The organism is Kitasatospora sp. NEAU-CNBT7 (genome assembly GCF_057220535.1).
In genome coordinates, this window is record NZ_JBXQQB010000004.1 from 135,991 (window position 1) to 190,922 (window position 54,932).

The window sequence follows — 54,932 nt, forward strand, 5'->3', positions numbered from 1 at the left end:
CCCCCCCAATAGGTCCTTCTCTTTTCTTCCCCCCCCCCCCTCCCCCCCCCGCCCCGGGGTGGCGCCGTCGTGCGCGCGCAGCGCGCCGCCCGTCAGGGCCTGTCCGGCGGATCTTGTCGGATCGGCGTGCGGCGTCGGGCGCCCGTCTGGGCGTGCGCCCGAGTCGGCCTCGTACTGGACGTACTTGGGCGATTCGGGCGTGCGCCCAGGCGGGATGATCCGTCGTCGCACGCCCGGCAAGATCCGCCGGACAGGCCCTAGTCCCGCGACCGGCCGAACAGGATCCGGTAGGCGATCAGCAGCACCAGGGCGCCGACGATCGCGGATCCCCAGGTCGGGAGGTCGAAGAAGTTCTTGGAGATCGGCTTGTCGAGGACCTTGGAGGAGAGCCAGCCACCCACGAACGAACCGGCGATGCCGATCAGGGTGGTGACGATCACGCCGCCCGGGTCCTTGCCCGGAAGCAGAAACTTCGCGATGGCCCCGGCGACCAGGCCGAGGACTATCCAACTGAGAATGCCCATAACCGCTTTCCTGCCCTTCGTGGGACGGGCGAATCACGTCCGCCTCGCCGGGCAGGACGCACGGCCACCCGCACCCGGTTGCACGGGACGGCCCGGACCCCGCGACCCCGGGGGTCCGTACCGCGCGAACCCGGCCTGCCGCCCGGCGCCCGGCCATGAGAGGGTCGGCCCACGACGGCGGGAGGAGGACCGGTGGACGGGAACGGCAAGGCAGCGGCGGGACGGGTCCTGGTGGTGGACGACGACGCCGCCATCCGCCGCTCGCTGGAGCGCGGGCTGCGGCTCAGCGGCTTCACCGTGGTGCTCGCCGAGGACGGCCGGACCGCGCTGCGCCGGCTCACCGAGGCCCCCGCCGACGTGGTGGTGCTCGACGTGTCGATGCCAGGCCTGAGCGGCACCGAGGTCTGCCGCACGCTGCGCGCCGCCCGCGACGACACACCGGTCCTGATGCTCTCCGCGCTGGACGAGCTCGCCGACCGGGTGGCGGGCCTGCAGGCCGGCGCCGACGACTACCTGGTCAAGCCGTTCGCCCTGGAGGAACTGGTGCTGCGGCTGCACGCCCTGCTGCGCCGCCGGCCCGCCCCGCCCGGCGAGCAGTTGCGGGCCGGTCCGCTGACGATCGACCCGGCCACCCGGCAGGCCCGCTGGGACGACCGCGAACTGCGGCTGACCCGGCGCGAGTTCGAGCTGCTCACCCACCTGGCCAGGAACGCCGGGATCGTCCTCAGCCGGGACCAGTTGCTGGACCGGGTCTGGGGCTACGACTTCGAGGTGCGCACCGACGCGGTGGACACCTTCGTCAGCTACCTGCGCCGCAAGCTGGAGGAGGGCGGCCGGCCCAGGATCATCCACACCGTCCGCGGGGTCGGCTTCGTCCTGCGCCTGCCGGCCGGCCACCCCCCACCGTCGGGCACCACCGCACCCGGCGGTCAGGCGTGAGGCGCTCAGGCGTGAGGCGGCGAGCAACGGGTGGCACGGCCGGGCCGGCCGGCGCGGGCCGCACCGGGCTGCTCGGTCGGGGGCGGCGGCAGCGCGGGATCCGGCTGTCCACCCGGATCGCGCTCTGGGTGACCGTCCTGGTCCCGCTGCTGGTGGTGGCGTTCGGCCTGCTGCTGCTCCCGCTGGTCAACCGCGACCTGCACCACCAGGAGGACGCCGGGCTCACCGACCGCGCCGCCGCCGTGCTGCCGAGCGTCCGGACCCTGCTCGCCGCCGACCGCCGGGGGCGGCCCAAGGCCGAGCAGAACCAGCAGCGCAAGGTCATCAACGACGCCCTGGACTCCGGGGTCCGGGTCGCCACCCAGGACGGCGACGTCCTGGTCGCAATGGGCCCGCAGCCGAGCGACTCGGTCCGGCTGCCGACCCGGCCCGGCGGGCCGGTCACGGTCCGCGGCGGCGGCCAGGCCTGGCGGGTGCTCACGGTCAGGATCGAGGGCGCCGCCCCCGGCACCCTGTGGCTGGTGGTGCCGTCGTCCAGCACCGAGCCCCAACTGACCGCGGTCCGGCGGCGGTTCCTGCTGATCGCCCTGGTCTCCGCACCGGTCTCCGGCCTGATCGCGCTGGCCATCGCCGAACGCGGCACCGCCTCGCTGCGGCGGCTCAGCCGCCGGGCCGCCGCGCTCGACCCCGGCGCGGGCGCGGCCGGCTTCGCCCACGGCCGCACCGGCACCGCCGAGGTCGACGAACTCGCCGCCGCCATCGGCCTGGTGCTGTCCCGCTACGACGAGCAGGCGGCCCGGACGGCGCAGGCCCTGGACACCGCCCGGTCGTTCTCCTCGGCGGCCTCGCACGAGCTGCGCACCCCGCTGATGAGCATGCGCACCAACCTCGACGTCCTGTCCGCCCACCCCGAACTGCCGCGCGCCGAACACACCGAGGTGGTCCAGGAGCTCCAGCAGGACCACGCCAGGCTGCTCGAACTCCTCACCGCCCTGCACACGTTGGCCCGCGGCGACCTGGTGGAGGTCTCCGCGTTCAGCTCCCCCGACCTCGCGGAACTGGTCGACGCCGAGGTAGCCGAGGCCTCCCGGCGCCACCCGCACGCCAAGATCCACGCCGAACTGCCCGCCGGACTAAGGGTGTTCGGCTGGGAACCGGGCCTTCGGATCATGCTGGCCAACCTGTTCGGCAACGCCGCGCTGCACGGCCGCGAGCAGGACGGCGGCGCCCGCATCCTGGTCCGGCTGCAGGCCGAGGACGGCCGCGCCCGGCTCACCGTCGACGACCACGGGCCCGGCATCCCGCCCGGCGAGCGCACCGCGGTGTTCCACCGCTTCCACCGCCGCCAGGACAGCCCCGGCTCCGGGCTCGGCCTGACCCTGGTCGCCCAGCAGGCCGCCCTGCACCGCGGCACCGTCACCATCGGCGACGCCCCCGGCACGGGCGGCTGCCGGTTCACCGTACGGCTGCCGCTGCCGCACCCCGACGCCGCGGCCGAACCGCTGCCGCCGCGCCGCGACTGGCTCTCCGGCTGACGGGCCGGCCCGCCGCCAGGCCGCCGCCGGCCCCCCCGGGCCTTCCACAGGGATTCCACAAGAACGGGTCCTACGCTCCTGACGGGTCGGAGCCGAACGGCGTCCGAGAACCGGAGGAGATCGCCGTGCCCGTGAACCGTAAGGCCGCCGCCGCAGCCGTCGCCTCGCTCGCCGTCGCCGGTGCCCTGCTGGCCGCCGCGCCCGCCCAGGCCGCCCCGACGCCGACCGGCGACGGCTCCAAGGCCATCTGCAAGCGCCTGCCGAAGACCGAGGAGCGGGTCACCAAGGCCCTCACCCGGCTGAACGGCGACGCCGGCGTGGTCGGCTCGGTGGCCCGGCTGGAGCAGCGCGTCAACAACGCCAAGAGCGCCGGCCACACCGAGATCCAGACCTACCTCAACGACCGCCTCACCTACCGCAAGGGCCTGGTCACCACCCTGCAGACCCGGCAGAACGACCTGAAGTCGGTCGCCACCTGGTGCGGCACCCAGAGCGGCAAGTGACCGGCCGCCCCACCGCGGCCCTCGCCACCCTGGCACTGGCGGCCGCCCTGCTCCTCACCGCCTGCGGCCCGACCGGCGCCACCCCGCAGCAGGCCGCCCCCTCCGCCTCCGTCGACCAGGCCCAACTCGACAGTCTCCAGCAGAAGTTGGACGCCGCCGAAAGCGCCGCCGCCGAGGCCGACCAGAACGCCACCGAGGACAACTGACCCACCCCACGAGCCACCGTAGACCTGCCCTTCCCCGGGGGCAGGTCTACGGTCGTCCGGGGCCCGGTCGCCGGGCACGTTGGCGGGATCGACCGCCCACGGAGGGTCCCGCGTGATATCTACACATGGACGGGTGTCCGAGGGCGTTCAGGGGGAGCCGATGGATCACGACCTGGTGACCGCGCCGCTGTCCGGGATCGCCGCCGGGGACTCGCGCGAGCTGGACCGGGTCTGCGAGGAGGTCGCCGGCAGGCTGATCGGCCACGGCATCGAGCCCGAATTCACCGTCGCCAGCGCGGACTTCGCCGCCGACCCGTTCCTGATCTGCGCGGACCGCTACTGGCGTCGGCGGTTACTGGCCGGTCCGACGGTCGAGGAGGCCGCCGCGTGCGCCCGGTGGCTGGTGGCACACGTGGCCGCCGCCCACCGTCCGGCGGTGAGCGGCAGGTGGGCCTCCGGCTACGCCTTCATCACCCGGGACACCGTCCAGTCCGACACCGAACTCGCCCTGGCAGCTGCGCAGCTGGCGGCCGAGCCGGACGACTCGGTGGTACGGTTCGCCGCCCTCTACCAGGCGAGCAAACTGCAGGCCAACTTCCAGTTCGACGCGCTGCGCAGGTTCATCGAGGGCTCCCCCTTGATGGCCCGCTGCCCGGCAGGCGATCCGCTGGTGGCCGCGTACGGCGCCTTCGCCGCGCTCGGCAGCCGGTCCTCGTCCACCGCCTACGGGATCGAGCTGCTCGACCGGGCGTGGCACGCCCCGGACCGCAGCCGGCAGGTGACCGATATCTGCCTGCACGCACTGTGGGCGGCCCGTCCGTTCGACGAGCAGGGCGATCTGCTGCGCGCCCGGTCGGAGCAGGCTCTGGCCGACCATCCGGACGCGCACGTGTTCCACTTCCGGCTGGCCTCCGGGCTACGGATCTGCGAGCGCTTCGACGAGGCGCTGGATGCGATCGACACCGCACTCGCACAGCTGCCCGCCATCGGGAGCCGGGGCAGCCACGGCCTCCTCCAGGAGCAGTACCTGCGCGAGCGCCACACCATCCTGGACGGGCGCCAGCGCGCCGTCTGGGCCACCCGGCAGCAGCACCTGTGGGACCAGCAGGACGCCGCCAACCAGGAGCTGCGGAGCACGCTGGAATCCTCCACGGTGCGGGCCGTCGAGCTGGTCGCCGTGTTCACGGCCGCCATCGCGTTCGCCGTCGGATCCCTCCAGGTCACCCTGAGCGGCCAGCTCGGCCTCGGCGACCGGCTCTGGCTGCTGCTGGCCCTCGGCGGTGGTCTGCTGGCCTTCTCGCTGCTGACCGTCGGCGGCGCCTGGTTCCTCACCCGCCGCCGGCCGTAGGAGCAACCCGGCACGGAGTGTCCCCGCGCCGCCGGGTGGGGGAACGGGTCCGTCCACGGGGTGGGCCGGGCTTGACTCGGTGGGGGATTGTCGTGAACGATCTGGCGCATGAAGCCCGGCACCGCTCTGGTCTGCCGCCTGCACGTCGATCTGCGACGCCAGGCGAGCGACATGTGTGCCCGCTGACCGTTCCGGTCAGCCCCGTGTCGTCGTCCGGGGCCCTGTTCCACCGATCATCGTTCCGCTGATCGTCTCTGCCGCCCTTCCGGTCGGTGCCCGCAGCCAGTCGCCGTCGGCTGCGCCGGGCGCCGCCGTTCCCTTCGGCCTCGTTGAGGACATCCGATGAGTGTTGTGAGCCTTCAGCCGGCGCCGGCCGGCCCCGCGCGGCCCCCGCAGCCGCTGACCCCCGACGCCCTGCGGGCGGTCGTCCGCGATCTGGCGGAGCGGCCCGAGGAGTGGATCCACCGGGTCCGGCTGGCGAGCGGGGACCGCTGGTACGAACGGCTGGCGGCCGACCGGGACCACGAGGTGTGGCTGATCAGCTGGCTGCCCGGGCAGTCGACGTGTTTCCACGACCACGGGGATTCGGCCGGTGCGTTCACCGTGGCGCTGGGGGAGCTGGAGGAGCTGTCGCTGGCCGGACCCGACCAAGGTCTACTGACGCGCCGTCTGGCACCGGGCTCGGTACGGGCGTTCGGGCCGGACTACCTGCACGACGTACGCAACTCGGCGGCCGGCCCGGCGGTGACGATCCATGCGTACTCACCGCCGCTGAGCGGGATGTCCCGCTACGACCTGCGGGCCGGCGGCCTGGTGCGGACCGCGGTGGAAGGGCCGGAGCAGTGGTGAGCGCGGTGGACGCCCTGGTGGCGCGGTCGCGGGTCGGCGTGCACCGGCCGGGACCGGTGCAGGCGCAGGAGGCGGCCGGACGCGGCGCGCTGCTGGTGGACATCCGTCCGGCCGCCCAGCGCGCCCGCGAGGGCGAGATCCCCGGTGCACTGATCATCGAGCGCAACGTGCTGGAGTGGCGGCTCGACCCGACGGGCAGTCACCGCATCCCGGAGGCCACGGGCAGCGGGCTGGAGGTGATCGTGGTCTGCTCGGAGGGGTACGCGTCGAGCCTGGCGGCCGCGAGCCTGCGGGAGCTGGGCCTGTCCCGGGCCACCGATCTGGACGGCGGTTTCGTCGCCTGGGCGGCGGCCGGGCTGCCGACCCGGACGGCGGATCAGGGTTTGGGCTGAGGCCCGCCCGGGCAGCCGTGCTGGCGGACCATTCGACAATTGTTCGATAAGTTCGGGCATAGCCGGGCCGCCCGACCGGTTGGACCGTCAGGAGCCCTCCCGTTCACCCGCCCGGCAGCGCCAGGACCACCGACCCGCACCACCGACCCGCACCACCGGCCCAGCACCACCAACCGCACCGCCCGCTCCGTTCCACCGTACGGCCACCGCTAGGAACACCTCTGTGATCAGATTCGACGGCGCCGCCAAGCGCCACCCCGACGGCACGGTCGCCGTCGGAGGCCTTGACCTCGACGTCCCCGCGGGCCGAATAACGGTGCTGGTCGGGCCGTCCGGCTGCGGGAAGACCACGATCCTGCGGATGGTCAACCGGATGGTCGAACCGACCTCCGGCCGCGTCCTGCTGAACGGGGTCGACGTCGCCGAGCAGAACGCGGCCGAGCTGCGCCGCGGCATCGGGTACGTGATCCAGCAGGCCGGCCTGTTCCCGCACCGCCGCGTGCTCGACAACATCGCCACCGTGCCGCGCCTGCTCGGCTGGGACCGCAAGCGCGCCCGGGCCCGCGCCGCGGAGCTGCTGGAGCTGGTCGGGCTGCCGCCGGAGGCCGGCGGCCGGTACCCGTACCAGCTGTCCGGCGGCCAGCAGCAGCGGGTCGGGGTGGCCCGGGCGCTGGCCGCGGACCCGCCGGTGCTGCTGATGGACGAACCGTTCAGCGCGGTCGACCCGGTGGTCCGGGCGGGCCTCCAGGAGGAGCTGCTGCGCCTGCAGTCGGAGCTCAACAAGACGGTGCTGTTCGTCACCCACGACATCGAGGAGGCGGTCCGCCTCGGCGACCAGGTGGTGGTGCTCCGCGAGCACGGCGAGATCGCCCAACTCGCCGACCCGCACACCCTCCTGACCGCACCCGCCGACGACGGCGTGGCCGCCTTCCTGGGCCGCGACCGCGGCCTGCGGGGCCTCGGGCTGCGCCCGGCCGACGGCCTCCCGCTGGAGCCGCCCGGCCACCGCCCCGGCGGCTGGGAGCTGGCGCTGGACGGATCGGGCCGCCCGGCCGGCTGGCGGGCCCCGGGGGACGCCACCCTGCACCCGGCGCCGGTGTTCCACCCGGGCCGGGACACGCTGCGCAGCGCGCTGGACGCCGCGGTGCTGTCCCCGGCGGGCGTCGCCGTCGCCGTGGACGACACCGGCCGGGCCACCGGCCTGGCCGACCGCGCCACGATCCTGGCGGCCACCGGCCCGCAGGCCGCGCCGCAGCCCACCGAGCACGGGGTGGCGCCCGGTGGACGGTGAACCCCTGGTCCGCTGGCACTGGATCGGCGACCACCTCGGCTATCTGCGCGACCTGACCCTGGACCATGCGGTGATCGCCCTGGTCCCGGTGCTGATCGGGCTGCTGATCGCGGTGCCGCTGGGCCTGGCCTGCGCCCGCTGGCCGCGGCTGTACCAGCCGCTGGCCGGCCTGTTCAACGTGGTCTACGCGCTGCCCTCGCTGGCGGTGTTCGTGGTGCTGATCCCGTACACGGGGCTGGCCACCCGCGCCACCGTGATGGTGCCGCTGACGTTCTACGCGGTCGCCGTGCTGCTGCCGACCACGGTGGACGGGCTGCGCGCGGTGCCGGAGGCCGTCCGGCAGGCGGCCACCGCGATGGGCTACGGGCCCTGGCACCGGCTGACCGCGGTCGAGCTGCCCGCCGCGGTGCCGTTCCTGACCGCCGGTCTGCGGGTGGCGGCGGTCGCCTCCATCTCGCTGGCGGCGGTCGGCGCGCTGGTCGGCCGCGGCGGGCTCGGCTACCTGTTCATCGACGGCTTCCAGCGGACCTTCCCGACGCCGATCGTGGCGGGGATCGTCCTGGTCGCCCTGCTGGCCCTGGTCACCGATCTGCTGCTGGTGCTGCTGCGCCGGCTGCTGGCCCCCTGGGCCCGGCGGACGGGGGCCGGCCGGTGAACTGGCTGAACTGGCTCAACACCTTCTTCTCCGCCCCGGACCACCGCAGCGGCCCCGACGCGATCGTCCACCGGATCGCCGAGCACCTGGTGATCTCCGGCGAGGCGCTGGCCGTCGCGGCGGTGCTGGCGGTCCCCGTCGGGCTGCTGATCGGCTACACCGGCCGGGGGACCTTCGTGGTCACCGCGCTCACCGGCGTCGCCCGCGCGCTGCCCACCCTCGGGCTGGTGACGCTGGCCGTGCTGCTGGCCGGGGTCGACGACCTCGCCGTGCTGATCCCGCTGGTCGCGCTGGCCGCGCCGCCGCTGCTGGTGGCCACCGCCGAGGGCGTCGCGGGCACCGATCCGGAGGTGCGCGACGCCGCCCGGGGCATCGGCCTGACCCACCGGCAGGTGCTGTTCGGGGTGTGCGTCCCGGCGGCGCTGCCGACGGCGCTGGCGGGTCTGCGGACCTCGGCCGTCCAGGTGATCGCGACCGCGACGGTGGCCGCCTACGTCGGTCTCGGCGGCCTCGGCCGGTACGTGATCGACGGGCTGGCCACCCGCAACTTCCCGACCACGCTCGGCGGCGCGCTGCTGGTGGTGCTGCTGGCCGTGGCCACCCAGCTGGTGTTCGCCCTGCTGATCCGTCTCACCCTGCCGCCCGGCGAACGCGTCCGGCGGTCCGCACCCTCCACCAAGGAAGCCCTATGACGTCCCGTCTGGTCAGAATCGTCACCGCCACCGCGATCGTGCTGGGCGCGGCGGCGTGCAGCTCCTCCGGCGGCGGCGACCCGCTGGCCGCGCCCAGCGGCACCGGCGCCCCGGCGGGCGGCAGCGGGAAGACCGTGGTGGTCGGCTCGGCCAACTTCCCGGAGAACGTGCTGCTCGCCTCGATCTACTCGCAGGCCCTGAAGGCCAAGGGGGTCAAGGTCGAGGAGAAGTTCAACATCGGCAGCCGCGAGGTGCTGTACGGGCAGCTGCAGAGCGGCAACCTGACCGTGCTGCCCGAGTACAACGGCGCGCTGCTCGGCTACCTGGACCCGAAGGCCACCGCCACCGGCACCCAGGACGTCAACGCGGCGCTGCTGCAGAAGCTGCCCGCCGAGCTGGCGGTGCTGGACTCCTCGGCCGCCGAGGACAAGGACTCGCTCACCGTCACCCAGGAGACGGCGGACAAGTTCCAGCTGAAGTCGATCGCCGACCTGGCCGGCAAGGCCGGCGAGTTCACGGTCGGCGGCCCGCCGGAGTTCAAGTCGCGCCGTGAGCAGCAGTTCAAGGACGCGTACGGGCTGAGCTTCAAGGAGTGGAAGCCGACCGCCGACACCACCGCGAACGCGCTGAAGGACGGCTCGGTCCAGGCCGGCAACGTGTTCACCACCGACCCGCGGATCGTCCAGTTCAAGCTGGTGTCGCTGGCCGACCCGAAGAACGTGTTCAGCTCGCAGAACGTCACCCCGCTGGTCAACAAGGCCGGGGTGGACGCCACCGCGACCGCCGCGCTCAACGCGGTCTCCGCCAAGCTGGACACCGCCGGGCTGACCTCGCTGATGACCAAGGTCTCGGTCGACAAGGAGGACCCGCAGAAGGTCGCCAAGGACTGGCTGACGGCCAACAACCTCGGCTGAGCCCCCGAGCGGATCCGACCGACGGCCCCTCGGGCCGGACGCCCCCCGGCGCCCGGCCCGAGGGGCCGTCGTCATCCGGACCGGGAGCCGGGCACCCCGGCCGACTCCTCTGCAGGACGCGGCGCCGGGCCCGGGCGGTTCCGGCCGGTTCCGGCCACGACAGGCGCACTTCCCTTGCCCAAAAGCTGCGTTGACGAACTGTTAGGGCTCTTGACAGACGACTGGTCTAGTCCAAACATAGGCGTTGGTCTTCCGACCGGGACGCATCGTGGGGGTGTGACCACCGGCCGGCTGTGCTGTCGTGCACTGCCGCACCACCCCTGCGTTCCCACTGTCGCCCAGCGCGCCAGAACACCGCCGTGCCCAGGTCCGGGCCGGCGGGCCATCCTTCCTGTCTGTTGGAGCATTCATGCGCCTGTACAGATCGATCCAGGCCCTGCTGACCACCTGTGCCACCGTGGCCGCCTCGGCGGGCCTGCTGGCCCTGGGCGGGGGCACCGCCGAGGCGGCGACCCCGCTGCCGCAGCACGTGTTCGCCCCCTACTTCGAGGCCTGGACCGGAGAGAACCCGGCCACGCTGGCCGCCCAGTCCGGTGCCAAACACCTGACCATGGCGTTCCTGCAGACCGCGAGCAAGGGGTCGTGCACCCCGCTGTGGAACGGCGACACCGGGATGCCGGTCTCCTCGGCCGTCTTCGGTGCCGAGATCAACACCATCAAGGCGGCCGGCGGCGACGTCATCCCGTCCTTCGGCGGCTACACCGCCGACAACACCGGCACCGAACTCGCCGACAGCTGCACCGATGTCAACGCCATCGCGGCCGCCTTCGAGAAGGTCGTCACCACCTACGACATCAGCCGGATCGACCTCGACATCGAGGACAACTCGCTGACCAACACCGCCGGCATCGACCGCCGCAACAAGGCGATCAAGCTGGTCCAGGACTGGGCCGCGGCCAACGGCCGCTCCGTGCAGTTCTCTTACACCCTGCCGACCACCACCTCCGGACTGGCCGCCAGCGGGCTCGCCGTACTGAAGAACGCGGTCACCAACAACGCGCGGATCGACGTCGTCAACCAGATGACCTTCGACTACTACGACAACGCCGCGCACAACATGGGCGAGGACACCAAGACCGCCACCACCGGCCTGTACAACCAGCTGGCCAAGCTCTACCCGACCAAGACGCCCGCGCAGCTGTGGGGTTCGATCGGCATCATCGAGATGCTGGGCATCGACGACTTCGGTCCGGCCGAGACCTTCACCCTGGCCGACGCCACCAACGTCTACAACTGGGCCGTCGGCAAGGGCATCAACACGCTGTCCTTCTGGGCGCTGCAGCGCGACAACGGCGGCTGCGTCGGTACGGCCGGCTCCGACAGCTGCTCCGGCATCAGCCAGGGCACCTGGGACTTCTCGCACATCTTCGCGCCTTTCACCGGCGGCGGCCAGAGCACCAACGACTTCTCGCTCGGCCTCTCCCCCGCGGCCGGCGCGGTGAACCCGGGCGGTTCGGCCTCCGCCGCCGTCAACACGGCCGTCACCGGCGGCTCCGCGCAGACCGTCAACCTCGCCGTCACCGGCGCCCCGGCCGGTGTCACCGCCACCCTCGCCGCCGGCTCGGTCACCTCCGGCGCCTCCACCACCCTCAACCTCACCACCACCGCCGCCACCGCACCCGGCAGCTACCCGCTCACCATCACCGGCACCGCCCCCAGCGGCACCCACACCGCCACCTACACCCTCACCGTCAACGGCCAGAGTGCGAACGACTTCTCGCTCTCGCTCGCCCCGGCCGCCGGGTCGGTCACCGCGGGCGGTTCGGCCTCCGCCGCCGTCAACACCGCCGTCACCGGCGGCTCCGCGCAGACCGTCAACCTCGCCGTCACCGGCGCCCCGGCCGGCGTCACCGCCACCCTCGCCGCCGGCTCGGTCACCTCCGGCGCCTCCACCACCCTCAACCTCACCACCACCGCCGCCACCGCACCCGGCAGCTACCCCCTCACCATCACCGGCACCGCCCCCAGCGGCACCCACACCGCCACCTACACCCTCACCGTCAACGGATCCGGCGGCAGCGGGCTGGTCAACGGCGGCCTGGAGAGCGGCAGTCTGAGCCCGTGGAGCTGCCAGAGCGGCGGCGCCGTGGTCTCCGCCCCCGTGCACTCCGGCAGCAAGGCGCTGCAGGCGGCGGCCACCGCGAGCCAGACCGGCGAGTGCGGGCAGAGCGTCACCCTCGCGCCCAACACCAAGTACACGCTGAGCGCCTGGGTGCAGGGCAGCTACGCTTTCCTCGGCGTCAGCGGCGGCGCCACCGCCAGCACCTGGACCTCCGGCGCCGGCTGGACCAAGCTGAGCGTCCCGTTCACCACCGGCGCCTCCGGCACGGTCACCGTCTACCTGCACGGCTGGTTCGGACAGGGCAACGTGTACGGCGACGACTTCACCATCTCGTAGCGCGCCCGGCTCCCGCCGGTCCGCACCTCCCCGGTGCGGACCGGCACGGCCGTCCCGCGCGACTCGCTCCGGTGTTCCCAGGATCGCTGACCATGAGTGACGGGTGGGGCACCGGAGACAGCCGGGGCGGTCCGGGCGGAGAACCGACCGGAACAGCGGCACCCGGGCCGTCATCCGGAGCGGCACCGACCGCTCCCGACCGCTCCCGACCGGGCCGCCCTGGCCGAGCAGCACGAGCAGCACGAGCAGGACCGGCAACGCCGCACCCCGCCCCGGACGGACGCCGGGCCCGGATGGGTACCGGGCCCGGCGCGCCCGCGTCCGCGGCGGTGTCAGGCGTCCACGGGCCGGGGCCGCTGCGCCCAGGGGCGGCAGAGCAGCAGGTAGGCCGAGGTCGCGAGGAGCGCGCAGGTCAGCACCACGGTGCCGAGGGCGACCGCCGAGGGCTCGCCGCCGGCGCTGCTCAGCGGCGCGACCACCGCGCCGCACAGGAAGGTGCTGGTCCCGAGCAGGGCGGAGGCCGAACCGGCCGCGTGCGGCGCCATGGTGAGCGCGCCGGCCGCCGAGTTGGGCAGGATCAGGCCCTGGCCGGCCATCAGCAGGAACAGCGCGGGCCACACGCCCGCCAGACCGACGTCCCAGAGCGTGGTGAACACGATCAGCGCCGCCCCGGCCAGGGCCGCCATCCCCAGTCCGGTCAGCATCAGCGCCGACTGGCCGAACCGCCCCGCCAGTACCCGGCCGTTCAGCTGGGTGAAGGCGACCACGCCGACCGAGTTGGTGGCGAAGATCAGGCTGTAGGTCTGCGGGGACACGTGGTAGACGCCCTGCAGCACCACCGACGAACCGCCGACGTAGGCGAACAGCGCACCGAAGCCGAACGTGCTGGTCAGCACGTAGCCGAGGAACGGCACGTCGCGCAGCAGCCCGCCGATCGCCGTGAACGTCGAGCTCAGGCCGCCGGCGTGGCGGCGTTCCGGCGGCAGTGTCTCCCGCAGCACCAGCAGCACGCCGAGGGTGAGCGCGGCCCCCACGACGGAGAGCGCGACGAAGGTGCCGCGCCAGGAGGTGACCCGCAGCAGCTGGCCGGCGAGCACCGGGGCGAAGATCGGGGCGAGCCCCGAGATCATGCCGAGCGAGGCCAGGAAGCGGATCATCGCCACCCCCTCGTACCGGTCGCGGGCGATGGCCCGCGAGATCACCAGACCGGCCGAGCCCGCCACCCCCTGCACCAGGCGGGCGCCGATCAGCACCTCCATCGACGGCGCCAGCGCGCACAGCACGGTGGCCAGGGTGTAGACCGCGAGGCCCACCCCCAGCGGCCGCAGCCGTCCCAACCGGTCGCTCAGCGGACCGAACACCAGCTGGCCGAGCGAGAGCCCGGCCAGTGAGGCGGTGAGGGTCAGCTGGGCGGCGGGGACGGTGGAGTGCAGGCCCTCCCGGAGCGCCGGAAGGGCCGGCATGTAGAGGTCGAGGGTGAGCGGCCCGAGGGCCGCGAGGCCGCCGAGGACGACCACGGTCGCCAACCCCGGCGGGGCGCCGGCCGACGGTATCGGGCCGGCGTCGGTCGAACGGTCCCCGTCGGCGTCGACGGATGGGGCTGACATGGGGCTCCTTAGCGTGGCGGTTACGCCCCGTCCTATCGCACCCGCACGGTCCGGCGAAACCCAGGGCCCCCGATCGTGGCCGCGGGCGGGGCAGTCGGCCCCGCCCGCAGCTCAGGCGCGGAACTCGTGGACGACCTCGATCCGGCCCACCAGGTGCCGGTTGAACTCGGGCAGTTCCTCGGCCGGTACCCACAGCTCCAGGATGGTCTCGCCGCCGGCCTGCCGGACGGGGTAGCGGGCGAGGAAGGCCGTGTCGACCTCGAAACGCGTCACGTACCCCGCGCCGGACGCCGGGACGTTCCAGTCGCGGGCGATCCGGATGGCGTAGTCCTCGTTCAGCACCGGGTAGAAGATCGGCTGGTCCGGAAGGCGCGGCGGCCAGGCCCGCCGGTCGGCGGCCTCGACCAGCGCGAGCTCGGCGGGGCCGGTCGGGCGCCAGAGGGTGGTGGTCGGGTGGCCGGTCATGGCGGTGGTCTCCTTCGGGTCACCGTGCACGCTAACGGCCCGGCCACCGCGGCGACCAGCGCTTTTCCTCGCCCCGGCCTGCGCCGGGCGCTGGTCCCGGCGCAGGCCCTGAGCCCGCGTCAGCGGTAGGCGGCCTCACCGGTGATCGCCTCGCCGAGGACCAGCGTGTGGATCTCCGAGGTGCCCTCGTAGGTGAGCACCGACTCCAGGTTGTTGGCGTGCCGCAGCGGCGAGTACGCGGTGGTGATGCCGTTGGCGCCGAGGACGGTCCGGGCCGAGCGGGCGATCTCCAGCGCGGTGCGGACGTTGTTGAGCTTGCCGAAGCTGACGTGCGCGGGCAGGCTGCGGCCCTCGTCCTTGAGGCGGCCGATCCGGACCGCCACCAGGTACGCCTTCTCCACCTCCAGCATCATCTCGACCAGCTTCTGCTGGGTGAGCTGGAACCCTGCGATCGGCCGGTCGAACTGGATCCGGGTCTTCGCGTAGTCCAGGGCGGCGGTGTAGCAGTCGCGGGCCGCGCCGACGGTGCCCCACAGGATGCCGTACCGGGCCTCGTTGAGCGAGGAGAGCGGGCCGCGCAGGCCGCGCACCCCGGGCAGCACCGCGTCCGCGGGCAGCAGCACCTCGTCGAAGGCGAGCTCGCTGGTGACGGAGGCGCGCAGCGAGAGCTTGCCGTGCACGTCGGTGGCGGTGAACCCCTTGGCGCCCTGCGGAACCAGGAACCCGCGCACGCCTTCATCGGTCTGCGCCCAGACCACCGCGACGTCGGAGACCGAGCCGTTGGTGATCCACATCTTGGAGCCGGAGAGCACCCAGTCGTCGCCCTTGCGGCGGGCCCGGGTGCGCATGTTGGCCGGGTCGGAGCCGAAGTCCGGTTCGGTGAGCCCGAAGCAGCCGATCGCCCGGCCGGCGGCCAGCTCGGGGAGCCACTGCTGCTTCTGCTCCTCGGAGCCGAAGGCGTGGATGGAGCGCATCGCGAGTGATCCCTGCACCGAGACGAAGCTGCGCAGGCCGGAGTCGGCGGCCTCCAGCTCCATGCAGGCGACGCCGTACTCGGTGGCGGTGGAGCCGGTGCAGCCGTAGCCGTCCAGGTGCATCCCGAGGACGCCCAACGCGCCCAGTTCCGGGGCGATCTCACGGGCCGGGAAGTGGCCGCGCTCGAACCAGTCGCCGATCTCCGGGCGGATCCGTTCGTCGGTGAACCGGCGCACGGTGTCGCGGATCAGCCGCTCCTCGTCGGTGAGCAGCTCGCCGACGGCGAGCAGGTCGGCCGGGTCGAGACGGTCGGGGGTGGTGGCCATGGCGGTCTCCTCGGACGGACGGCGCGGCGAGGGTGGGCCGCGGCGACGAGTATCCCGCGCCGCCGGGCGCGGACGGTACGAGATGATGCCCACAGTCGACCGACGATGGGGAGTGCGACATGCCCGTGATCACCCGCCTCGGGGCCGGGGAACTGCTGGAGAGCGCCGGGGAGCTCGGTGAGCTGCTGGCCGACGCGGTGGCCGGCGGTTCCTCGGTGGGGTTCCTCGCCCCGCTCGCCGCCGAGGAGGCGGCCGGCTGGTGGCGGGGTCTGGCGGCCGGGGTCGGGGACGGCTCGATCGCGCTGTGGGCGGCCCGCGACGGCGGACGGCTGCTGGGGACCGTCCAGCTGCGGCTGGCGCCGAGCCCGAACAGCCGCCACCGGGCCGAGCTGGCCAAGCTGATCGTGCACAGCGGTGCGCGCGGCCGGGGCCTGGGACGGGAGTTGCTCGCGCACGCGGAGCGGGAGGCGGCCGGGCTGGGGGTCAGCCTGCTGCTGCTGGACACCCAGACCGGCAGCCCCGCCGAGCGGCTGTACGCGGCGGCGGGCTGGACCAGGCTGGGCAGCGTGCCGCGGTTCGCCGCCGACCCGGCGGGCACCCTGCATCCGACCACGTTCTTCCACAAGTCACTGGTCTGAGCCCGGACGCCCCCGGGCCGGGCCGGGCCGGGACGCGCCGGGCCGGCGCCGGGCCGTCAGCGGCGGGGGCGGCGGATCTTCATGTCGTCGACACTGGTGGCGGCGGCGCGCAGCGGCCCGTGCCCGAGGCCGAGTCCGGCGAGCCGGGCGGCGGCCCGGTCGCAGGCGGTGCGCTCGGCCGTGTCGGCACCGAGGGCGGTCCCGTCCGCGTCCGCGGCGTCCTGGCCGACCACGCAGCGGAAGCTGAAGTTGCGCAGGCCCAGGTCGTAGATGAGCGTGCCCTCGTCGGTGAAGGCGGCGCTGAGCAGGTCGTGCCGGTCGGCGGCGGCGGTCAGCTCGGCGCGCCGGGCCTCGTCGAGTCCGGCGAAGACGCCGCGGACGATGACGCGGTAGGTGCGGTCACTCATGGGTGGGTTCCTGTTCCGGATCGGCTGCTTCGGGGGTGGCGGTGCGGGTCTGCTCCAGCCGGACGGCGAGCCCGTCGAGGAGCCGTTCGAGGCCGAACGCGAAGCGCTCGTCCATGGTCGGCGTGGTGAGGTCGTCGGCGAGGTCCACCAGGTTCGGGTACCTGTCGGCGGGCAGCCCGCGCAGCCGGTCACCGGCCGCGCGGGCCACCTCCGCGCGCCCGGCACCCGCTGCCTCGGCCGCGGACAGCGGGGTGATCTCCTGCAGTACGAAGCCGTGGACGTAGGCGCCGAGCAGGTAGTTGATCTGGGCGGCGTCGGCGTCGGAGAAGCCGGCCTCGCGGAGCCGGTCCAGCTGGTCCTCCATCAGCCGCAGCAGGTGCGGCCCGGGGGCCAGCCGGCCCGCCACCACCTTGGCGGCGTCACGCCTGCCGAGCAGGTGGCTGCGGTGGCGCAGGCCGTACTCGCGGAGCTGGTCGCGCCAGGGGCCCCGGCGCGGGGGCGGGACGGCGTCGGCCATCAGGGCGTCGGTGAGCAGGTCGAGCAGCTGCTCCTTGTTGCGCACGTGCCAGTACAGCGAGGCCGCCTTGACGCCGAGTTCGGCGGCGACCCGGCGCATCGACAGGCCGTTGACGCCGTCGCGTTCCAGGATCCGCAGGGCGGCCGCGACCAGGGCCTCGCGGGTGAGCGGCGGCTGCGGGGCCGCCTCCCCGCCCGTACCGTGCACCGCCGCCATCGCACCCCTCCGTCCGCTCCGGGGGCCCGGGCACCCCGCGCCGCCTAACACCGTTAGGGAGAGTCTAACAGTGTTAGGGACGGCCCGGTCGGCGCGCGGGCGTAGCGCGACGGGCGGGGCTCAGCGCAGCAGGCGGTCCAGGAAGGCGTTGGAGAACACCCGGTCGGGGTCGTGACGGTCGAGCACGGCCACCGCCTCCGCCCAGCCGCCGCCCTCACCGAGCGAGGCCGGGATCACCCGCTCCAGCACGTCCGGGTCCGCCCAGGCGCCCTCCCCGGTGTACGCCCAGCCCTTGGACCACTCGACCCGCAGCCCGGCGCGGGTGCCGTCGAAGGTGCGCAGCAGGAACTGCTCCAGCTCCCGGCAGAACCGCGGCAGGCCGGGCGTACCGGGCAGGCTGAGGATGTCCAGCCAGACGGCGGTGTCCCAGTCGGGCCGGTCCGCGCGCGGCCGCAGGGCCGACAGCAGCGGCGGCCGGGCGCCGGGCACGCCCGGGCCGTCCGCCCGGTCCAGGCCGGTGACCCGGATCTCCACCCCGCCGTTGACCGGGAACTCGCCGCGGTCCCGGTACTGCGCCAGCAGCGCCCGGTAGAACGCCGCGAACTCGGCGGCCACCCACTGGACGTCCGCCCGCCGGGCGAGCACCGCGTACCCGTTGGCGGTCACCCGCAGCGTGCTCGGGCGGACGTACTGCAGCAGGGTGCGGGACGCCCCCCACAGGTCGGAGCGCAGGCCGTCGGCGAGCAGGTGGACCAGGGCGTCGCCGCTGAGCAGGTCGCGCAGCAGCCCGCCGCCGAGCAGCAGGTCGGTGAGGTCCCCGGTGAGCCCGATCTTGGTGACCAGGTACTGCAGCTGGCCGAGCAGCGGCGCCGACCCCCAGGCACCGGCGGCGATCTCGCCCGCCAGCCGGGCCACCGGCTCCGGGATCCGGTCCGAGAACGGGTAGTTGTACGGCTCGCGGACCTCGCGGGCGGCCGCCGGCCGGGTCGGCGCCGCACTCCAGACCTTGATCCAGGGCTGCTCGGTGAACGCGAACCAGATCACCTCGACCCGGCCGGAGCCCGCCAGCAGTCCCGCCAGGGAGCGTGGGCCGGAGCCGCCGGGGGCGAGCAGTTCGGCGGCCGGGACGTCCAGCCGGCTGAGGCAGCGCAGCCGCTGGTCCTGGCCCACCCGCAGCTCGACCTCGGTGAGGAAGGCCCGGCCCAGGTGGACCAGGAAGGCGGCGGCGTCGGCCTCGGCGCGCTCGAAGGTGCGCAGCACGTACCGGTCGAGCGCCGGGTCGAGGACCACCGCGGTGAACCGGACGGTCTGGTTGCTGACGGTGCCGTAGCCGTGGCCGGGGAGCGCCGCGGCGCCGGCCGGTTCGACGGCGGTGCCGTGGCCGCCGATGGCGAGCACCCCGCCGACGGTCAGCTCGCCCGGCGCCGGGCAGGCGGCGAGGCCGAGCCCGCGGTCGGCGAGGAAGGCCAGCAGTGCCTCCATGTCGGCGCCGGTCTGCGCGCGGACGGTGGCCCCGTCGACCAGGGTCAGTGCGGTGAGGTGCCGGGTGGTGTCCAGCAGCAGCACCCGCGCGTCGGCGTCGGTGCCCGCCGGGACGGTGAGCGGCGCCCAGGTGTGGCGGTGGCCCTGGGCGCGCAGCCGCCAGCCGTTGGCGCGGGCCCAGTCGGCGAGCAGCACGACCTGCTCGGGCGAGTCGGGGGCGCAGGTCCACAGCTGGTCGGCGCGGATCTCGCCGGACCAGTTGCGGTACTCGGCGCGGTAGGGCGTCACCCCGGCGGGCAGGGCGGGCGGCAGCGGGACGGCGGCGTCCGCGCTCTCGGGCCCGAGCGTGCCGTTGAGCAGCCAGCCGGCCAGCGAGAGGGCGGCCGCGCCGGCCATCAGTCCGCGCCTGGTCAGTCCGGTGTCAGGTCCGTTGTCAGGTCCGTGCTCCACTGCTGTCCGCCCCCGTCTCGCCGCTGCCGGTGCACCGTGTCCGGTGCCGCGGTGAGGCTAGGCGAACAGCGGCCCGGGGGCGGCGCGAGACAGGCCGATCTTCATTCGTTCGAGTGATAGATCAGACGAATGGTCAGCGCTTGGCCCGGAAAGCTGCATCGGCGAAGTTGTCCCAGTGCCCGGCCGCACCGGCGGGCAGGCAGAGCCAGTCCTTCATCGGGCGCCCGCCCGCCGGATCGAACAGGTGCGCGCCGGGCAGGTGCAGCGCCTCGGCGAAGGCCGGGGTCTCCCGGCCCAGCCGGCAGACCAGCTCACCGCGGTGCAGCCCCAGGAAGGCCTTGCCGTCGGCGTCCTTCAGGCAGGGCATGCCGAACATCTGGGACCGGACGGCCCCGCGCGGGCCCAGCTCGGCCGCGATCTCGTCGAACCGGACGGCGGCCTCGGGGGCCTCCGCCGGCCCGGTCGGATCGGCCGTGCCGGTCGGTTGCGGTGTCTCGCTCACCCCGCCATCCTCCCGCACCACCGCGCCACCGGCGGGTTGCCCCGCCGAACCGGCGGACCGCCGGACCGCGGGTGGAAATATTGCGGGCGTCCGCACGGCTCGGGTGATCAGGAGGTGTCGCACGATGGGTGCTGAGGACGGGTTCAGGATCGAGCACGACTCGATGGGAGAGGTACGGGTGCCGGCCGCCGCCAAGTGGCAGGCGCAGACGCAGCGGGCGGTGGAGAACTTCCCGGTGTCCGGCCGGCGGCTGGAGCGGGCGCACATCGCCGCGCTGGCCCGGATCAAGGCCGCCGCCGCCCGGGTCAACGCCGAACTCGGCGTGCTGGACGGGCCGACGGCCGAGGCGATCGGGCAGGCGGCCGGCGAGGTGGCCGAGGGGCGCTGGGACGAGGAGTTCCCGGTCGACGTGTTCCAGACCGGCTCGGGCACCTCGTCCAACATGAACGCCAACGAGGTGATCGCCACCCTGGCGACCGAGCGGCTGGGCCGCCCGGTGCACCCCAACGACCACGTCAACGCCAGCCAGTCCTCCAACGACGTCTTCCCGTCGTCCATCCACATCGCGGCCGCCGCGGCCGTCACCGGCGAGCTGATCCCCGCGCTGGAGCACCTGGCGGCGGCGCTGGAGCGGCGCTCGGCCGAGTTCTCCGACGTGGTCAAGGCGGGCCGCACCCATCTGATGGACGCCACCCCGGTCACCCTCGGCCAGGAGTTCGGCGGCTACGCCGCGCAGGTCAGGTACGGGGTGGAGCGGCTGGCCGCGACCCTCCCCCGGGTCGCCGAACTCCCGCTCGGCGGCACCGCCGTCGGCACCGGGATCAACACCCCGCCGGGCTTCGCCGCCGCCGTGATCGCCGAACTCGCCCGGACGACCGGGCTGCCGCTGACCGAGGCCCGCGACCACTTCGAGGCGCAGGGGGCCCGGGACGCGCTGGTCGAGCTGAGCGGACAGCTGCGGACGGTCGCGGTCGGCTTCACCAAGATCGCGAACGATCTGCGCTGGATGGGCTCCGGCCCCCGCACCGGCCTCGGCGAGATCAACCTGCCGGACCTCCAGCCGGGGTCCTCGATCATGCCCGGCAAGGTCAACCCGGTGCTGCCCGAGGTGGTGCTGATGGTGGCGGCCCAGGTGATCGGCAACGACACCACCGTCACGGTGGCCGGCGCCAGCGGCAACTTCGAGCTGAACGTGATGCTCCCGGTGATCGCCCGCAACCTGCTGGAGTCGGTGCGGCTGCTGGCCAACAGCGCCCGGCTGCTGGCCGACCGCACGGTCGACGGCATCACCGCCAACGCCGGCCGGGCCCGGGAGTACGCCGAGTCCTCGCCCTCGGTGGTCACCCCGCTCAACCGCTTCATCGGGTACGAGGAGGCCGCCAAGGTCGCCAAGCAGTCGCTGGCGGAGCGCAAGACCATCCGTCAGGTGGTGCTGGAACGCGGCTACGTCGACCGGGGCCTGCTCACCGAACAGGAGCTGGACCGGGCCCTGGACGTGCTGCGGATGACCCACCCCTAGCGCGCGGGGTGCCCGTCACGCGCGAAACCCCGGGGCCGGGCCCCGGGCAGACCGCCGGCCGGTGCGGGCCACCACGTCACGCACCGGCCGGGGCGCTTTTCACTCAGCTGCCGCCACCGCGGCGCATCGGGGAACCGGCCATGGAGATCGCTCCCAGCGACAGGCAGATCATCAGACCGCCGACGACGAGGTTGGTGAGGATCGTCCGGAAGACGGCCTCACTGCCCACCGTCCACCAGGGGGCGACACAGGTCCAGGCACCGATGGCGAGGCAGGCCCAGGCACGCGCGTGGGTGCGCTCGTAGGCCGAGCCGTAGCCCGCCATCAGGACGGTGAAGGCCAACCCGAGAACCAGGTTGCTGATGGTCAGCGCGGAGAAGCCGGAGAATCCGACCACCCACGGGGAGATCGCCAGGAAGAGACCGGTCACCAGGGCCAGTGCCTCAACGCCCTGGGCGCGCGGCGTGGCCGCGGCCCGCTCGTAGTGCTCACGCAATTCCAGGATGTCCGGGTGGTGCTCCATGCCCATGGGCAACTGGGTCGACACCGGGACCACCTCCTCGATCGAGACTGGCAGGCGCCCTGTAGCTACCCGATCCTGGACGGATATAACACTTATTCGCACTTTATGTCCGATTTTTCATGCAGGGTCCTCCAGCCGGAGCGCCCGCGGCTCGCCGAGGAAGGCCCCGACCGCCTCCGCCTCGGCGTCCAGGCCCCGGCGGACGCCCCGCGGCAGCGCCTCGAACGGCTCCACCAGCAGCTCGCCCCGGGTCGTCCGCCAGGTCCCCAGCACCCGGCCGTCGGCCACCAGCGCGGGCCGGACCACCCCGCCGCCGGCGTTGATCCGCTTCGCCCGCGCCGGGTCCAGCATCAGCCCCCGCGAGCGGTAGCCGAGCAGGTAGCCGTCGTACGGACCGAGCAGCCGCACCAGCGGCGGACCGGCCGGCGGCGGCGCCGCGCCCGGCAGCGCGGACAGCCCGGGCAGCGCCTCCACCGCCCCCGCCGCCGCGAAGGCCGCCCGGGCCGCCGCCTGCGGCAGGCCCGACCAGGCCGCGAAGTCGGCCGGGGCGGCCGGACCGAAGGCACCCAGGTAGCGGCGGGCCAGGTCCCCCGCGGTGAGCTCCCCGCCCGGCGGCAGCGGCCGGTAGCCGGGTTCGCGCGGCGCCACCTCCGCACCCCGGCAGAGCACGCCGTGGGCCGCGAGGAAGGCGGTCAGGTGCGCGGGGGCCTGGCCCTTCGGCTCCACCGGGACACCGTGCGCGCGCAGCGCGGCGACCAGTCCCGCCCGGTCGGGCGAGGGGTCCAGCAGCCCGGGGGCGACGGCGAGCGCCCGGGCGCACAGTTCCTCGGTCAGCCCGAGCTCCCGGCGGCGGCGGGCGCCGCCAGCCAGCAGCCGGTCCCGGTACAGCGCCAGCAGCCCGGCGGCGTCCCCGGCGGGCACCAGGTGCAGGGTCCCGCGCATCAGCCAGGTGGCGACCACCTCGCCGGCGGCGTACGCGGCCTGCACGGCGGCCGGATCGTCCAGGCCGCGGGCGCGCAGCGCCAGCCGGACGGCGCCGGCGTCCTGGGCCTGGACGCCGGCGCAGCGGCGGGCGATCTCCGCGACCCCTGACGGGCCGTCGGCGAACTGGGCGTGCATCCGCCACCGGAGCAGTTCGGCATCGTCGGTCATCCCGCCATCCTGCCGGTCGGCGGGGACCGCCGGGCTCAGGCCGGTTCGATCGGCTCCGCGCCCATCGCCCGGCGGACCAGGTGGACCACCCCGCCGACCGCCGCGGCGCCGCCGATCAGCACCACGAACGCCGCGCCCGCCCACTCCACCGGGACGCGCAGCGGGAGGTACTCCAGCAGCCAGGGCGCCGTCCCGAGTGCGATGCCGGCGCCCCGGAGCAGGTCGGGCCGCCGGGCCGACAGGTGTGCCAGCAGCAGTGCCGCCGCCACCGCGAACGACCAGATGGGCACCAGGGCCGGCACCGACCGCCAGTACACCCCCAGCAGCGGCGCGTTGAACGTGCCCACCGCGGCGAGCGGCAGACCGGCCGCGAGGGCGAGGCCGGTGACCTCCCACCGGCCCCGGCGGCCGGTGTCGACCAGGTCCGGCGGGGCGAGCAGCACCAGCGCGGCCAGCAGGGCGATCCGGCCGAACTCGCCGTACATCCGCCAGGCGTTCCCGAGTATCAGCCACCAGGAGACGGCGTCGGTCAGCAGCCCCAGGACGGCCGCCCTGCGGGCCGGCTTCCACCGGCCCATCGCGGCACACAGCAGGGCCACGATCCAGGGCGCCACCAGCGCCACGTAGAAGCCGAGGCCGATCGCGGCCCACCGGGGCCGGGTGGCCGCGTGGGAGAGGGCCTCGGTGACCGCGTCCAGGTACGACACCTGCTCGAACAGGCACTGCCCCACCGCGAGCGCCAGCGCGACCGGGGCGGCGGCGGCCAGGATCCGGCCCGCCGGATGGGCCGAGCTGATCCGCAGCCGCAGGCGCAGGGCGTGGGAGGCGAGGTCGAGGCGTTCGCGCAGGACCGCGCGGCGGCCGAGCCCCTCGGTGGCCTCGGCGAAGGTGGCGGCGATGTCCTCGCCGTACAGCTCGCGGTAGCGGGCCGGGTAGAGGCCGATCAGCCGCCGGCCGGCCTGCGGGGTGCGCTGCTCCGGGATGTGCTGCTCGTTCACGCGTTCGCTCCGCTCGGGCGCAGCCGGGCGGCGCCGAGGCGCCGTTCGGCCTCCAGGACGGCGAGCCGCAGCCGCCTGGTCTCCTCGGTCAGTAGTTCCTTGCCCTGGTCGGTGAGGGCGAAGGTGCGGCGCAGCCGGCCGCCGACCACCTGCTCACCGTCGATCCGGACCAGCCCCTGCTGGAGCAGCCGGTCGAGCGCGGTGTAGAGGGTGCCGGTCCGCAGCCGGGTGCGGCCCTCGGAGATGGCCAGCACCTCCTGGATGATCGCGTAGCCGTGCCGCGGGGCGTCGGCCAGCGCGGTGAGTACGAGCCGGGTCGGCTCCTGCACTTGACGGTCTGTCATGTGGACGAGCATAGGCCCACCATCGCCATATGTCGATGATCTACCCATGCAGGCCCGAGGGTGAGCTGCGTCTCAACCCGGGCGGGCCCCGTTGCCTATGCAACTCGTTGCATAGCAAGATGCGGCCATGGCACTGGAGCACGCGATCCTCGTCTCGCTACTGGAGCAGCCCGGCTCCGGCTACGAGCTGGCGCGCCGGTTCGACCGGTCGATCGGCCGCTTCTGGACCGCCACCCACCAGCAGATCTACCGGGTGCTGCGGCGGATGGAGACGGACGGCTGGATCGCCGCCGAGGAGATCGCCCAGGACGGCCGGCCCGACAAGAAGGTCTACTCCGCGGCCGGCCCCGGCCGGGCCGCGCTCTCCGGCTGGCTGCGCGAGCCGGTCGAGCCGGAGACCGTCCGGCACGAGCTGGCCGTCAAGATCCGGGCGGCCGCCTTCGACGACCCGGGCGCGCTGATCTCCGAGGTCGAACGCCACCGGGAGTCGCACGCCGCGCTGCTGGCCCGCTACCTGGCCGGCGAGCAGCGGGACTTCCCGGCCGGCACCGTCCTCGACACCCGCCAGGAACTGCAGCACGTGGTGCTGCGCGGCGGCATCGAGTACGAGCGGATGACCCTCGCCTGGCTGGACGACGTGCTCGCCACCCTGCACCGCCTCGCGCACTGAGCCCGGAGCCCGAGGCCCACCGAACCCCGCCCCCGAACCCTCGACCCCCAGGGAAGCCACCATGCTGTTCAACCCGCGCTCCTACGACCCCGTGCAGTTCGACGAGCCGACCCGCAGGCTGCTGCGCGCCACCGTGGACTGGTTCGAGTCGCGCGGCAAGAAGACCCTGATCGACAGCTACATCGACCGCACCTGGTACGCGGACTTCCTGGAGTTCGCCGCCAAGGAGGGGCTGTTCGCGGAGTTCCTGACGCCCGCGTCCGCCGACGGCACCAAGCGCTGGGACACCGCCCGCAACGCCGAGCTGAACGAGATCCTCGGCTTCTACGGCCTCGGCTACTGGTACACCTGGCAGGTCACCATCCTGGGCCTCGGCCCGGTCTGGCAGAGCGAGAACGAGGCCCTCCGGGCCCGCGCCGCCGAACTGCTGGCCGAGGGCCACGTGATGGCGTTCGGCCTGTCGGAGCGCACCCACGGCGCGGACATCTACTCCACCGACATGATCCTCACCCCGGACGGCGACGGCGGTTTCACCGCCACCGGCTCCAAGTACTACATCGGCAACGGCAACGTGGCCGGCCTGGTCTCGGTCTTCGGCCGCCGCTCGGACGTCGACGGCCCCGAGGGCTACGTCTTCTTCGCCGCCGACAGCCGCCACGAGGCCTACCACCTGGTCAAGAACGTGGTGAACGCGCAGATGTACGTCAGCGAGTTCCGGCTGGAGGAGTACCCGGTCCGGGCCGAGGACGTGCTGCACACCGGCAAGGCGGCCTTCGACGCGGCGCTGAACACCGTCAACGTCGGCAAGTTCAACCTCTGCACCGCCTCGGTCGGCATCTGCGAGCACGCGATGTACGAGGCGCTCACCCACGCCCACAACCGGGTGCTGTACGGCAAGAAGGTCACCGAGTTCCCGCACGTGCGCCGGGAGCTGACCGACGCCTACGCCCGCCTGGTGGCGATGAAGCTGTTCAGCGACCGGGCGGTGGACTACTTCCGCACCGCCTCGCCGGAGGACCGCCGCTACCTGCTCTTCAACCCGATGACCAAGATGAAGGTCACCACCGAGGGCGAGAAGGTCATCGACCTGATGTGGGACGTCATCGCGGCCAAGGGCTTCGAGGCGGACACCTACTTCGACAAGGCCGCCAAGGACATCCGCGGCCTGCCGAAGCTGGAGGGCACGGTCCACGTCAACCTGGCGCTGATCCTCAAGTTCATGGGCAACTACCTGTTCAACCCGGCCGAGTACGCGCCGGTGCCGACCCGGCTGGACGCCGCGGACGACGAGTTCCTGTTCCGCCAGGGCCCGGCCCGGGGCCTGGGCGCGATCCGCTTCCACGACTGGCGGACGGCCTACGACGCGCACGCGGACATCCCGAACGTGGCCCGCTTCCGCGAGCAGGCGGACGGCTTCTGCGCGCTGCTGCTCTCGCACGCGCCCAGCGCCGAGCAGCAGCAGGACCTGGACTTCCTGCTGGAGATCGGCCAGCTGTTCGCGCTGGTCGTCTACGGCCAGCTGGTGCTGGAGCAGGCCGAGCTGACCGGCCTCGACGCCGATGTGCTGGACCAGGTCTTCGACGCCCTGGTGCGGGACTTCTCCGCGCACGCCACCGAGCTGCACGGCAAGGCGTCCACCACCGAGGAGCAGGCCGCCTGGGCGCTGGCGCACGTGCGCCGCCCGGTCGCCGACGCCGGGCGGGCGGCCCGGGTCTGGTCGCAGGTCGAGGCGCTCTCCGGCGCCTACGAGATGCAGCCGTAGCGTTCCGCGCGGCCGGCCGGCGCACGGCCGCGTGGGGGTGCCGGGACTGCTCCCGGCACCCCCACGCGCGCCGCCGGTCAGAAGGTCAGTTTCCAGCTGTCGAGGTAGCCGGTGTCCTGCGCGGCCACGTCCTGGACCTTGAGCTTCCAGGTGCCGTTGGCGGCCTCGCCGGACGCGTTCACCGAGTAGGTGGTGATCACGTTGTCGGCGGAGTCGTTGGAGCTGGAGTTCTTCAGCCGGTACGCGGTGCCGTCCGGGGCGACGAGGTCGATCACCAGGTCGCCGCGCCAGGTGTGCTTGATGTCGACGCCGACCTGCAGCGCGGCGGGTGCGTTGCCGCTCACCCCGGTGACGGTGACGGACGAGGTCACCGCGGCCCCCGCGTCGGGGATGGCGAGGTCGGCGGTGTTCTCGAAGACCGTGCCGGTGGGCGGCGTGGTGGTGCCGGTGCCCAGGGTCCAGACGGCGTGCGCGATGGCGTCGCTCATCCGGTCCAGCACGGTGTCGTTGATGTTCGCCGAGGTGTCGCAGGACGCGTGGTAGCAGCGGTCGAAGGCCTGGCCGGAGGTGCCGCCCCACTTGGCGGCCTGGGCGCTGGTCTTGATGTAGTCCGCGCCGCTGAACAGGCCGCCGACCGGGATGCCGGCGTTCTTGAACGGCGAGTGGTCCGAGCGCCCGTCGCCCTCGGTCTCCGGTTCGGTGGCGACGCCGAGGCCGGCGAAGTAGTCCTTGAACAGCGAGTCCAGCCGGGTGTCGTCGTCGTAGACGAAGTAGCCGGGGTTGGGTGAGCCGATCATGTCGAAGTTGAGGTAGGCCTCGATCTTCGAACGGTCGCTGCTGGAGAGGCCGTTGACGTACTTGCCGGAGCCGACCATGCCGGCCTCCTCGGTGCCCCACCAGCCGAAGCGCAGGTGCTTCGCGGGCTGCAGACCGGCCCGCGAGACGGCCAGCGCGGTCTCCAGGATGCCGGCCGAGCCGGAGCCGTCGTCGTTGATGCCCGGGCCGGCGGTGACCGAGTCCAGGTGCGCGCCGACCATGATGGTGTGCGCGGTGTCGCCGCCCGGCCAGTCGGCGATGACGTTCCAGCTGGTGGCGCCGTTGTAGGTGTAGGACTGCAGCACGGTGGTGAACCCGGCGGCGTCCAGCTTGCCCTTCACGTAGTCGGCGGAGGCCTTGTAGCCGGCCCGGCCGTGGGCGCGGTTGCCGCCGTTCGCGGTGGCGATGGACTGGAGCTGGGCGAGGTGCGCCTTGACGTTGGCGACCGGGATGTCCGGTGCGGCCAGGACGCCCTGACGGGGCGCCGGGCTGGCGGAGGCGCCGCCCGGGACGAGGAGGGTGGCGGCGGCAGCGGCGGCGGCCGCGACTGCGGCCACGGCGGAGCGGCGGACACGGGATCGCCGTATCGCACGCCGCACGGCGGGCTCGGACATGGAGGGCTCCGGATTCTGGTGGGGCAGAACTGGACCGGGACAGCACGCGTCGGCCGCGCGCCGATTGGGGTGCGGCGCAGCGGGACGGCACTAACTTGACGCGACCATGATGATTGAGCGAAGCAAAGCTTTCGTCAAGGGGCACCGGGCCCGGCCCGCCTGAGGGACCGTCCGCGACCCGGCCCGGCGGCTACTGCCCGCCGAGGCGGTTGATCTCCCGGGTGGACAGCACGCGCTCGCTGTCGCCGTGCACCGCCACGGCGAGCATCGCGCGGCCCACCGTGTCGGTGGCGGTCACCCAGCCGGGGACCAGCCGCCGCAGTACCGGGAACAGCGGGGCCGTCACCGCGTACCCGGCGCGGTACCAGCCGGTGCGCGACCGGGCACCGTGCCGGGGCTGGATGAAACCGGGCCGGAACATGTAGGTGTCCGGCCCCAGCGCGATCAGGTCGTTCTCGGCCCGTCCCTTCACCCGGGCCCACATGGCCCGCGAACGCCCCGTCCGGTCGGTGCCCTCGCCGGTCACGTAGGTGAAGGTCAGCCCGGGGTTTCGGGCCAGCAGCACCCGCGCCGCGGCCAGCGGGTAGTCGTACGAGACCCGGGTGTAGGCCCGCTCGTCCATCCCGACCGAGGAGACCCCGAGGCAGTAGAAGCAGGCGTCCAGCCCGGCGAGCCGGTCACCGAGCGGGGCCAGGTCGGTGAAGTCGGTCAGCGCCGCCTCGGTCAGCTTGGGGTGCGAGTGGCCGAGCGGGGACCGGACCACCGCGAGCACGCCCGCCACCCGGTCGTCCAGCAGGCACTCGCGCAGCACGCCCTGGCCGACCATGCCCGACGCACCGAAGACGACGACCTGCAGTCCGCTCACAGCTGCGCTCCCCTGGGTGGCCGGTGGGCCGCCCCGCGGCGGCCCACCCCGATCCTGGCACCGCCGCCGGGCGGCAGCGACCCCGCCCCCGGCACGCCGGGGCCCGGCCGGTACGCGCTCGCGCACCGGCCGGGCCGGGTCGGGGGGCCTCAGGGGGAGGCGGTCACTTGGTGGGATGGCCCGCTCCGGCGGTGCAGCCGCCGCCGTGCGGGGTCGTGGTGCCGTCGGCGGGCGCGGTCGCGGGCGCGGTCCCGTCCCCGGTCTGCCGGGCGCCGGGCTGCGGCGGACGGCCGCCGCCACCGCCCGGCGGGGTGTCCGGATGGCCCGGACCACCCTCCTCGACCGGCTGCGGCGTCCGGGTGGCGGTGGTCCGCCACACACCGACCGCGGTCGCCAGCGCCACCGTCCACAGCGCCGCCCGGCCCATGCCTCTGCCTCTGCCTCTGCCTCTGCCTTTCGCGTGCATCTCGGTACCTCCGGGTTCCCCGCCCACCCGCGAACAGGCGGGCGAATCGGTCCAGCCGTTCCCCCCTCTGCACCGAATATCCCCGGCGGACCGTCCCGGCCGCATGGGACCGTGGTCCCCAATCCCGCCGGGACCCGCCGCGGAGCCGCCCGGCCGGACGGCCCGACGGCCGGTGGTCAGTCGACCGGGTCGGGCACCGCGGTGCGCGGGATGGTCGCGGTCACCACCGCGCCGGTGGCGTCGTTCGCCGCCGTGAACAGGCCGCCGAGCTCCTCGGCCCGCTCCGCCATCGAGCGCAGGCCGACCCCGGCGTCCGACCCGTGGCTCGGGAACCCGGCGCCGTTGTCCCGGGCCGAGATCAGCACCCGGTCCGCCTCGACCCGCAGGCTCAGCGTCGCGCTGGTCGCCCCGGAGTGCCGGACCACGTTGTTCAGCGCCTCCCCGCTGATCCGGTACACCGCCACCTCCACCGCCGCCGGCAGCTGCGGCAGCGGATCCGGGTCCAGCTCCACGCTGACCCGCAGGGTGCGCCCGTCGAGACCGCCGGCCAGCCGGCGCAGCGCGCCGTCGAGGCCGCAGGTCCCGAGGGCGGCGGGCGCCAGCCCGTCGGTGATCCCGCGCAGCTCCTTGACGGCGCCGCCGATGCCCTCGGACGCCGCCAGCAGCGACCCGTCCAGTGCGGAGCCGGGGGCCGCCGCCGAACGGGCGGTGTCCAGCCGGAGCCGGACGGCGGACAGCGCCGGGCCGAGACCGTCGTGCAGGTCGCGCCGCAGCCGGCGGCGCTCCTCCTCGCGGGCCAGCACGATCCGCTTGCGGCTGGCCTGGAGCTCCTCGTACAGCCGCAGCGAGGCGATCGCCGGGGCGGCCTGGTCGGCGAGGAAGCCGAGCACCTCGCGGTCCTGCCGGTCCAGGCCGCCGCGGCCGGGGCGCGGGGCGACGTGCAGTTCGCCGATCCCGGCGCCCTCGAAGCGCAGCGGCAGCCGCTCGGCGTCCGGCGGGCAGTGCCCGACGGCGGCGACCTCGCTGCGTCCGCCGGCGGTGACGATGGTGACCCGGGCCCCGGGGACGCCGAGCGCGCCGACCACGGTGGAGCACAGCAGCCCGGGGGCGTCGCCGGGGTCGACGGCCAGGCTCAGCCGTTCCGCCAGCCGGCGGACCACCTGGTACGGATGGGCGCGCCGGCCGTAGTAGTACCGGTCGACGGCGTGCAGCACCCAGCCGGCCGCCGGGCGCAGCAGCACCCCCATCACCAGGGCCGCGAAGGCCAGCCAGCGGGCGTCCGCGGTGGCGGCGGCCGGCAGCAGGCGGTACATCAGGTAGCCGAGCACCGCATTGGCGAGGACCAGCAGGGAGACCAGCACGAAGGCGGCCATCACCCGCCGGGTCGAGCGGTCCAGGTAGGCCGAGCGGTCGCCGGCGAAGGCGAAGGCCACGCCCACCGCCCAGGAGGCCGCGCCGAGGTAGAACAGCCAGCGCCCGTCGAAGTCCAGCGGGTACGGCAGGAAGACCGCGGCCAGCCAGATCAGGTACGGGATCAGGATGCCGAGCATCCGCAGGTGCGGCCGGCGCGAGCGGTACCAGCGGACGGCGGCCACCAGCAGCATGGCCAGCGCGACGGCGGGCGCCTCCCAGACGTCCACCGAGCCGAACAGCGAGCCCAGCCGGTCGTGCAGGGCGGCCCAGCCGCCGTGCCCGAGCGGGTTGTCCAGGCCGTACCAGTCGGCGGTGCCGGCCACCAGGTAGTACTCGTGGGCGGCCACCCAGAGCACCAGCAGCGGGAACAGGAAGCTCCAGCGGCCGGACGGCAGCCGGCCCGACGGCAGCCACAGCGGCAGCGCGTAGACGGTCAGCGCGTAGGCGATGTCGGAGGCGAGCACCAGCACGGTGAGCGCGTCGACCACCACCGGGCCGGCCCCGGCCAGGGCGGCGGCCAGCAGGGCGAGCATCCGCAGGGAGTGCAGCAGACCGGCGGCGAGGAAGACCGAGCCCGGGCCGTGCAGGGTGCGGTGCACCATGAGGAACAGCCCGACCAGCGCGAAGCAGACGTCGACGGCGACCAGCAGCCCGTCGTCGACCAGGTACGGCCCCACCCGTGGATCGCCGAGGTGGGTGAGGGCGAGGACCACCCAGCAGAGCGCGGCCAGGATGGTGGTCCCGCAGATCCAGAACGCCGCGTCGAGCCGGCGGTCCCTGGTGATCTCGGCGGGGGCGGGGGCGGGGGCGGGGTGCCGGCTCATCGGGTCCTCCTGGGCGTCGGTCCTCCTCGTGCTGCGGGTGGCCATCCTGGTCGGCCCGGTGTCCCGGGTGCACGGGGCCGCCGTCCCGTCCGGCCCCACGGCGCGGGCCGGGACCGCGCTCAGGAGTCGCCCAGGCCCATGTCCCGGGCCCGGGCGACGGCCTCGGCGCGGGTGGCGACGTGGAGCTTCTCGAAGATGTGGGTGACGTGGTTGCGGACGGTCTTCTCGGCGACGAACAGCTCCCGGGCGATCCGGCGGTTGTCCAGGCCGCGGGCGACCAGGTCGAGCACCTCCGCCTCGCGGGCGGTCAGCGCGGGGAAGAGCTGCCCGGCCTCGCGCAGCCGGCTGCCGGACAGCAGGGTGGTGATCCGGGCGGCGATCCCGGCCCCGAACACCGCGCCGCCGGCCGCCACCGTCCGGACCGCGTGCAGCACCTCGTCCCGCCCGGCGCCCTTGACCAGGTAGCCGCGGGCCCCGGCCTGCAGCGCCGCGAGCAGGCTGCCGTCGTCGTCGGCCATGGTCAGCATCAGGACCGGGACGGCGGAGCCGCCCCTTCCTGGCGCGGCCCCGTCGGGCGCGGCCCCGGCCGGGACGGGTCCGGGCCCGGGCCCGGCCGGGACGGAGGGGTCCGGCCGGGGCCGCCCGGGGGGCTGCGCGGAGAGCAGGCGGACCGCGTCCAGGCCGGAGCCGTCGGGCAGCGTCAGGTCGAGCACCACCACGTCCGGCCGGTGCTCGGCGACGGCACCCGGAACGGCGGCCACGGTCTCCGCCTCCCCCACCACCTCGACGCCGTCCGCGCTCTCCAGCGCCGCCCGGAGCCCCTCGCGGAAAAGCGGGTGATCATCAACGATCAGTACACGCACCGATGGGGCACCGCTCTGCTGATCAGCCACGCCGCGGACACTACCAGTGCCATCAGGGTGACTCTTGGTGACATGCGGGGACGGCGCCGATTGCCGGGGGATCCTCCGACGGTCCACCCATCGGAGCGTCGCGAAAGGCCGCCGCCATGGCACCAACACTCCTGCGGACCGCCGCCCGGCTGGCCCTCGCCCTCGGGGCACTGGCCGCCACCGCGGTCCCGGCCGCGGCCGCACCGCCCGGCGCGCCCTGGGCGGCCGCCCTCGACGGCTGCCCCGGCACCGGCCCGCTCCGCCCGTGCCTCGCGCTCGGCACGCCGCAGCGGCTCGGCGACGGCCTGGTGCGCACCTACGCCCGGCTGGACCACGGCCGGCCGCTGTCGGTCGGCATCCTGTACTCGGACCGCGCGCTGGAGCACCTGCCCACCGCCATGACCGACGGCCACCACTGCTTCGACGTCGACGGCGACGGCCGGACCGACCCGATGACCGAGTGCGCCGGCAACCACGAACGGGTGCTCCCGCTGCCCGCGGCCCTGCTGCGGATGCCGGACATGCCGCTGAAGTGGGCCCTGGTCAACTGGAACCCGATGGGCCACCCGCCGGCCGCGGTCTTCGACCGGCCGCACTTCGACAACCACTTCTACCTGCAGCCGAAGGCCGAACGGGACGCCATCCGGCCCGGCCCCTGCCGCGGCCTGACCAACTGCGCCGACTACGCGACCGCCACCCGTCCGGTCCCGGACGAGTACCTCCCGGCCGACCACCAGAACAAGAACATCACCGAGGTCGCCATGGGCAACCACCTGCCCGACCTCACCTCCCCCGAGTGGCACGGCTCGCCGTTCACCAAGACCTTCGTCTACGGCTCCTACGACGCCCGGATCACCTTCCTGGAGCCGATGGTCAGCCTGGCGACGCTGCGCGCCGCCCGGACCGCGGACCCGGCCGCCGCCTGCTCGCCGGTCAAACAGCCCAAGGCCTGGCAGCAGCCCGGCTGGTACCCGCGCAGCTACTGCGTCGGGTACCAGCCGGACCGGCACGCCTACCGCGTCTCGCTGGAGGACTTCGCCCTGCACCGCTGAACGGCGCCGGCGGCGCGCCCGCCGTCCCGGTCACCGCCAGGGCCCGTCGGGCGCGTACAGCCGGTCCGCGGTCCCCCGCTCGTACGGCATGCCGGGCGGCATCCGCAGCACCTCCAGCTGCAGGCCCCACGGGGTGCGGAAGTACACCCAGCGGTCACCGTGGATCGGGCCGCCGTCGGCGACCGTCTGCGGCTCGCCCAGCACCTCCACCCCCGGCTGCGCGCGCAGGTGGGCGGCGGCGGCGGCGACGTCCTCGACCGCGATGGCCAGATGGTGGCCGCCCCAGTCGCTGTTGCGCGGCAGCACCCGGCGCTGATCGGGCGAACGGTACTCGAACAGCTCCAGGTTGGTCACCGGGCCGAGCCGCAGCATGGCGATCCAGGCCCGCGCCTCGCGGTGGACCCCGAGCTGACGGGTCATCCACTCCCCCTCGGGGTCCTCGACCGGGCCGATCCGGTACAGCAGCCGGGCGCCGAGCACCCCGGTGAAGAACTCCACCGCCTGGTCCAGATCGGGCACGGTGTAGGCGACGTGGTGCACGGCGAGCGCACCGGGGATCCCGGTCATGACGGCCTCCCGGCCGGGGCGGGGGCGCCGTCCGGGCGCCGGTGGGCGGACGGCTCCGCCGCGGCGTACTGCTGCTCGTGGACGTAACGCTGGTTGGCGAGGGCGCCGGTCAGGCTCAGACCGCCGTCGACGGTGAGCGTGACGCCGGTGGTGTACGCGGCCTGCGGCGAGGCGAGGTGGACCACCGCGGCGGCCACCTCCGCGGCCCGGCCCGGCCGGCCGGCCGGGATCGCCGGACGCCGGTAGTCGGCGGCGTCCCGGCCCTCCGGCACCCCGTTCATCGGGGTCGCGGTCTCCCCCGGGCTGACCGCGTTCACGGTGATCCCGTACGGGGCCAGCTCCACCGCCATCACCTTGGTCAGCTCGCCCAGCCCGCCCTTGGCCGCGCAGTACGCGGCGCCGCCGACCACCGGGAGGAACTCGTGCACCGAGGTGACGTTGACGATCCGGCCGCCGCGCCCCTGTGCGGCCATCAGCCGGGCGGCCGCCTGGGCACAGGCGAACGGGCCGGTCAGGTCGACGTCGAGGATCCGCCGCCAGTCCTCCAGCTGCTCCACCAGGAAGCGTGAACGGCGGTTGACCCCGGCGCAGTTGACCAGGACGTCCAGCCCGCCCAGCTGTTCGGCGGCCCGCTCGACGGCCGCGGCGGCGCCGGCCGGATCGGCCAGGTCGAGGCGGAACGGCACCCCGCCGCCCGCGAGTTCGGCGGTCCGGCGGGCGCCCGCCGGGTCGCGGTGGTAGCCGAGCGCGACGGTCTGGCCGGCTTCGGCCAGGGCGACGGCGACCGCCCGGCCGATGCCGGAACTCGCGCCGGTGACGATGGCGTTCATGATGCCTCCTGAGCTGCGGTGGTGCGGATCCGGTAACCGGCGGCGCGCAGACTGCCCGCCCCCAGGTAGCCGTACAGGGCCGTGGTGGCGGCCCCGGGCCGGGTGGTGAAGCCGTGCCACTCCCCCGCCGGGACGTACGCCAGGTCACCCGCGGCCAGCCGGACCCGGCCGCTCTCCATGAGGTGGTCGCCCCCGCCGGTCAGGACCAGGAAGAACTCGTCCGCGGCCGGGTGGCAGTGCAGGGCGTGCCGGCCGCCGGGGACGAAGACCGAGGTCGCGACGGTGAGGCGGCGGGCACCGACGCTGCGCGCGGTGGCCAGCCAGTGCACGCCCATCCCGGCGAAGCCGCCGCCGCGGGTCAGCGCGGAGCCGTGCTCCGGCCGGCGGACCAGCGGCACCGAGGCCGGGGGCCCGCCACCCGGGCACCCGGCCGGGCCGGGCGGGCGGTTCCGGACGGGCGGGCCGTGCACGGTGAGCAGGGTGAGCGGGGCACCGGGGGCGGCGGCCAACGAGTACCCGGCGCCGGGCGGGTGGTAGAGCCCGGCGCCCGGCCCGAGCACCCGGGAGCCCCAGCGGGCCTGCCCGGCCAGGACCACGGTGACCGCCTCCGACTCCGCGGTGCTCCCGGTGCAGCCGCCCGCCGGGACGGCCTCGACGGTGAGGCCGCCGAGCGCGGCCGGCGCGATGGCGGGGTCGATCAGCCGGCGGAAGCCGGGCACCCGGGTGGGGAGCGCGGCAGGGACGAGGATCATCGGGCACCTCCGAAGTCGAGCAGGATCTTGGGGGCTCCGGCCCGCCCCCGGCCCAGCCGGCCGAAGGCCGACGGGCCCTCGGCGGGCGGGAGTTCGGCCGCGATCAGCGGCTCGGCGTCCAGCACGCCGGACCGGAACAGCTCCAGCGTCTGGTCGTAGTGGTCGACCCCGTGCCGGACGCCGGTCACCGACAGTCCGCGCAGGGCCAGTTCGCCGGGGACGAAGCCCTCGGCGGGTTCACCCGCGACGCCGATCACCGCCAGCCGCCCGCCGTCCGCCAGCAGGCCGAGGGCCCGGCGGAAGGCGGCAGCGGCGCCGGAGGCCTCGACCACCAGCGAGTAGCCGCGGTCCGCGGCCTCGGCGGGGGCGAACACGTGCCGGGCGCCGCACCGCCGGGCCAGCGCCAGGCCGGCCGGGTCGATGCCGACCGCGTCGACCGACCCGGCCAACCGGGCGGCGAGCTGTACCGCGAGCAGGCCGATCGTGCCGGTGCCCACGACGGCCACCCGGTCCTCGAGACGGCAGTCGGCCCGCTCCAGGGCGCCGACCACGGTGACGGCGGGCTCGACCAGGGCGGCCGCCCGGTCGCCCACCTCGTCCGGCACCCGGACCAGCGCGGTCTGCGGCATCGTCAGGTACTCGGCGGCGGCGCCCTGGCGGCCGTACAGACCGACCTCGGTGAGCCGCTCGCACAGCTCCCGGCGGCCGCGCCGGCAGCTGCGGCACAGCCCGCAGTGGACCATGGTCCGGCCCACCACCCGGTCGCCGGGCGCGAATTCGGGGCTGCCGGTGACCACCGTGCCGGTCCACTCGTGGCCGGGGACCAGCGGGTAGGCCGCCCGGCCGTCGCGCAGGTACGAGGCGGTGCCGCGGAGCAGCTCCAGGTCGGTGCCGCAGAGGCCGACCAGGGCGGTCCTGATCAGCGCCTCCCCCGGCCCGGGGACCGGCACCGGCAGGCGGGCCGGGACGACCCGGTCCGGGGCCTCGATCCGCAGCGCGGCCATGGTCCGGGGGACGGCGGTGGTCCGGGGGACGGCGGTGGGTGCGGGAACGGGATGGACGGTCATGGCCGGGTCCTCCTGCGGATCCTGGGGCGCCGGGGCGCCGGGGTGGGAACGGGGGCCGCGGTGCGCAGGGCCAGGCACAGCAGCTCCGCGCCCAGCGGTCCGGCCCGCAGGCGCAGCCCGCGGGCGGCCGGGGCCAGCAGCAGGTCGCCTCGGTCCGCCAGGTGCTGGGCGCCGTCCGGCACCTGCTCGGAGAGGACCGGGCCGCGCAGCACGAACCAGACGGACTCGCCGTCCGGCCGGCCCGGGTGTGCGTGGACGGCGCCGGGGCTCAGCCGCAGCTGGTCCACGGAGTCGGTGGCGCTGCGCAGCACGGCCCGCTGGGCGAGCGGCCTGACCCGGATGAACTCGCCGTCCGGGCCGGCCAGGACGGCGGCCGACGCGGAGGCGGTGCTGACGACGATCATCGGTGGCCCCCTCGGGGGACGGCCAGCACGGCGTGGAAGTACTCCAGGCCCGCCGGGCCGGCGGTCAGGGTGACGCTGCCGCCGAGCGGCAGGGTCAGGCCGGTGCCCTCCGCGAGTTCGACGTCCACCTCGCGGCCGCCGGCCCGGCCGGAGCCGGTGGTGACGTACAGGGTGTGCTCGACGCCGTCGGCGTCCAGGTCCAGTTCGGCGCCGGGCTCCAGCCAGGAGAGGCCGACGCCGAGCAGCGGGCCGGTCAGCACCCGGCCGGGGTCGACGGCGCGGCCCCGGCGCAGGGCGGTCACGGCGGTCCGGTCGGTCCGGTCGGGACGGTCACGCCGGTCAGGCCGGTCGGTGGTGGTCATGGTGGCTGCTCCTTCGTCCGTGGGTGGTCGTCCGTGGGTGTCCGGTGCTGTGCTTCGACGATCGGCCGCCCGTCGTCCCGGGTGCACGGGTGCGGTGTCCTGTCCGGGCCCGGTCAGTGCTCGGCCGGGGCCGGGACGCCGGGAGTGCGGGAGTGCGGGACCCCGGTGGGCCGTACGGCCTCGGCCCCGGCGCGCAGCGCCCGGGCGTCCACCCCGGTCAGCAGGCTGCCGCGGCCGGTGTACGGCCGGCCGAGTCCGGCGAGCAGGACCAGCCCGTCCTCGCCGTCGCGGGCGGCGGCCACCGGGACGGCGGCCGCGAGGCCCGCCGGGTCGACGCCGGGCGGCAGGACCACCGGCAGGCCCGCGCGGCGCAGCAGGTCGCGGTGGGCCTGTTCGTCCTCGGCCGGCAGGAGACCGAGCCGGGCCGCGATCCGGGCGGCGACCAGCATGCCGAGACCCTCCGACGGACCCTCGCCGAGCGCGCCGCCCGCCAGCAGGCGGATCGCCCGGCCGACGGTGCGGCCGTAGCCGAGGGCGCGTCCCGGTCCGCGTTCCAGCGGGTCGTCGCGGGTGACGGCGGCCCGGGCGTCCGCGCACAGGGCGAGGAACGCAGCCAGCTCGCGCGGCCGGTAGCCGCCCTCGGGGCGGAGCGCGGCGGCCAGCGGCCGGTACCCGGCGGGGCACACCGCCAGCACGGCGCGGACCGCCTCCACCAGGTCGGCGGGGGCGGCGGCGAGCCGGTCGAGCGGACAGAAGACCAGTTCCGGTGCCTGCCACAGCCCGAGCACGCCCGAGCCGACGGTGTGCCGCAGGGACAGCGCGGCACCGCAGGCGGCCGCGAGGGTGCCCGGCACCTGGACCAGGCGCAGGCCGTTGAACAGCAGCCCCGCCAGCAGTCCGGCGGTGTGCGCGGCCCGGCCGCCGCCCACGCCGAGGACGACGCTACGGCGGGTGGCACCGGCCGCCAGCGCCCGTTCGGCGAGGCGCTCGACGGAGCGCAGGGTGCCGGCCGCCGGGACGGGCAGCCGGACGGCGCGGGCCGGGAGGTCCGCGGCGAGCGCCTCCGCGGACCACCCGGCGTCGGTCACCGCGACGAACAGGTCTGCGTGGAGGGCGGCCAGTTCGGCGGTGAGGTCGGGGCGGGTGGCCGGCCCGCTGCGGGCCAGCAGGCGGACGGTGGCCCCGCCGGTCTGGATCTGCCGGTCGAGGGCGGCCGGCCGGGTGGGGTGGGTCATCGCGCTCCTCCGCTCTGCCGACCCTGGCAGCGGGCCGACCCTGGCCACCGTCCGCCGCCCACCGCCCCGGGCGCCTGAGCCCTGACACCCGTCCCGGACCCGGTCCCGGTCCCGCCCCGGGGGGACGGGACGCACAGCATCGGTGGCCGCCGCCAGGGCGGACGGGGTCAGGTAGGGGCCCGGGGAACCGCGCGGGGCGGGACCCGCGGCACTTCCCTCTCACCCCCGAACGGGCACGCACACCACCGCGGAGCAGAACCCCCACCCCCGCGGAGTGCAGCCCCCCGTACGCCCGCTCGAGGACCCCTCCCGTCGCCGCACAGCGCACGCCCAGCCGAGCGGCCCTGTCCCCGCCGGTGGCACCCACCGAAGGAGCACGCACAGCACCGCGAAGCAGAAGCCGCGGCGCCTCCCCTCGCCTCCCCCCGAACGGGCACGCACACCACCGCGGAACGCAACCTGCCACGTCCCCTCCCCCTCGGCCGGGCCCGCCGCCCAGCAGCACGCACACCACCTCGGAGCGGCCTCCACCCCCGCCGGAGGCCCCCTCCGAAGCCGCCCGCACACCCCCGCGGAGCGGCCCCCACCCCCGCCGGCGGCGCCCCCGTCGTGTCAGGTGTGCGGGAGGAGGTCGGGGCGGCGCGGTGGCAGGGCCGAACTGACCTCGTGGGGAAGCACGGTGAGGCAGAGCAGTTCGGCGCCGAGCGGTCCGGCGTGCAGGTGGACGCGGTCGCCGTGCGGGGCGAGCAGCAGGTCGCCGTCGGTGAGGGTGCGCTGGGGCACGTCGGGGCAGTCCAGCAGGGCGGCCGAGCCGCGCAGCACGTACCAGGCGGCCTCGGTGTCCTCGCGGCCGGACAGGTCGAAGCAGGCGCCGGGGCCGAGCCGGACGTGGTCGACGGCCTCGGTCTCGCTGTGCAGCATGCCGCGGCGGGCCAGGCAGCGGACGTGCAGCCGCTGGGTGCCCGGCCCGAGGTGGACGGCCGCGCGGGCGGTGTCGGCGACGATCACGGCCGTTCACCTCCCGCTCCGCAGACCGCGCCGGTCCCCGGGCCGCGGCCGTCCGGGACGGCGAGTTCGGCGTGCACGTACTCCAGTCCCCCGCGCCCGGCGGTGAGCGCCGCCGAGCTGCCGAGCGGCAGGGTCAGTGCCCGGCCGGGCCGCAGCGGCACCCGCAGTCCGGTGGTGGCGGCGCGCCCGGAGCCGGCGCTGACGAACAGGGTGTGCTCGACGCCGTCGGCGGTCAGGGTGACCCGTTCGCCGGGCCGCAGCCGGACCGTCTCGAGCAGTCGCAGCGGTCCGGACAGCACGACTGTCGGGTCGACCCGGCCGAGCCGGCGCAGGTTGGTGACGAGCGAGTGGTCCAGCAGTGGCGTCCGCGGGGACGGGAGCAGGGGGGCGGTCACTTCGATCACCAGCCATTCCAGGGCCTGCCGGCCCAGGTTGCGCAGGCCGTGCCGGGTACCGACGCGGGTGAGGACCGCGTCTCCGGCCCGGACGGGGTGGGGGTGGCCGTCGAGGGTGATCTCGCCGTGGCCGGCGAGCAGGACGTACACCTCCTCGGTACGGGTGTGCAGGTGCTCGCCGCTGACGCCGCCGCGCGGGATCCTGGCCCACTCGACGGCCTCCCAGCCGCCGCCGAGACCGGCCCGGCGGGCCAGGCAGGCCCACTGGGTCAGTCCGGAGGTGCCGTGCACGCCGTGGACGGCGACCGGGTCGCGGGTGTCCGCGACGATCACCGCGGGGCGCACGACAGCTCCGCCAGGTCGGCCGCGGCGGCGGCGAGTTCCGCCGGGGTGAGGTCGTCGACGAAGCAGCCGTCGCCGATCCCGACGGGCAGTGGCAGCCGCTGGCGGCCGTCGCGGTGGCGGACGGTGTCGGTGAGGGCGTCGCCGAGGGTGTCGGGTTCCATCAGCGGGTGGTGGACCGGCAGCCGCAGCCGCCGCATCAGGGCGAGCACGCGGTCGCGCTGTTCGAGGTCGAGCAGCCCGCGGCGGGCGGCCAGCACGGTGGTGAGGGCCATGTCCAGGCAGACCGCCTCGCCGTGCAGCAGTTCGGGCAGCGCCCGCATCTCGACGGTCGGGCTGAACGAGTGGCCGTAGTCCATCGAGCGTTCCAGCCGGTGCTCCCAGAGGTTGGGCTGGAGCTCCTCGAGCATGCCGTGCACGGCCCGGGTCAGCACCTCGCTGCCTGCCGCTGGGCCCTGGAAGCGTTCGGCGACCAGGTCCGGGCCGTGGGCGTCGAGCAGGTCGAACAGCCGGCGGTCCTTGATCAGGGCGACCTTGAGGATCTCGGCCATGCCGTTGCTCAGGTGGCGGTGGTCCAGGGTGGCGAGGAAGCCGGGGTCCAGCAGGGTGGCGGTGGCCGGGTGGTAGGTGCCCAGCCGGTTCTTGTGGCGGCCGAAGTTGACGCCGGTCTTGGCGCCGACGCCCGCGTCCACCAGGCCGATCAGGGTGGTGGGCACCCGGACGAACGGGGTGGAGCGCCGGTAGAGGCTGCAGGCGAGGCCGACCACGTCCATCAGGACGCCGCCGCCCATCGCGATGACCGGCTCGCCGCGCCGGGAGATGCCGAAGCGGTCCATCTGCTCGGCGACCCGGAACACCGACTCCATGTCCTTGACCCGCTCGTGGGCGGGCAGCACGCACAGCTCGTACGGCACCCGGCGGGCCGTGAAGTAGCGGTGGACGCGGTCGCCGTACAGCTCGTGCACCCGGGCCTCGACGACGACCAGCCGGCGGCCGGCCGGTCCGCCGGCCCGGGCCAGCGCGGGGTCGGCCGGGTCGAGCAGGTGCGGGGTGAAGCGGACCTGGTAGCTGACGGGCAGGGCGGTGGTCACCGTCCAGGAGCTGACGGGCTCGCCCGTGGTGAACAGTCCGTGGTCGGCCGGTGCGGCCCCGGTGGTCCCGGTGGTCGATGTGGTCGATGTGGTCACGGTGGGACTCCTTCGCAGCGGGGCACGGGGCGCGGTACGCGGCCCGGCCTCCACCGTCGCGATCCCGCCGTCCCGGACGCACGGGTGCGGGGCCACCCCCGGTCCCGCCCGGGTCCCGGGCCCGGCGGCGGACGTACCGTGGAGGGGGAGGCGCCGCCATGCACTTCACCGACCGCAGGGACGCCGGCCGCCGGCTGGCGGCCGGGCTGACCCACCTGCTGTCCACCGACCCGGTGGTGGTGGCCCTGCCCCGGGGCGGTGTCCCCGTCGGGGCCGAGGTCGCCCGGGCACTCGGTGCCCCGCTGGACATCTGCGTGATCCGCAAGCTCGGTGTGCCGAGCCAGCCCGAGCTGGGCATGGGCGCGATCGGCGAGGACGGCGCCCGGGTGGTGAACGAGCGGGTGGTCCGCGGCGCGGGCGTCACGGACGCGCAGCTCGCCGCCGTCGAGCGGCAGGAACGGGCCGAGCTGGCCCGCCGCGCGGAGCGGTACCGGCACGGCCGCCCGGCCGTACCGGTGCGCGGGCGGACCGTGGTGGTGGTGGACGACGGGGTGGCGACCGGTTCGACCGCGCTGGCCGCCTGCCGGATCGTACGGGCCCGCGGCGCGGCCCGGGTGGTGCTGGCGGTCCCGGTCGCACCGGTGGACTGGACGGACCGGCTGGCGGGCGCCGCCGACGAGCTGGTCTGCCCGTACACGCCGGCCCGGTTCTGGGCGATCGGGCAGTTCTACGACGACTTCGAGCAGACCACCGACTCCGAGGTGCTGGACTGCCTGGGCGAGGCCGAGCACCGGGAGCCGTCCGAGCCGGACAGCCGGGAGCTGGTCTTCGACCTGCCGGGGGCGCGGCTGCCCGGCGAGCTGCTGGTGCCGGGCCGGCCGCTCGGCGTGGTGCTGTTCGCGCACGGCAGCGGCAGCAGCCGGCGCAGCCCGCGCAACGCGGCCGTCGCCCGCTCGCTCAACCGGGCGGGGCTGGGCACCCTGCTGTTCGACCTGCTCACCGAGGCCGAGGAGCCGGACCGGGGCAAGGTCTTCGACCCGCCGCTGCTCGGCGGCCGGCTGGCGGAGGTGACCCGGCGGCTGCGCGCCGACCCGGCCTGCGCCGGTCTGCCGCTCGGCTACTTCGGCGCCAGTACGGGGGCCGCGGCCGCGCTGTGGGCGGCCACCGAGCCGGGGACCGAGCCCGCCGCGATCGTCTCCCGCGGCGGGCGCCCGGACCTGGCCGGACCGCGGCTCGCCGCGGTCACCACGCCGACCCTGCTGGTGGTCGGCGGTGCGGACACCGGCGTGCTGGAGCTCAACCGGCTGGCCAGGGCGCAGCTGGGCGGCGAGAGCGCGCTGCTGGTGGTGCCGGAGGCGGGCCATCTGTTCGAGGAGCCCGGTGCGCTGGCGGCGGTGGCCCGGCTGGCCGCCGAGTGGTTCACCCGGCACTTCACGTTCGAGGATTGAGCCACGGACCGGATCGAGCGACGGACAGGGTGAACCACGGACCGGTTCGGGGACCGTTCCGGGAAGGACCGGGCGGAGCCCCGGACGGCTGGTCAATCTGAGCAGAAGAAACGGTCCGGTGCTGCTCACCTTGTACACATTGATCAGTGAAAACCCGACCTGTTGCCCAACCAGCCCGACGGGAGCAAGCTCTGCCCAACCGGTGGCGCCCACCCGCTGCGCCGCGGACCCCTCGACGTGGAGGAAGCACCGATGACCGCCAACGCCGTTGAACTCACCCCCGAGGAGCTGGAGGCCGGCCTCGACGCGGAGCAGCTGCGCCGCCTGGTCGGCCTGGTCGAGCACGACCCGGCCCAGGACCCCTTCCCGGTGATCGCCCAGGACGCGGTGGTCTTCGTCGTCGGCAACGCCACTCTGACGGCCCAGCTGTACCAGGTCGTCTTCGGGATGGAGCTGGTCGCCTACTCCGGCCCCGAGACCGGCCGCCGCGACCGCAAGGCGTACGTGCTGCGCTCCGGCTCCTGCCGCTTCGTGATCAAGGGCGGGGTGGCCCCGGACAGCCCGCTGCTGGACCACCACCGCCGGCACGGCGACGGCGTGGTCGACCTCGCGATCGAGGTCCCGGACGTCGACAAGTGCATCGCGCATGCCCGCGCCCAGGGCGCCCGGATCCTGGAGGAGCCGAACGACGTCTCCGACGAGAACGGCACCGTGCGCCGCGCGGCCATCGCCACCTACGGCGAGACCCGGCACACCCTGGTCGACCGCTCCCGCTACACCGGCCCGTACCTGCCGGGCTACGTGGTCGCCGAGACCAAGGTGCAGCGGCCCGAGGGCGCCCCGAAGCGGCTGTTCCAGGCGCTCGACCACGCGGTCGGCAACGTCGAGCTCGGCCACATGAACGAGTGGGTCGGCTTCTACAACAAGGTCATGGGCTTCGTGAACATGGCGGAGTTCGTCGGCGACGACATCGCCACCGAGTACTCCGCGCTGATGAGCAAGGTGGTCGCCAGCGGCAACCACCGGGTGAAGTTCCCGCTGAACGAGCCCGCCATCGCCAAGAAGAAGTCGCAGATCGACGAGTACCTGGAGTTCTACGGCGGCCCCGGCTGCCAGCACCTGGCGCTCGCCACCAACGACATCCTCACCACCGTCGACGTGCTGCGCTCGCGCGGCGTGGAGTTCCTGTCCACCCCCGACTCGTACTACGACGACCCCGAGCTGCGGGAGCGGATCGGCAAGGTCCGGGTGCCGGTCGAGGAGCTGAAGAAGCGCGGCATCCTGGTCGACCGCGACGAGGACGGCTACCTGCTGCAGATCTTCACCAAGCCCCAGGGCGACCGGCCGACGGTGTTCTTCGAGTTCATCGAGCGGCATGGTTCGCTGGGCTTCGGCAAGGGCAACTTCAAGGCGCTCTTCGAGTCCATCGAGCGCGAGCAGGACAAGCGCGGCAACCTCTGAGCCCCTGAGGAGACTCCACGATGGCGCACTACCGGCAGCTGGGCAGCATCCCGCCCAAGCGGCACACCCAGCACCGCACCCCCGAGGGCGGCCTCTACTACGAGGAGCTGATGGGCGAGGAGGGCTTCACCTCCGACTCCTCGCTGCTCTACCACCGGGGCATCCCCTCGGCGATCGTGGACGCCCGGCCCTGGGAGCTGCCGGACCAGCGCACCACGCCGAACCTCCCGCTGATCCCCCGCCACCTCAAGCTGCACACGCTGAGCGAGGGCGAGGAGTGGAAGGACACCGACGTGGTGACCGGGCGCCGGCTGGTGATCGGCAACGCCGACGTGCGGATCAGCTACGTGGCGGCGGGCGCGCCGAGCGAGCTGTACCGCAACGGGCTGGGCGACGAGTGCGTCTACGTGGAGTCCGGCTCGGGCACGGTGGAGACGGTGTTCGGCACCCTGGAGGTCGGCCAGGGGGACTACGTGATCATCCCCCGGGCCACCACCCACCGCTGGGTGCCCGCACCGGACACGCCACTGCGCGCCTACTGCATCGAGGCCAACAGCCACATCACCCCGCCCAAGCGGTACCTGTCGCGGTTCGGCCAGCTGCTGGAGCACGCGCCGTACTGCGAGCGGGACCTGCGCGGGCCGGTGGGGCCGCTGCTGGTCGAGGGCACCGACGTGGACGTGCTGGTCAAACACCGCGGCGCCAACGGGGTGGTGGGCACCCGGTACACCGTGCCGCACCACCCGTTCGACGTGGTCGGCTGGGACGGCTGCCTGTACCCGTACGCCTTCAACATCTCCGACTTCGAGCCGATCACCGGGCGGATCCACCAGCCGCCGCCGGCCCACCAGGTCTTCGAGGGCCACAACTTCGTGATCTGCAACTTCGTGCCGCGCAAGGTCGACTACCACCCGCTGTCCATCCCGGTGCCGTACTACCACGCCAACGTGGACAGCGACGAGGTGATGTTCTACTGCGGCGGCGACTACGAGGCCCGCAAGGGCTCCGGCATCGCCCAGGGCTCGATCTCGCTGCACCCCGGCGGCCACACCCACGGGCCGCAGCCGGGCGCCTACGAGCGCTCGATCGGCGCCGAGTTCTTCGACGAGCTGGCAGTCATGGTGGACACCTTCCGCCCGCTGGAGCTCGGCGAGGCCGGCACCGCCAGTGAGGACCCGAACTACGCCTGGACCTGGTCCGGCCGCGGGCCGCAGCGGTGACCGTCCCCGCCCTCTACCGGGGGCTGTTCGACGACGCGGCGCTCTTCCCGCCGGGGGACCTGCCGCTGCCCGAGGCGGTGCCGGCCCACGCCGCGCACCGGAGCGCCTGGTACGCGGAGGCGGTCGGCCCGTTCCTGGTCGGCGCGGGCCGGCTGGCCGAGCTGCGGCCCCTCACGGGCGCGCCGCTGCGGGTCGCCCTGGTGCTGCCGGGGGGCAGCAGCCAGCTGGCACCCGCACTGGCCGCCGCCGACGGGCTGACCGTGGCCGGCGTGGAACTGGCCGACCCGGACGTCCGGACGGCGGTCGCCGCGCTGGCCGGGCAGCTGCCGGCCGGCGTGGAGGCGGCCGTGGAGCTCCCGCGCGGCGAGGGCCTGCCGGCCGCGCTGGACGTGCTGGCCGGCACGCCGTACCGGGCCAAGTTCCGCACCGGCGGCCTGGCCGCCGGGGCGTTCCCCTCGGAGACCGAGCTGGCCGGCTTCCTGGCGGGCTGCGCCGAGCGCGGCCTGCCGTACAAGTGCACGGCCGGACTGCACCACGCCGTCCGGCACACCGACCCGGTGACCGGCTTCGAGCACCACGGCTTCCTGAACGTGCTGCTGGCCGCCGCGGCCGGGCCGGACGAGAAGCTCGCCGCCGAGGCGCTGGCCGAACGCTCCGGCGCGCTGCTGGCCGCCGCCGCCCGCGAGCTGACGGACCACCAGGTCGACCAGGTGCGCGGCCGCTTCACCGCGTTCGGCACCTGCAGCATCGCCGAGCCGCTCGAGGACCTGGCCGCGCTCGGCCTGCTCACCGCACCCGCACCACAGGAGGACCGTTGACCGCCCCCACCTGGCTCGCCGTCCCGGCCGAGTCCCCGTTCGGCATCCACAACCTGCCGTACGGCGTCTTCACCGCCCCCGACCGGCCCGGCCGGCGGCGGATCGGCGTACGGATCGGCGAGCAGGTCCTCGACCTCGGCGCGACCGCCCGCGCGGCCGGCGCACCGTCCGTGCTGCTGGACGCGGACAGCCTCAACCCGCTGATGGCGGCGGGCCGTTCCACTTGGACCACGGTCCGGGCGGCAATCACCGAGTGGCTCACCGACGAGGCGTACCGGCCCGCGGTCACCCCCAACCTGGTGGACCTCGCCGACGCGGAGCTGCACCTGCCGTTCGAGGTCGCCGACTACGTCGACTTCTACGCCTCCGAGCACCACGCGACCAACCTGGGCAAGCTGTTCCGCCCCGGCACCGAGCCGCTCACCCCGAACTGGAAGCACCTGCCGATCGGCTACCACGGCCGGGCCGGCACGGTGGTGGTCTCCGGCACGCCGGTGGTCCGCCCGCACGGCCAGCGCAAGGCGCCCACCGACGCGGTGCCCGGCTTCGGGCCCTCCCGCCGGCTCGACATCGAGGCCGAGGTCGGCTTCGTCGTCGGCACCCCCACCGAGCTCGGCAGCCGGGTCGCGCTGGCCGACTTCGCCGAGCACGTCTTCGGCGTGCTGCTGCTCAACGACTGGTCCGCGCGCGACATCCAGGCCTGGGAGTACGTGCCGCTCGGCCCGTTCCTCGGCAAGTCCTTCGCCACCTCCGTCTCGCCCTGGGTGGTGCCGCTGGCCGCCCTGGAGCACGCCCGGGTCGCCCCGCCGGCCCGCGACGTCGAGCCGCTGCCGTACCTGGACGACCGGGCCGCCGAGCCCTGGGGCCTGGACCTGGCGATGGAGGTCGAGCTCAACGGCCACCCGGTCTCCCGCCCCCCGTTCGCGGCGATGTACTGGACGGCCGCCCAGCAGCTGGCGCACCTGACGGTCAACGGCGCCTCGCTGCGCACCGGCGACCTGTACGCCTCCGGCACCGTCAGCGGCCCCGAGCCGGAGAGCCGCGGCGCGCTGATCGAGCTCACCTGGAACGGCGAGAACCCGGTCAAGCTGCCCGACGGCACCACCCGCACCTTCCTGGAGGACGGCGACGAGGTCACCATCACCGCCACCGCCCCGGGCCCCGACGGCACCCGGATCGGCTTCGGCGAGGTCTACGGCCGGATCGTCCCGTAGCGCGCGGACCCTCCGCCGGGCCCGTCACCTCCCGAGGTGGCGGGCCCGGCGCCGTCCGGGCGAGGGCCTACGCTGTCGGGGGCACCGACCCTCATGATCTGGAGGACCCGCGATGGACGTGCTCGTCGAGCGGGACGGCCCGGCCGGCCGTCTCACCCTCAACCGGCCGAAGGCACTCAACTCGCTGACCCACGACATGCTGCGGACCCTGCGGTCGGCGCTCGACACCTGGGCCGGGGACGACACGGTCGCCACCGTGGTGCTGACCGGCGCCGGGGAGCGCGGGCTGTGCGCCGGGGCCGACATCCGGGCCATGCACGACGACGCCAAGGCGGGCGGCGCGGGCTTCCGGCAGTTCTTCCGGGACGAGTACCTGCTGAACGAGCTGATCTCGCGCTACCCGAAGCCGTACGTCGCGGTGATGGACGGCATCACGATGGGCGGCGGCGTCGGCGTCTCCGCGCACGGCAGCCTGCGGATCGTCACCGAGCGCTCCACCGTCGCGATGCCGGAGACCAGGATCGGCCTGGTGCCGGACGTCGGCGGCAGCCGCCTGCTGGCGCTCGCCCCCGGCGAACTGGGCACCCACATCGCGCTGACGGCCGGTTCGATGACCGCCGCCGACGCCCTGCACTGCGGCTTCGCCGACCACTTCGTACCGGCCGCCGCGCTGCCCGGTCTGCTCGCCGAGCTGGCCCACCGGCCGGCCGCGGAGGCCGTCGCCGCCCACGCGGCCGCGGCGCCCGCCTCGGAACTGGCCGCGCAGCACGGCTGGATCGACCACTGCTACGCGGCCGGGACGGTGGAGGAGATCCTCGAACGGCTGGACGACAGCGGGATCCCGGAGGCGAAGCAGGCCGCCGAGGAGATCCGCGGCAAGTCCCCGACCGCGCTGAAGGTGACGCTGGCCGCACTGCGGCTGGCCCGCGGCCACCGCTCGCTGGCCGAGACGCTGGAGCAGGAGTACCGGATCTCGTGCGCGGCGCTGGACGGCCACGACCTGGTCGAGGGCATCCGCGCCCAGGTGGTCGACAAGGACCGCGACCCGCACTGGCGGCCCGCCACCCTGGCCGCGGTGGGCGCCGAGGAGGTGCGGCGGTACTTCGCCCCGGCACCCGGCGGCGGCCTCGGCATCGGGTGACCACCGTCTCAGCAGTCGAGACTGGCGCACCGGCCGGTGCGTCCGCGAAGGTATGGACGGGCAGGGCACAGCCACGGGCACAGCCACCGTCACAGCGCAGAGGGAGTCAACGACGATGACCGACTACGAGACGATCCTGGTCGACCGCAAGGGCCGGGTCGGGCTGATCACGCTCAACCGGCCGAAGGCGCTGAACGCGCTCAACACCCAGCTGATGAACGAGGTCGTGGCCGCCGCCAAGGCCTTCGACCGGGACCCGGAGATCGGCGCGCTGGTGATCACCGGCTCGGAGAAGGCGTTCGCCGCCGGGGCCGACATCAAGGAGATGCAGGACAACCGCTTCCCCGACGTCTACCTGGACGACTGGCTGGGCCCCTGGGACGAGCTGGGCCGGCTGCGCAAGCCGGTGATCGCCGCGGTCGCGGGCTACGCGCTGGGCGGCGGCTGCGAGCTGGCGATGCTGTGCGACATCCTGCTGGCCGCCGACACCGCGAAGTTCGGCCAGCCGGAGATCAAGCTCGGCGTCATCCCGGGCATCGGCGGCTCGCAGCGCCTCACCCGGGCGGTCGGCAAGGCCAAGGCGATGGAGCTGTGCCTGACCGGCCGGATGATGGACGCCGAGGAGGCCGAGCGGGCCGGGCTGGTGTCCCGGATCGTGCCCGCCGCGGACCTGCTGGGCGAGGCGATGGCCGTCGCGGAGACGGTCGCCGCGATGTCCACCCCGGCCGCGGTGATGATGAAGGAGAGCGTCAACCGGGCGTTCGAGACCACCCTCGCCGAGGGTGTCCGGTTCGAGCGCCGGATGTTCCACGCCGCCTTCGCCACCGCCGACCAGAAGGAGGGCATGGCGGCCTTCGCCGAGAAGCGCCCGCCGTCCTTCACCCACCGCTGACCCCGGCCGCCCGGGTCAACTCCCCTCCGTCTCGAGGGTGTTGATCCGGGCCAGCCCGGACCGGGTGGCGGCCACCACGATCCGGTCACCGGCTGCCAGCCGGTGCGCCCGGTCGGCGAAGTTCCACAGGTAGTCGGCCGGCCTGCGGGCCAGCCGCACCGCGAGCACCCGCACCCCGCCCTCGCTCTCGATCCGGTGGACGTCCCGCCCGACCAGCCCGTTGCCCTCCTCCGCCGCCAGCTCCGCGATCAGCAGCACGTGCCGGTAGACCGACAGGGTGCCCAGCACCTCACGGCCCATCAGCGCGGCGGCGAAGGCCGGCGCCGACAGGTACGACACCGACCGCGAGGCCACGTTGCCCAGCGTGGCGTACACATGATGGGCGAAGTCGTCGTCGAACAGGCGCACCACGATGCGGACTTCGGGCCGCACCGCGCGCGCCTCCAGAGCCGCCTCCAGGTTGGCCGCGTCATCGGTGGTGACGGCGACCACGGCCCGGCTGTACTGGACCCGGGCCCGGCGCAGCTGGCTCGCCAGCGGCGCGTCGCCGACCAGCACCGGCAGGCCGAGCGCCCGGACCGCCGCGATGCCCCGGGCCTGCGGATCGCGCTCGATGCAGACCACCGGCACCCCGGTCTCGTGCACCAGGGCGGCCACCCGGGTCCCGACGTTGCCGAGGCCCACCACCACCACGTGGTCCCTGGTCCGGGAGCCCGGCGCCCTCGGCAGCCCGCGCCGGCCGGTGGCCAGCATGTCGACCACGATGGCGGTCGCCACCGGCACGAAGGTGATCCCGCAGAAGGTGACCACCACCTGGGCCAGCCGCACCCACGGCCCGCCCGGGGTGTCCAGGCCCGGCTGGTCCGGCTGCGCCGCGCCGGCCAGGTCGAGCAGCGTGAAGTACACCGCCCAGCCGAGGCTGCCGCCGTAGTGCCAGATCACGTAGCCGCCGAGCAGCACGGCGGCCAGCGCGGTGGTCAGCACCAGCCGCAGACGGACGCTGGTGAAGTACCGCAGGACGTCCTGCAGCCACCAGCGGGCCCGCTTCCACCAGGGGATCCGCACCGGCGGCTCGCTGGTCAGGGCCTGCAGCACGGCGACCTCGCCGTGGTCCTCGGCGGCGTCCGGCGCGGCCGGGGAACCGAGCTGGATCGGCCCCTCGGAGCCCAGCCGGCGGGCCAGCGCGATGAACTCGGCGGCGCGGCCGCCGGTGTCCGGCAGCAGCCGCAGCCGGCTCAGGTCCTGCCGGTCGATCCGGTCGGCGACCAGGCAGATCTGGCTGCTGTCGATCTCCTGGCCGTACGCGACGTACAGGTAGCGGTCGCCGACCCGGACCGAACCCGGCCGCCCGAGCGCGCCGTTGGCGAAGGCCGGCGCGGCGGTCGCCGAGCCGGACAGCGCCGCACAGTTGGCCAGCAGCTTCTCCAGGTGTTCGCCGAGCCGCTGGTTGAACATCCGCAGCACGATCCGGATGCCGGGATTGCGGCCCTGCGCGGTCAGCGCGGCGTGGATGTTCTCCTGGTCGGTGCCGTCCATCAGGGCGACCCCCCGTGCACCGTCCACCCCGGCGGCGCGCAGCGCCTCCTCGGAGACGGTGCTGAACTCCAGCACCTCCGCGACGCCCGGCAGCTGCTCGATCCGCGGCCCGTGGTCGCGCCCGCGGTCCGGCACCAGCGCCACCACCGGCACCTCGTAGTGCTCGATCAGCTCCACGATCAGCCGGTGCGCCAGCGCGTTGCCGCCGCAGACGATGTAGTGCCCGGCCAACGGCCCGGTCCGAGGGTCCCCCTGCCCTGCCTCCGTCATGGGACCGGATTCTACGTCCCCCGAATGGCGTAGCGGTTGGACAGCACATGACTGACGGACCATCACCGGTGGTCCTGACGGATCATCCGGACGGCCGAACGGGACGCGCGGGCCGCCCGGACCGGCCGGGAGAGTGGGAAGGGTCCCCTCCCTCCGCCCGTCAGGAGCCCCGCCGATGGCCGCCCCCTACACCCCGACCGAGGGTCCCCTCCAACAGCTGGCCAAGGCCGCCTGGCAGGCGGTGCTGGCGGCCGGACTCGCCTCGCTCGCCCTCGGCGTGATCGTCCTGGTCTGGCCGAAGCAGACCCTGTGGGTGGTCGGCGTGCTGTTCGGCATCTACCTGCTGGTGATCGGGGTCTTCCAGCTGGTCGCCGCGTTCGGCACGCACCGGGAGACCGCGCTGCGGGTGCTGGCCTTCATCAGCGGCGCCCTGTGCGTACTCCTCGGGCTGCTCTGCTTCCGGGACGCGGTGCGCACCCTGGTCCTGCTGGGCATCTGGATCGGCATCGGCTGGCTGTTCCGCGGGATCACCCAGCTGGTCGCGGCCGGTTCCGACCCGGCGATGCCCGCCCGCGGCTGGCAGATCTTCGCCGGGATCCTGAACGTGGCGGCCGGGGTGCTGCTGATGATCTGGCCGGTGCACTCCGTCACCGCACTGGCCATCCTGGCGGGCTGCGGGCTGGTGGTGCTGGGCGTGGTGGAGACCGTCACCGCGCTGCAGCTGCGCAGCCGGGCCCGCGAGCTGCCGACCGGGGTCTGACCGGGATCCGACCGGGTCCGGCCGGCGTCCGACCCCGGCAGGACCTCAGGGGAACGGGTGGTAGTGGGCGACCGTGGGCGGGTGCTCCAGGTAGTTCAGCTCGCCCTCGGCCCAGACCGGCCGGATCCGCCACATCCGGCCGGCGTAGGCGAAGAGCGCGTCCTCGCCCTCCCAGCGCGTGATCATCAGCACCCGGTGGTCGCCCTCGACCACCGCGCGCATCAGCTCACCGCCGAGGCAGCCGTCGGTGGCGAGGATCTGCGGCAGCACCTCCTCCTCCAACTGGCGGCAGAACGCGTCGGCACGGCTGGGCGCCACGTGCGCCTCCCAGATTCGGACGATCATCGAGGTCTCCTCGGGCAGGGCGGCCCCCCACCTCCCAGTATCCGTTCCGCGGCGGGTCGATTTGCCGGGTGTCGCGGGCGGCCGAAGACTCGAAGGGCGCCGGCCGGTGTGCGGCCGGCGCCTAGCCGAGCAGAGGGAGTCGCGGTCATGGCGGTCTGTGTGGTGTGCAAGAACGACTACTGGCTGGCCTTCGAGATCAAAACGGTGTCCGGGGACACCTACACCTTCGACAGCTTCGAGTGCGCGATGGAGAAACTCGCGCCGCGCTGCGAGTACTGCCAGGTGCGGATCGTCGGGCACGGCGTCGAGGTGTCGGGGAAGTTCTTCTGCTGCGCCAACTGCGCCCGGCGGGACGGCGGCCTCGGCGAGCAGATCCGGGACGCGGTCGGGGTGCACCCCGGCGCCTGACCCCCGGACGCCCGCCCCGGGCGCCCGGCACCGGCCTCAGACCCGGGCGTGCGAGCCGATGTCGGCGGTGAACTCCTCGGTCATCGCGGGGGTCACCGTCGGACGGCACTGGGCGATCGCCGCCAGGTGGTCCGCGGTGGTGGCGCCCGCCGTCCCGGCACCGTCACCGCCTGCGAGGTCCCGCTCGAAGGCGGTCTGGGCGGCGATCCGCGCCGCGTGCTCGATGTCGGCGGGGGTGAACAGCTCGCTCGCCGCCACCAGCACGTCGAGGTCCACGTCCTGGCCGGCCGTGGCGTAGCGCGACCAGATGGCGGCCCGCGCGGCGGTGTCCGGGGTGCCGATCGGGATCAGGTAGTCGAAGCGGCCCGGGCGCAGGAACGCGGAGTCCAGCGAGCGGATCGAGTTGGTCGCGCAGACCAGCAGCCGCTCCTCGCCCTCGCGGAAGCCCGGGATCAGCTTGAGCAGCTCGTTGGTCACCCCGTGCATCCCGCCCGCGACGCCCTCGGTCCTGGTCGGGGCGATCTCCTCGACCTCGTCGATGAAGACCAGCACCCGTTCCAGCTGGGCGATCCGGGCGAAGGCGGACCGCAGGGCGGCGGCGAGGTTGCCCTCGTCGGCGAGCCGGGACGGCAGCAGCTCCACGAACGGCCAGCCGAGGCGGGAGGCGACAGCCCGCGCGAAGGTCGTCTTGCCGGTGCCGGGCGGCCCGAACAGCGCGATCGCGCGCGGCGGCCGCACCCCGTGCCGGGCGGCCCGCTCGGGCTCCGCCAGCGGGAGCACCACCCGCCGCTCGATCAGGGTCTTCTCGGCCTCCATGCCGGCCACCTTGTCCCACAGGTCGCCCGGCAGCAGCCGCCCGCCGAGCTCCTCCAGCAGACCCGCCGCCGGACCGGCCGCGGGCTCGGTCTTCTCGAAGTACGCGACCGCCGGACGGCGGGCGTACCCGGCGTTGCGCAGCCCCTCGCCGAGCAGCTCCTCCTCCGGCAGCACGTACGCGATCCGGCGGACATGCTGGGCGACCAGCCGCCGTTCCAGCTCGCGCAGCAGCGCGCTGGCCAGACCCCGGCCGCGCCAGGCGGGGGCGATGGCGATCCGCATCACCCAGGCCCGGTCACCGGCCAGATGGGCGAGGGCCGCGCCGATCGGCACGCCCCGGCTGACCGCGACCACCGCGGGCTGCCGGGAGGTGAGTGCGGAGATGCACTCGGCCAGCGAGAACACCGACTCCTGGCCCAGCTCGGCGGTGGTGTCGATCAGATGGACGACCGCCGCCAGGTCGTCCTCGCGGTAGTCGTGAATCAGCCAGTCGGGCGTGGAACGGTGCACCGCAGCCGCCTCTCCTCGTTCGTGGTCCCGGAACGGTAGGACGCACGGCGGGGCGGTGGCGCGCACCGGTTCGGACAACCGGCGCGGCACAACCGTACGAAGCGGGGGTGGCCGCCCGGGCGGGCGGTGTGAAGCAGCGCCT

Annotated in this window: 56 protein-coding genes; 26 read left to right on the plus strand and 30 right to left on the minus strand. The window is 74.6% G+C overall.

Features of this window, described 5'->3' with window-relative positions:
* Positions 1-257: 257 nt before the first annotated feature.
* Positions 258-524: a GlsB/YeaQ/YmgE family stress response membrane protein gene (locus AC2TEW_RS07345; protein WP_484622518.1), complete on the minus strand. Its 267-nt coding sequence runs from the start codon at positions 522-524 to the stop codon at positions 258-260.
* 192 nt (positions 525-716) lie between these two features.
* Here AC2TEW_RS07345 and AC2TEW_RS07350 point away from each other — a divergent pair, with 192 nt between their 5' ends.
* The 12 genes from AC2TEW_RS07350 to AC2TEW_RS07405 all read left to right on the plus strand — a co-directional run bounded on the left by AC2TEW_RS07350 (position 717) and on the right by AC2TEW_RS07405 (position 12,306).
* A complete protein-coding gene (locus tag AC2TEW_RS07350; protein ID WP_484622519.1) occupies positions 717-1,463 on the plus strand; it encodes a response regulator transcription factor in 747 nt (248 codons plus the stop codon).
* Between the two features lie 11 nt (positions 1,464-1,474).
* Complete coding sequence (locus AC2TEW_RS07355; protein ID WP_484622520.1) at positions 1,475-2,998, plus strand: sensor histidine kinase; 1,524 nt, start codon at positions 1,475-1,477, stop codon at positions 2,996-2,998.
* Positions 2,999-3,123: 125 nt separating this feature from the next.
* Positions 3,124-3,501, plus strand: coding sequence for a hypothetical protein (locus AC2TEW_RS07360; protein ID WP_484622521.1), 378 nt, complete (start codon positions 3,124-3,126; stop codon positions 3,499-3,501).
* Entirely contained in the window at positions 3,498-3,707 is a 210-nt protein-coding gene (locus AC2TEW_RS07365; protein ID WP_484622522.1) for a hypothetical protein, read from the plus strand. Before AC2TEW_RS07360 ends, AC2TEW_RS07365 begins: the two co-directional genes overlap by 4 nt.
* Positions 3,708-3,867: 160 nt before the next feature.
* Positions 3,868-5,055: a hypothetical protein gene (locus AC2TEW_RS07370; RefSeq protein WP_484622523.1), complete on the plus strand. Its 1,188-nt coding sequence runs from the start codon at positions 3,868-3,870 to the stop codon at positions 5,053-5,055.
* 351 nt (positions 5,056-5,406) lie between these two features.
* Positions 5,407-5,904, plus strand: a complete 498-nt coding sequence (locus AC2TEW_RS07375; protein ID WP_484622524.1) for a cysteine dioxygenase — start codon at positions 5,407-5,409, stop codon at positions 5,902-5,904.
* On the plus strand, positions 5,901-6,296 hold the full coding sequence (locus tag AC2TEW_RS07380; protein WP_484622525.1) for a rhodanese-like domain-containing protein: 396 nt from the start codon (positions 5,901-5,903) through the stop codon (positions 6,294-6,296). Before AC2TEW_RS07375 ends, AC2TEW_RS07380 begins: the two co-directional genes overlap by 4 nt.
* A 223-nt stretch (positions 6,297-6,519) precedes the next feature.
* Positions 6,520-7,587, plus strand: coding sequence for an ABC transporter ATP-binding protein (locus AC2TEW_RS07385; RefSeq protein WP_484622526.1), 1,068 nt, complete (start codon positions 6,520-6,522; stop codon positions 7,585-7,587).
* Positions 7,577-8,242: an ABC transporter permease gene (locus tag AC2TEW_RS07390; RefSeq protein WP_484622527.1), complete on the plus strand. Its 666-nt coding sequence runs from the start codon at positions 7,577-7,579 to the stop codon at positions 8,240-8,242. The genes AC2TEW_RS07385 and AC2TEW_RS07390 overlap by 11 nt, the downstream gene beginning before the upstream one ends.
* Positions 8,239-8,934 (plus strand): ABC transporter permease, encoded by a 696-nt coding sequence (locus AC2TEW_RS07395; protein WP_484622528.1) that lies wholly within the window; start codon positions 8,239-8,241, stop codon positions 8,932-8,934. Before AC2TEW_RS07390 ends, AC2TEW_RS07395 begins: the two co-directional genes overlap by 4 nt.
* Positions 8,931-9,848, plus strand: coding sequence for an ABC transporter substrate-binding protein (locus AC2TEW_RS07400; protein WP_484622529.1), 918 nt, complete (start codon positions 8,931-8,933; stop codon positions 9,846-9,848). The genes AC2TEW_RS07395 and AC2TEW_RS07400 overlap by 4 nt, the downstream gene beginning before the upstream one ends.
* 409 nt (positions 9,849-10,257) lie before the next feature.
* Positions 10,258-12,306 (plus strand): glycosyl hydrolase family 18 protein, encoded by a 2,049-nt coding sequence (locus AC2TEW_RS07405; protein ID WP_484622530.1) that lies wholly within the window; start codon positions 10,258-10,260, stop codon positions 12,304-12,306.
* Between the two features lie 332 nt (positions 12,307-12,638).
* On the opposite strand, the gene AC2TEW_RS07410 is transcribed toward AC2TEW_RS07405, so the two are convergent.
* From AC2TEW_RS07410 to AC2TEW_RS07420, 3 genes are all read right to left on the minus strand, one after another.
* Positions 12,639-13,913, minus strand: a complete 1,275-nt coding sequence (locus tag AC2TEW_RS07410; RefSeq protein WP_484622531.1) for a multidrug effflux MFS transporter — start codon at positions 13,911-13,913, stop codon at positions 12,639-12,641.
* Positions 13,914-14,024: 111 nt separating this feature from the next.
* On the minus strand, positions 14,025-14,378 hold the full coding sequence (locus tag AC2TEW_RS07415) for a hypothetical protein (protein ID WP_484622532.1): 354 nt from the start codon (positions 14,376-14,378) through the stop codon (positions 14,025-14,027).
* Positions 14,379-14,497: 119 nt separating this feature from the next.
* Positions 14,498-15,679, minus strand: a complete 1,182-nt coding sequence (locus AC2TEW_RS07420; protein ID WP_484622533.1) for an acyl-CoA dehydrogenase family protein — start codon at positions 15,677-15,679, stop codon at positions 14,498-14,500.
* Positions 15,680-15,798: 119 nt separating this feature from the next.
* Between AC2TEW_RS07420 and AC2TEW_RS07425 the strand changes: the two genes are divergently transcribed.
* A complete protein-coding gene (locus AC2TEW_RS07425; protein ID WP_484622534.1) occupies positions 15,799-16,317 on the plus strand; it encodes a GNAT family N-acetyltransferase in 519 nt (172 codons plus the stop codon).
* Between the two features lie 56 nt (positions 16,318-16,373).
* Here the strand turns inward: AC2TEW_RS07425 and AC2TEW_RS07430 are convergent, their stop codons facing one another.
* From AC2TEW_RS07430 to AC2TEW_RS07445, 4 genes are all read right to left on the minus strand, one after another.
* Complete coding sequence (locus AC2TEW_RS07430) at positions 16,374-16,724, minus strand: DUF6204 family protein (RefSeq protein WP_484622535.1); 351 nt, start codon at positions 16,722-16,724, stop codon at positions 16,374-16,376.
* Positions 16,717-17,457, minus strand: coding sequence for a TetR/AcrR family transcriptional regulator C-terminal domain-containing protein (locus AC2TEW_RS07435; protein ID WP_484622536.1), 741 nt, complete (start codon positions 17,455-17,457; stop codon positions 16,717-16,719). The genes AC2TEW_RS07430 and AC2TEW_RS07435 overlap by 8 nt, the downstream gene beginning before the upstream one ends.
* Before the next feature lie 120 nt (positions 17,458-17,577).
* Complete coding sequence (locus AC2TEW_RS07440; RefSeq protein WP_484622711.1) at positions 17,578-19,335, minus strand: cholesterol oxidase substrate-binding domain-containing protein; 1,758 nt, start codon at positions 19,333-19,335, stop codon at positions 17,578-17,580.
* A 187-nt stretch (positions 19,336-19,522) separates the two neighbouring features.
* Complete coding sequence (locus tag AC2TEW_RS07445; RefSeq protein ID WP_484622537.1) at positions 19,523-19,891, minus strand: hypothetical protein; 369 nt, start codon at positions 19,889-19,891, stop codon at positions 19,523-19,525.
* Positions 19,892-20,015: 124 nt separating this feature from the next.
* Between AC2TEW_RS07445 and AC2TEW_RS07450 the strand changes: the two genes are divergently transcribed.
* Positions 20,016-21,410, plus strand: a complete 1,395-nt coding sequence (locus AC2TEW_RS07450; RefSeq protein WP_484622538.1) for a class II fumarate hydratase — start codon at positions 20,016-20,018, stop codon at positions 21,408-21,410.
* Between the two features lie 103 nt (positions 21,411-21,513).
* Here the strand turns inward: AC2TEW_RS07450 and AC2TEW_RS07455 are convergent, their stop codons facing one another.
* The 4 genes from AC2TEW_RS07455 to AC2TEW_RS07470 form a co-directional block, all read right to left on the minus strand.
* Entirely contained in the window at positions 21,514-21,957 is a 444-nt protein-coding gene (locus tag AC2TEW_RS07455) for an SPW repeat protein (protein WP_484622539.1), read from the minus strand.
* A gap of 93 nt (positions 21,958-22,050) precedes the next feature.
* Entirely contained in the window at positions 22,051-23,085 is a 1,035-nt protein-coding gene (locus AC2TEW_RS07460) for a DNA glycosylase AlkZ-like family protein (protein WP_484622540.1), read from the minus strand.
* Positions 23,086-23,120: 35 nt separating this feature from the next.
* Positions 23,121-24,083 (minus strand): hypothetical protein, encoded by a 963-nt coding sequence (locus tag AC2TEW_RS07465; protein ID WP_484622541.1) that lies wholly within the window; start codon positions 24,081-24,083, stop codon positions 23,121-23,123.
* Complete coding sequence (locus AC2TEW_RS07470; RefSeq protein ID WP_484622542.1) at positions 24,080-24,427, minus strand: PadR family transcriptional regulator; 348 nt, start codon at positions 24,425-24,427, stop codon at positions 24,080-24,082. Before AC2TEW_RS07470 ends, AC2TEW_RS07465 begins: the two co-directional genes overlap by 4 nt.
* Before the next feature lie 127 nt (positions 24,428-24,554).
* Between AC2TEW_RS07470 and AC2TEW_RS07475 the strand changes: the two genes are divergently transcribed.
* Both AC2TEW_RS07475 and AC2TEW_RS07480 read left to right on the plus strand, forming a co-directional pair.
* Positions 24,555-25,097: a PadR family transcriptional regulator gene (locus AC2TEW_RS07475; protein WP_484622543.1), complete on the plus strand. Its 543-nt coding sequence runs from the start codon at positions 24,555-24,557 to the stop codon at positions 25,095-25,097.
* A gap of 61 nt (positions 25,098-25,158) precedes the next feature.
* Positions 25,159-26,859, plus strand: coding sequence for an acyl-CoA dehydrogenase family protein (locus AC2TEW_RS07480; RefSeq protein ID WP_484622544.1), 1,701 nt, complete (start codon positions 25,159-25,161; stop codon positions 26,857-26,859).
* 77 nt (positions 26,860-26,936) lie between these two features.
* On the opposite strand, the gene AC2TEW_RS07485 is transcribed toward AC2TEW_RS07480, so the two are convergent.
* The 5 genes from AC2TEW_RS07485 to AC2TEW_RS07505 all read right to left on the minus strand — a co-directional run bounded on the left by AC2TEW_RS07485 (position 26,937) and on the right by AC2TEW_RS07505 (position 32,750).
* Positions 26,937-28,289 carry a M28 family metallopeptidase gene (locus AC2TEW_RS07485; protein WP_484622545.1) on the minus strand — a complete coding sequence of 451 codons (1,353 nt, stop codon included), beginning with the start codon at positions 28,287-28,289 and terminating at the stop codon, positions 26,937-26,939.
* A gap of 190 nt (positions 28,290-28,479) precedes the next feature.
* Positions 28,480-29,154, minus strand: coding sequence for a Rossmann-fold NAD(P)-binding domain-containing protein (locus tag AC2TEW_RS07490; RefSeq protein WP_484622546.1), 675 nt, complete (start codon positions 29,152-29,154; stop codon positions 28,480-28,482).
* Positions 29,155-29,317: 163 nt separating this feature from the next.
* Positions 29,318-29,581 (minus strand): hypothetical protein, encoded by a 264-nt coding sequence (locus AC2TEW_RS07495; RefSeq protein ID WP_484622547.1) that lies wholly within the window; start codon positions 29,579-29,581, stop codon positions 29,318-29,320.
* A gap of 215 nt (positions 29,582-29,796) precedes the next feature.
* Positions 29,797-31,857: a sensor histidine kinase gene (locus AC2TEW_RS07500; protein WP_484622548.1), complete on the minus strand. Its 2,061-nt coding sequence runs from the start codon at positions 31,855-31,857 to the stop codon at positions 29,797-29,799.
* 119 nt (positions 31,858-31,976) lie between these two features.
* A complete protein-coding gene (locus AC2TEW_RS07505; protein WP_484622549.1) occupies positions 31,977-32,750 on the minus strand; it encodes a response regulator transcription factor in 774 nt (257 codons plus the stop codon).
* Between the two features lie 116 nt (positions 32,751-32,866).
* Here AC2TEW_RS07505 and AC2TEW_RS07510 point away from each other — a divergent pair, with 116 nt between their 5' ends.
* Positions 32,867-33,802, plus strand: coding sequence for a hypothetical protein (locus AC2TEW_RS07510; RefSeq protein WP_484622550.1), 936 nt, complete (start codon positions 32,867-32,869; stop codon positions 33,800-33,802).
* A 30-nt stretch (positions 33,803-33,832) separates the two neighbouring features.
* Here AC2TEW_RS07510 and AC2TEW_RS07515 read toward each other — a convergent pair whose 3' ends face one another.
* The 10 genes from AC2TEW_RS07515 to AC2TEW_RS07560 all read right to left on the minus strand — a co-directional run bounded on the left by AC2TEW_RS07515 (position 33,833) and on the right by AC2TEW_RS07560 (position 41,951).
* Positions 33,833-34,369 carry a VOC family protein gene (locus tag AC2TEW_RS07515; RefSeq protein WP_484622551.1) on the minus strand — a complete coding sequence of 179 codons (537 nt, stop codon included), beginning with the start codon at positions 34,367-34,369 and terminating at the stop codon, positions 33,833-33,835.
* Positions 34,366-35,199 carry an SDR family oxidoreductase gene (locus AC2TEW_RS07520; protein WP_484622552.1) on the minus strand — a complete coding sequence of 278 codons (834 nt, stop codon included), beginning with the start codon at positions 35,197-35,199 and terminating at the stop codon, positions 34,366-34,368. The genes AC2TEW_RS07515 and AC2TEW_RS07520 overlap by 4 nt, the downstream gene beginning before the upstream one ends.
* A complete protein-coding gene (locus AC2TEW_RS07525) occupies positions 35,196-35,951 on the minus strand; it encodes a cupin domain-containing protein (protein WP_484622553.1) in 756 nt (251 codons plus the stop codon). The genes AC2TEW_RS07520 and AC2TEW_RS07525 overlap by 4 nt, the downstream gene beginning before the upstream one ends.
* Positions 35,948-37,018: a zinc-dependent alcohol dehydrogenase gene (locus AC2TEW_RS07530; RefSeq protein WP_484622554.1), complete on the minus strand. Its 1,071-nt coding sequence runs from the start codon at positions 37,016-37,018 to the stop codon at positions 35,948-35,950. The genes AC2TEW_RS07525 and AC2TEW_RS07530 overlap by 4 nt, the downstream gene beginning before the upstream one ends.
* Positions 37,015-37,422: a hypothetical protein gene (locus AC2TEW_RS07535; RefSeq protein ID WP_484622555.1), complete on the minus strand. Its 408-nt coding sequence runs from the start codon at positions 37,420-37,422 to the stop codon at positions 37,015-37,017. The genes AC2TEW_RS07530 and AC2TEW_RS07535 overlap by 4 nt, the downstream gene beginning before the upstream one ends.
* The gene (locus AC2TEW_RS07540; RefSeq protein WP_484622556.1) at positions 37,419-37,784 is read right to left on the minus strand and encodes a cupin domain-containing protein; all 366 of its coding nucleotides are present in this window, start codon (positions 37,782-37,784) and stop codon (positions 37,419-37,421) included. Before AC2TEW_RS07540 ends, AC2TEW_RS07535 begins: the two co-directional genes overlap by 4 nt.
* Positions 37,785-37,897: 113 nt before the next feature.
* On the minus strand, positions 37,898-39,019 hold the full coding sequence (locus AC2TEW_RS07545; RefSeq protein WP_484622557.1) for a 3-dehydroquinate synthase family protein: 1,122 nt from the start codon (positions 39,017-39,019) through the stop codon (positions 37,898-37,900).
* A gap of 612 nt (positions 39,020-39,631) precedes the next feature.
* The gene (locus AC2TEW_RS07550; protein WP_484622558.1) at positions 39,632-40,027 is read right to left on the minus strand and encodes a pirin family protein; all 396 of its coding nucleotides are present in this window, start codon (positions 40,025-40,027) and stop codon (positions 39,632-39,634) included.
* Positions 40,024-40,767 (minus strand): cupin domain-containing protein, encoded by a 744-nt coding sequence (locus AC2TEW_RS07555; RefSeq protein WP_484622559.1) that lies wholly within the window; start codon positions 40,765-40,767, stop codon positions 40,024-40,026. Before AC2TEW_RS07555 ends, AC2TEW_RS07550 begins: the two co-directional genes overlap by 4 nt.
* Entirely contained in the window at positions 40,752-41,951 is a 1,200-nt protein-coding gene (locus AC2TEW_RS07560; protein ID WP_484622560.1) for a sedoheptulose 7-phosphate cyclase, read from the minus strand. The genes AC2TEW_RS07555 and AC2TEW_RS07560 overlap by 16 nt, the downstream gene beginning before the upstream one ends.
* Before the next feature lie 158 nt (positions 41,952-42,109).
* Between AC2TEW_RS07560 and AC2TEW_RS07565 the strand changes: the two genes are divergently transcribed.
* The 7 genes from AC2TEW_RS07565 (at position 42,110) to AC2TEW_RS07595 (ending at position 50,145) form a co-directional block, all read left to right on the plus strand.
* Positions 42,110-43,399, plus strand: a complete 1,290-nt coding sequence (locus AC2TEW_RS07565) for a phosphoribosyltransferase family protein (protein ID WP_484622561.1) — start codon at positions 42,110-42,112, stop codon at positions 43,397-43,399.
* A 324-nt stretch (positions 43,400-43,723) separates the two neighbouring features.
* Positions 43,724-44,860, plus strand: a complete 1,137-nt coding sequence (gene hppD, locus AC2TEW_RS07570; RefSeq protein ID WP_484622712.1) for a 4-hydroxyphenylpyruvate dioxygenase — start codon at positions 43,724-43,726, stop codon at positions 44,858-44,860.
* A gap of 20 nt (positions 44,861-44,880) precedes the next feature.
* Positions 44,881-46,080 carry a homogentisate 1,2-dioxygenase gene (locus tag AC2TEW_RS07575; RefSeq protein WP_484622562.1) on the plus strand — a complete coding sequence of 400 codons (1,200 nt, stop codon included), beginning with the start codon at positions 44,881-44,883 and terminating at the stop codon, positions 46,078-46,080.
* Complete coding sequence (locus AC2TEW_RS07580) at positions 46,077-46,898, plus strand: hypothetical protein (RefSeq protein ID WP_484622563.1); 822 nt, start codon at positions 46,077-46,079, stop codon at positions 46,896-46,898. Before AC2TEW_RS07575 ends, AC2TEW_RS07580 begins: the two co-directional genes overlap by 4 nt.
* Positions 46,895-48,112 (plus strand): fumarylacetoacetase, encoded by a 1,218-nt coding sequence (fahA, locus tag AC2TEW_RS07585; protein WP_484622564.1) that lies wholly within the window; start codon positions 46,895-46,897, stop codon positions 48,110-48,112. Before AC2TEW_RS07580 ends, fahA begins: the two co-directional genes overlap by 4 nt.
* Positions 48,113-48,224: 112 nt before the next feature.
* The gene (locus AC2TEW_RS07590) at positions 48,225-49,253 is read left to right on the plus strand and encodes an enoyl-CoA hydratase/isomerase family protein (protein ID WP_484622565.1); all 1,029 of its coding nucleotides are present in this window, start codon (positions 48,225-48,227) and stop codon (positions 49,251-49,253) included.
* Positions 49,254-49,368: 115 nt separating this feature from the next.
* Complete coding sequence (locus AC2TEW_RS07595; RefSeq protein ID WP_484622566.1) at positions 49,369-50,145, plus strand: enoyl-CoA hydratase; 777 nt, start codon at positions 49,369-49,371, stop codon at positions 50,143-50,145.
* Between the two features lie 15 nt (positions 50,146-50,160).
* Here AC2TEW_RS07595 and AC2TEW_RS07600 read toward each other — a convergent pair whose 3' ends face one another.
* The gene (locus tag AC2TEW_RS07600; RefSeq protein WP_484622567.1) at positions 50,161-51,951 is read right to left on the minus strand and encodes an NAD-binding protein; all 1,791 of its coding nucleotides are present in this window, start codon (positions 51,949-51,951) and stop codon (positions 50,161-50,163) included.
* A 175-nt stretch (positions 51,952-52,126) separates the two neighbouring features.
* Here AC2TEW_RS07600 and AC2TEW_RS07605 point away from each other — a divergent pair, with 175 nt between their 5' ends.
* Complete coding sequence (locus tag AC2TEW_RS07605; protein ID WP_484622568.1) at positions 52,127-52,711, plus strand: HdeD family acid-resistance protein; 585 nt, start codon at positions 52,127-52,129, stop codon at positions 52,709-52,711.
* A gap of 45 nt (positions 52,712-52,756) precedes the next feature.
* Here the strand turns inward: AC2TEW_RS07605 and AC2TEW_RS07610 are convergent, their stop codons facing one another.
* Entirely contained in the window at positions 52,757-53,056 is a 300-nt protein-coding gene (locus AC2TEW_RS07610) for an antibiotic biosynthesis monooxygenase family protein (RefSeq protein ID WP_484622569.1), read from the minus strand.
* Between the two features lie 147 nt (positions 53,057-53,203).
* Here AC2TEW_RS07610 and AC2TEW_RS07615 point away from each other — a divergent pair, with 147 nt between their 5' ends.
* Positions 53,204-53,464, plus strand: coding sequence for a metallothionein (locus AC2TEW_RS07615; RefSeq protein ID WP_033820588.1), 261 nt, complete (start codon positions 53,204-53,206; stop codon positions 53,462-53,464).
* Between the two features lie 36 nt (positions 53,465-53,500).
* On the opposite strand, the gene AC2TEW_RS07620 is transcribed toward AC2TEW_RS07615, so the two are convergent.
* The gene (locus AC2TEW_RS07620) at positions 53,501-54,790 is read right to left on the minus strand and encodes an ATP-binding protein (protein ID WP_484622570.1); all 1,290 of its coding nucleotides are present in this window, start codon (positions 54,788-54,790) and stop codon (positions 53,501-53,503) included.
* Between the last annotated feature and the right edge of the window lie 142 nt (positions 54,791-54,932).

Excerpts from the sequence above, each read along its gene's own strand:
- AC2TEW_RS07345 (WP_484622518.1), bottom strand. The coding sequence starts at position 524 with ATGGGCATTCTCAGTTGGATAGTCCTCGGCCTGGTCGCCGGGGCCATC.
- AC2TEW_RS07370 (WP_484622523.1), top strand. The coding sequence starts at position 3,868 with ATGGATCACGACCTGGTGACCGCGCCGCTGTCCGGGATCGCCGCCGGG.
- AC2TEW_RS07400 (WP_484622529.1), top strand. The coding sequence starts at position 8,931 with ATGACGTCCCGTCTGGTCAGAATCGTCACCGCCACCGCGATCGTGCTG.
- AC2TEW_RS07405 (WP_484622530.1), top strand. The coding sequence starts at position 10,258 with ATGCGCCTGTACAGATCGATCCAGGCCCTGCTGACCACCTGTGCCACC.
- AC2TEW_RS07410 (WP_484622531.1), bottom strand. The coding sequence starts at position 13,913 with ATGTCAGCCCCATCCGTCGACGCCGACGGGGACCGTTCGACCGACGCC.
- AC2TEW_RS07415 (WP_484622532.1), bottom strand. The coding sequence starts at position 14,378 with ATGACCGGCCACCCGACCACCACCCTCTGGCGCCCGACCGGCCCCGCC.
- AC2TEW_RS07420 (WP_484622533.1), bottom strand. The coding sequence starts at position 15,679 with ATGGCCACCACCCCCGACCGTCTCGACCCGGCCGACCTGCTCGCCGTC.
- AC2TEW_RS07425 (WP_484622534.1), top strand. The coding sequence starts at position 15,799 with ATGCCCGTGATCACCCGCCTCGGGGCCGGGGAACTGCTGGAGAGCGCC.
- AC2TEW_RS07430 (WP_484622535.1), bottom strand. The coding sequence starts at position 16,724 with ATGAGTGACCGCACCTACCGCGTCATCGTCCGCGGCGTCTTCGCCGGA.
- AC2TEW_RS07435 (WP_484622536.1), bottom strand. The coding sequence starts at position 17,457 with ATGGCGGCGGTGCACGGTACGGGCGGGGAGGCGGCCCCGCAGCCGCCG.
- AC2TEW_RS07440 (WP_484622711.1), bottom strand. The coding sequence starts at position 19,335 with ATGGCCGGCGCGGCCGCCCTCTCGCTGGCCGGCTGGCTGCTCAACGGC.
- AC2TEW_RS07450 (WP_484622538.1), top strand. The coding sequence starts at position 20,016 with ATGGGTGCTGAGGACGGGTTCAGGATCGAGCACGACTCGATGGGAGAG.
- AC2TEW_RS07460 (WP_484622540.1), bottom strand. The coding sequence starts at position 23,085 with ATGACCGACGATGCCGAACTGCTCCGGTGGCGGATGCACGCCCAGTTC.
- AC2TEW_RS07470 (WP_484622542.1), bottom strand. The coding sequence starts at position 24,427 with ATGACAGACCGTCAAGTGCAGGAGCCGACCCGGCTCGTACTCACCGCG.
- AC2TEW_RS07475 (WP_484622543.1), top strand. The coding sequence starts at position 24,555 with ATGGCACTGGAGCACGCGATCCTCGTCTCGCTACTGGAGCAGCCCGGC.
- AC2TEW_RS07480 (WP_484622544.1), top strand. The coding sequence starts at position 25,159 with ATGCTGTTCAACCCGCGCTCCTACGACCCCGTGCAGTTCGACGAGCCG.
- AC2TEW_RS07485 (WP_484622545.1), bottom strand. The coding sequence starts at position 28,289 with ATGTCCGAGCCCGCCGTGCGGCGTGCGATACGGCGATCCCGTGTCCGC.
- AC2TEW_RS07495 (WP_484622547.1), bottom strand. The coding sequence starts at position 29,581 with ATGGGCCGGGCGGCGCTGTGGACGGTGGCGCTGGCGACCGCGGTCGGT.
- AC2TEW_RS07500 (WP_484622548.1), bottom strand. The coding sequence starts at position 31,857 with ATGAGCCGGCACCCCGCCCCCGCCCCCGCCCCCGCCGAGATCACCAGG.
- AC2TEW_RS07510 (WP_484622550.1), top strand. The coding sequence starts at position 32,867 with ATGGCACCAACACTCCTGCGGACCGCCGCCCGGCTGGCCCTCGCCCTC.
- AC2TEW_RS07515 (WP_484622551.1), bottom strand. The coding sequence starts at position 34,369 with ATGACCGGGATCCCCGGTGCGCTCGCCGTGCACCACGTCGCCTACACC.
- AC2TEW_RS07520 (WP_484622552.1), bottom strand. The coding sequence starts at position 35,199 with ATGAACGCCATCGTCACCGGCGCGAGTTCCGGCATCGGCCGGGCGGTC.
- AC2TEW_RS07525 (WP_484622553.1), bottom strand. The coding sequence starts at position 35,951 with ATGATCCTCGTCCCTGCCGCGCTCCCCACCCGGGTGCCCGGCTTCCGC.
- AC2TEW_RS07530 (WP_484622554.1), bottom strand. The coding sequence starts at position 37,018 with ATGACCGTCCATCCCGTTCCCGCACCCACCGCCGTCCCCCGGACCACC.
- AC2TEW_RS07535 (WP_484622555.1), bottom strand. The coding sequence starts at position 37,422 with ATGATCGTCGTCAGCACCGCCTCCGCGTCGGCCGCCGTCCTGGCCGGC.
- AC2TEW_RS07540 (WP_484622556.1), bottom strand. The coding sequence starts at position 37,784 with ATGACCACCACCGACCGGCCTGACCGGCGTGACCGTCCCGACCGGACC.
- AC2TEW_RS07545 (WP_484622557.1), bottom strand. The coding sequence starts at position 39,019 with ATGACCCACCCCACCCGGCCGGCCGCCCTCGACCGGCAGATCCAGACC.
- AC2TEW_RS07565 (WP_484622561.1), top strand. The coding sequence starts at position 42,110 with ATGCACTTCACCGACCGCAGGGACGCCGGCCGCCGGCTGGCGGCCGGG.
- AC2TEW_RS07575 (WP_484622562.1), top strand. The coding sequence starts at position 44,881 with ATGGCGCACTACCGGCAGCTGGGCAGCATCCCGCCCAAGCGGCACACC.
- AC2TEW_RS07590 (WP_484622565.1), top strand. The coding sequence starts at position 48,225 with ATGGACGTGCTCGTCGAGCGGGACGGCCCGGCCGGCCGTCTCACCCTC.
- AC2TEW_RS07595 (WP_484622566.1), top strand. The coding sequence starts at position 49,369 with ATGACCGACTACGAGACGATCCTGGTCGACCGCAAGGGCCGGGTCGGG.
- AC2TEW_RS07600 (WP_484622567.1), bottom strand. The coding sequence starts at position 51,951 with ATGACGGAGGCAGGGCAGGGGGACCCTCGGACCGGGCCGTTGGCCGGG.
- AC2TEW_RS07605 (WP_484622568.1), top strand. The coding sequence starts at position 52,127 with ATGGCCGCCCCCTACACCCCGACCGAGGGTCCCCTCCAACAGCTGGCC.
- AC2TEW_RS07610 (WP_484622569.1), bottom strand. The coding sequence starts at position 53,056 with ATGATCGTCCGAATCTGGGAGGCGCACGTGGCGCCCAGCCGTGCCGAC.
- AC2TEW_RS07615 (WP_033820588.1), top strand. The coding sequence starts at position 53,204 with ATGGCGGTCTGTGTGGTGTGCAAGAACGACTACTGGCTGGCCTTCGAG.